The sequence below is a fragment of the Bacillus sp. EKM206B genome (assembly GCF_011066015.1).
GTDB classification, from domain to species: Bacteria; Bacillota; Bacilli; order Bacillales; family Bacillaceae; genus Bacillus; species Bacillus velezensis.
This window is the reverse complement of the sequence record NZ_JAAMNL010000005.1, coordinates 228,305-284,259: the sequence shown is the minus strand read 5'-3', so window position 1 is coordinate 284,259 and position 55,955 is coordinate 228,305. Positions and strand designations below refer to the sequence as shown.

64 protein-coding genes (2 of these 64 running past the window's edge) are annotated in these 55,955 nt (G+C 46.5%); 27 read left to right on the top strand and 37 right to left on the bottom strand.

Annotation, left to right across the window (positions count from 1 at the left end):
• Positions 1–583: the 3' portion of a protein-glutamine gamma-glutamyltransferase gene (locus G9F50_RS12170; protein ID WP_020956257.1), read on the top strand. It extends 155 nt beyond the left edge of the window; only the last 583 of its 738 coding nucleotides appear in the window; the start codon falls outside the window, past its left edge; it ends in the stop codon at positions 581–583.
• A 17-nt stretch (positions 584–600) separates the two neighbouring features.
• Here G9F50_RS12170 and G9F50_RS12165 read toward each other — a convergent pair whose 3' ends face one another.
• The 7 genes from G9F50_RS12165 to G9F50_RS12135 all read right to left on the bottom strand — a co-directional run bounded on the left by G9F50_RS12165 (position 601) and on the right by G9F50_RS12135 (position 6,515).
• Positions 601–852, bottom strand: a complete 252-nt coding sequence (locus G9F50_RS12165; protein ID WP_165406565.1) for a hypothetical protein — start codon at positions 850–852, stop codon at positions 601–603.
• A 25-nt stretch (positions 853–877) separates the two neighbouring features.
• Positions 878–1,909 carry an NAD(P)H-dependent flavin oxidoreductase gene (locus G9F50_RS12160; protein ID WP_060561864.1) on the bottom strand — a complete coding sequence of 344 codons (1,032 nt, stop codon included), beginning with the start codon at positions 1,907–1,909 and terminating at the stop codon, positions 878–880.
• Positions 1,902–2,324, bottom strand: coding sequence for a secondary thiamine-phosphate synthase enzyme YjbQ (locus tag G9F50_RS12155; protein ID WP_015418083.1), 423 nt, complete (start codon positions 2,322–2,324; stop codon positions 1,902–1,904). Before G9F50_RS12155 ends, G9F50_RS12160 begins: the two co-directional genes overlap by 8 nt.
• Positions 2,325–2,423: 99 nt before the next feature.
• Positions 2,424–4,106: a glycoside hydrolase family 13 protein gene (locus G9F50_RS12150; RefSeq protein WP_165406566.1), complete on the bottom strand. Its 1,683-nt coding sequence runs from the start codon at positions 4,104–4,106 to the stop codon at positions 2,424–2,426.
• An 89-nt stretch (positions 4,107–4,195) separates the two neighbouring features.
• Entirely contained in the window at positions 4,196–5,485 is a 1,290-nt protein-coding gene (locus G9F50_RS12145; RefSeq protein WP_007408640.1) for a hemolysin family protein, read from the bottom strand.
• 42 nt (positions 5,486–5,527) lie between these two features.
• The gene (locus G9F50_RS12140) at positions 5,528–6,205 is read right to left on the bottom strand and encodes a zinc metallopeptidase (RefSeq protein ID WP_003152125.1); all 678 of its coding nucleotides are present in this window, start codon (positions 6,203–6,205) and stop codon (positions 5,528–5,530) included.
• A 1-nt stretch (position 6,206) separates the two neighbouring features.
• Entirely contained in the window at positions 6,207–6,515 is a 309-nt protein-coding gene (locus tag G9F50_RS12135) for a YuzI family membrane protein (RefSeq protein ID WP_007408642.1), read from the bottom strand.
• 133 nt (positions 6,516–6,648) lie between these two features.
• Here G9F50_RS12135 and G9F50_RS12130 point away from each other — a divergent pair, with 133 nt between their 5' ends.
• On the top strand, positions 6,649–6,903 hold the full coding sequence (locus G9F50_RS12130) for a protein mistic (protein WP_138092840.1): 255 nt from the start codon (positions 6,649–6,651) through the stop codon (positions 6,901–6,903).
• On the top strand, positions 6,900–7,886 hold the full coding sequence (locus G9F50_RS12125) for a potassium channel family protein (protein ID WP_007408644.1): 987 nt from the start codon (positions 6,900–6,902) through the stop codon (positions 7,884–7,886). The genes G9F50_RS12130 and G9F50_RS12125 overlap by 4 nt, the downstream gene beginning before the upstream one ends.
• Here the strand turns inward: G9F50_RS12125 and G9F50_RS12120 are convergent.
• The 3 genes from G9F50_RS12120 to G9F50_RS12110 all read right to left on the bottom strand — a co-directional run bounded on the left by G9F50_RS12120 (position 7,883) and on the right by G9F50_RS12110 (position 10,081).
• The gene (locus G9F50_RS12120; protein ID WP_012118292.1) at positions 7,883–8,287 is read right to left on the bottom strand and encodes a YugN-like family protein; all 405 of its coding nucleotides are present in this window, start codon (positions 8,285–8,287) and stop codon (positions 7,883–7,885) included. The two genes, G9F50_RS12125 and G9F50_RS12120, sit on opposite strands and share 4 nt — an antisense overlap.
• Before the next feature lie 22 nt (positions 8,288–8,309).
• Positions 8,310–8,663 (bottom strand): hypothetical protein, encoded by a 354-nt coding sequence (locus G9F50_RS12115; protein WP_060561870.1) that lies wholly within the window; start codon positions 8,661–8,663, stop codon positions 8,310–8,312.
• Positions 8,664–8,728: 65 nt separating this feature from the next.
• Positions 8,729–10,081, bottom strand: coding sequence for a glucose-6-phosphate isomerase (locus tag G9F50_RS12110; RefSeq protein WP_007408647.1), 1,353 nt, complete (start codon positions 10,079–10,081; stop codon positions 8,729–8,731).
• Positions 10,082–10,478: 397 nt separating this feature from the next.
• On the opposite strand from G9F50_RS12110, the gene G9F50_RS12105 reads away from it, so the two are divergent.
• Positions 10,479–11,045 (top strand): NADPH-dependent FMN reductase, encoded by a 567-nt coding sequence (locus G9F50_RS12105; RefSeq protein ID WP_060561872.1) that lies wholly within the window; start codon positions 10,479–10,481, stop codon positions 11,043–11,045.
• Between the two features lie 124 nt (positions 11,046–11,169).
• Positions 11,170–11,814 (top strand): isochorismate family cysteine hydrolase YcaC, encoded by a 645-nt coding sequence (gene ycaC / locus G9F50_RS12100; protein ID WP_060561873.1) that lies wholly within the window; start codon positions 11,170–11,172, stop codon positions 11,812–11,814.
• A gap of 292 nt (positions 11,815–12,106) precedes the next feature.
• Here ycaC and G9F50_RS12095 read toward each other — a convergent pair whose 3' ends face one another.
• Positions 12,107–13,279, bottom strand: coding sequence for an iron-containing alcohol dehydrogenase (locus G9F50_RS12095; protein ID WP_098081699.1), 1,173 nt, complete (start codon positions 13,277–13,279; stop codon positions 12,107–12,109).
• An 86-nt stretch (positions 13,280–13,365) separates the two neighbouring features.
• A complete protein-coding gene (locus G9F50_RS12090; RefSeq protein WP_012118296.1) occupies positions 13,366–14,529 on the bottom strand; it encodes an iron-containing alcohol dehydrogenase in 1,164 nt (387 codons plus the stop codon).
• A 230-nt stretch (positions 14,530–14,759) separates the two neighbouring features.
• On the opposite strand from G9F50_RS12090, the gene G9F50_RS12085 reads away from it, so the two are divergent.
• A complete protein-coding gene (locus G9F50_RS12085) occupies positions 14,760–14,996 on the top strand; it encodes a DUF378 domain-containing protein (RefSeq protein ID WP_003152104.1) in 237 nt (78 codons plus the stop codon).
• Positions 14,997–15,043: 47 nt separating this feature from the next.
• On the opposite strand, the gene yugI is transcribed toward G9F50_RS12085, so the two are convergent.
• The 3 genes from yugI to G9F50_RS12070 all read right to left on the bottom strand — a co-directional run bounded on the left by yugI (position 15,044) and on the right by G9F50_RS12070 (position 17,304).
• Entirely contained in the window at positions 15,044–15,436 is a 393-nt protein-coding gene (gene yugI, locus G9F50_RS12080) for a S1 domain-containing post-transcriptional regulator GSP13 (protein WP_007408653.1), read from the bottom strand.
• 197 nt (positions 15,437–15,633) lie between these two features.
• Positions 15,634–16,803: an aminotransferase gene (locus G9F50_RS12075; protein ID WP_029973792.1), complete on the bottom strand. Its 1,170-nt coding sequence runs from the start codon at positions 16,801–16,803 to the stop codon at positions 15,634–15,636.
• A complete protein-coding gene (locus G9F50_RS12070; RefSeq protein ID WP_060561874.1) occupies positions 16,804–17,304 on the bottom strand; it encodes an Lrp/AsnC family transcriptional regulator in 501 nt (166 codons plus the stop codon). It lies immediately after the preceding gene.
• 152 nt (positions 17,305–17,456) lie between these two features.
• Here G9F50_RS12070 and G9F50_RS12065 point away from each other — a divergent pair, with 152 nt between their 5' ends.
• A complete protein-coding gene (locus G9F50_RS12065; RefSeq protein WP_007408654.1) occupies positions 17,457–18,278 on the top strand; it encodes an alpha/beta fold hydrolase in 822 nt (273 codons plus the stop codon).
• A 23-nt stretch (positions 18,279–18,301) separates the two neighbouring features.
• On the opposite strand, the gene G9F50_RS12060 is transcribed toward G9F50_RS12065, so the two are convergent.
• A complete protein-coding gene (locus G9F50_RS12060; RefSeq protein WP_015240470.1) occupies positions 18,302–18,562 on the bottom strand; it encodes a DUF1871 family protein in 261 nt (86 codons plus the stop codon).
• A gap of 86 nt (positions 18,563–18,648) precedes the next feature.
• On the opposite strand from G9F50_RS12060, the gene G9F50_RS12055 reads away from it, so the two are divergent.
• From G9F50_RS12055 to kapB, 3 genes are all read left to right on the top strand, one after another.
• Positions 18,649–19,812 carry a MalY/PatB family protein gene (locus G9F50_RS12055; RefSeq protein ID WP_015240471.1) on the top strand — a complete coding sequence of 388 codons (1,164 nt, stop codon included), beginning with the start codon at positions 18,649–18,651 and terminating at the stop codon, positions 19,810–19,812.
• Between the two features lie 122 nt (positions 19,813–19,934).
• Positions 19,935–21,218: a sensor histidine kinase gene (locus G9F50_RS12050; protein ID WP_060561875.1), complete on the top strand. Its 1,284-nt coding sequence runs from the start codon at positions 19,935–19,937 to the stop codon at positions 21,216–21,218.
• 47 nt (positions 21,219–21,265) lie between these two features.
• The gene (kapB, locus tag G9F50_RS12045) at positions 21,266–21,652 is read left to right on the top strand and encodes a kinase-associated lipoprotein KapB (protein ID WP_015240473.1); all 387 of its coding nucleotides are present in this window, start codon (positions 21,266–21,268) and stop codon (positions 21,650–21,652) included.
• Positions 21,653–21,676: 24 nt separating this feature from the next.
• On the opposite strand, the gene kapD is transcribed toward kapB, so the two are convergent.
• Complete coding sequence (gene kapD / locus G9F50_RS12040; protein WP_003152084.1) at positions 21,677–22,294, bottom strand: 3'-5' exonuclease KapD; 618 nt, start codon at positions 22,292–22,294, stop codon at positions 21,677–21,679.
• Positions 22,295–22,445: 151 nt separating this feature from the next.
• On the opposite strand from kapD, the gene G9F50_RS12035 reads away from it, so the two are divergent.
• The 3 genes from G9F50_RS12035 to G9F50_RS12025 all read left to right on the top strand — a co-directional run bounded on the left by G9F50_RS12035 (position 22,446) and on the right by G9F50_RS12025 (position 26,089).
• Positions 22,446–23,690, top strand: a complete 1,245-nt coding sequence (locus G9F50_RS12035; RefSeq protein ID WP_007408659.1) for a multidrug efflux MFS transporter — start codon at positions 22,446–22,448, stop codon at positions 23,688–23,690.
• Between the two features lie 89 nt (positions 23,691–23,779).
• Entirely contained in the window at positions 23,780–25,654 is a 1,875-nt protein-coding gene (locus G9F50_RS12030) for a transglycosylase domain-containing protein (protein WP_012118304.1), read from the top strand.
• A gap of 21 nt (positions 25,655–25,675) precedes the next feature.
• Positions 25,676–26,089 carry a thiol-disulfide oxidoreductase DCC family protein gene (locus G9F50_RS12025; RefSeq protein WP_014305710.1) on the top strand — a complete coding sequence of 138 codons (414 nt, stop codon included), beginning with the start codon at positions 25,676–25,678 and terminating at the stop codon, positions 26,087–26,089.
• Positions 26,090–26,103: 14 nt separating this feature from the next.
• Here the strand turns inward: G9F50_RS12025 and G9F50_RS12020 are convergent, their stop codons facing one another.
• A complete protein-coding gene (locus G9F50_RS12020; protein ID WP_007408662.1) occupies positions 26,104–26,661 on the bottom strand; it encodes a YufK family protein in 558 nt (185 codons plus the stop codon).
• Positions 26,662–26,835: 174 nt separating this feature from the next.
• Here G9F50_RS12020 and malK point away from each other — a divergent pair, with 174 nt between their 5' ends.
• The 6 genes from malK to nupQ all read left to right on the top strand — a co-directional run bounded on the left by malK (position 26,836) and on the right by nupQ (position 34,285).
• The gene (gene malK, locus G9F50_RS12015; protein WP_012118305.1) at positions 26,836–28,437 is read left to right on the top strand and encodes a malate sensor histidine kinase MalK; all 1,602 of its coding nucleotides are present in this window, start codon (positions 26,836–26,838) and stop codon (positions 28,435–28,437) included.
• Positions 28,430–29,137, top strand: coding sequence for a response regulator (locus G9F50_RS12010; protein WP_003152077.1), 708 nt, complete (start codon positions 28,430–28,432; stop codon positions 29,135–29,137). The genes malK and G9F50_RS12010 overlap by 8 nt, the downstream gene beginning before the upstream one ends.
• A 401-nt stretch (positions 29,138–29,538) precedes the next feature.
• Positions 29,539–30,612, top strand: coding sequence for a BMP family lipoprotein (locus G9F50_RS12005; RefSeq protein WP_007408665.1), 1,074 nt, complete (start codon positions 29,539–29,541; stop codon positions 30,610–30,612).
• 141 nt (positions 30,613–30,753) lie between these two features.
• The gene (locus G9F50_RS12000) at positions 30,754–32,286 is read left to right on the top strand and encodes an ABC transporter ATP-binding protein (RefSeq protein ID WP_165406568.1); all 1,533 of its coding nucleotides are present in this window, start codon (positions 30,754–30,756) and stop codon (positions 32,284–32,286) included.
• Positions 32,279–33,325, top strand: a complete 1,047-nt coding sequence (locus G9F50_RS11995; RefSeq protein WP_165406569.1) for an ABC transporter permease — start codon at positions 32,279–32,281, stop codon at positions 33,323–33,325. The genes G9F50_RS12000 and G9F50_RS11995 overlap by 8 nt, the downstream gene beginning before the upstream one ends.
• The gene (gene nupQ, locus G9F50_RS11990) at positions 33,326–34,285 is read left to right on the top strand and encodes a guanosine ABC transporter permease NupQ (protein ID WP_003152071.1); all 960 of its coding nucleotides are present in this window, start codon (positions 33,326–33,328) and stop codon (positions 34,283–34,285) included. It begins immediately after the preceding gene.
• A 43-nt stretch (positions 34,286–34,328) separates the two neighbouring features.
• Here nupQ and G9F50_RS11985 read toward each other — a convergent pair whose 3' ends face one another.
• Positions 34,329–34,547: a hypothetical protein gene (locus tag G9F50_RS11985; RefSeq protein ID WP_007408668.1), complete on the bottom strand. Its 219-nt coding sequence runs from the start codon at positions 34,545–34,547 to the stop codon at positions 34,329–34,331.
• A gap of 242 nt (positions 34,548–34,789) precedes the next feature.
• On the opposite strand from G9F50_RS11985, the gene G9F50_RS11980 reads away from it, so the two are divergent.
• Genes G9F50_RS11980 through mnhG form a run of 7 tightly spaced genes read left to right on the top strand, consistent with a single transcriptional unit; the run spans position 34,790 to position 40,559 of the window.
• Complete coding sequence (locus G9F50_RS11980; RefSeq protein ID WP_151280771.1) at positions 34,790–37,192, top strand: Na+/H+ antiporter subunit A; 2,403 nt, start codon at positions 34,790–34,792, stop codon at positions 37,190–37,192.
• Entirely contained in the window at positions 37,189–37,620 is a 432-nt protein-coding gene (locus G9F50_RS11975) for a Na(+)/H(+) antiporter subunit B (protein WP_007408670.1), read from the top strand. The genes G9F50_RS11980 and G9F50_RS11975 overlap by 4 nt, the downstream gene beginning before the upstream one ends.
• Complete coding sequence (locus tag G9F50_RS11970; RefSeq protein ID WP_003152063.1) at positions 37,620–37,961, top strand: Na(+)/H(+) antiporter subunit C; 342 nt, start codon at positions 37,620–37,622, stop codon at positions 37,959–37,961. The genes G9F50_RS11975 and G9F50_RS11970 overlap by 1 nt, the downstream gene beginning before the upstream one ends.
• Positions 37,954–39,435 carry a Na+/H+ antiporter subunit D gene (locus tag G9F50_RS11965; RefSeq protein WP_060561879.1) on the top strand — a complete coding sequence of 494 codons (1,482 nt, stop codon included), beginning with the start codon at positions 37,954–37,956 and terminating at the stop codon, positions 39,433–39,435. Before G9F50_RS11970 ends, G9F50_RS11965 begins: the two co-directional genes overlap by 8 nt.
• 5 nt (positions 39,436–39,440) lie before the next feature.
• The gene (locus G9F50_RS11960; protein ID WP_007408672.1) at positions 39,441–39,917 is read left to right on the top strand and encodes a Na+/H+ antiporter subunit E; all 477 of its coding nucleotides are present in this window, start codon (positions 39,441–39,443) and stop codon (positions 39,915–39,917) included.
• Positions 39,917–40,201, top strand: coding sequence for a Na(+)/H(+) antiporter subunit F1 (locus G9F50_RS11955; protein ID WP_012118311.1), 285 nt, complete (start codon positions 39,917–39,919; stop codon positions 40,199–40,201). The genes G9F50_RS11960 and G9F50_RS11955 overlap by 1 nt, the downstream gene beginning before the upstream one ends.
• Positions 40,185–40,559, top strand: coding sequence for a monovalent cation/H(+) antiporter subunit G (mnhG, locus tag G9F50_RS11950; protein WP_003152056.1), 375 nt, complete (start codon positions 40,185–40,187; stop codon positions 40,557–40,559). Before G9F50_RS11955 ends, mnhG begins: the two co-directional genes overlap by 17 nt.
• Positions 40,560–40,598: 39 nt before the next feature.
• Here the strand turns inward: mnhG and G9F50_RS11945 are convergent, their stop codons facing one another.
• The 6 genes from G9F50_RS11945 to degQ all read right to left on the bottom strand — a co-directional run bounded on the left by G9F50_RS11945 (position 40,599) and on the right by degQ (position 45,425).
• Positions 40,599–40,982 (bottom strand): hotdog fold thioesterase, encoded by a 384-nt coding sequence (locus G9F50_RS11945; protein ID WP_012118312.1) that lies wholly within the window; start codon positions 40,980–40,982, stop codon positions 40,599–40,601.
• Between the two features lie 21 nt (positions 40,983–41,003).
• A complete protein-coding gene (gene comA, locus G9F50_RS11940; protein WP_003152052.1) occupies positions 41,004–41,648 on the bottom strand; it encodes a two-component system response regulator ComA in 645 nt (214 codons plus the stop codon).
• An 80-nt stretch (positions 41,649–41,728) separates the two neighbouring features.
• Complete coding sequence (locus G9F50_RS11935) at positions 41,729–44,080, bottom strand: sensor histidine kinase (RefSeq protein ID WP_277987468.1); 2,352 nt, start codon at positions 44,078–44,080, stop codon at positions 41,729–41,731.
• Positions 44,058–44,228 carry a competence pheromone ComX gene (gene comX, locus G9F50_RS11930; RefSeq protein ID WP_015418105.1) on the bottom strand — a complete coding sequence of 57 codons (171 nt, stop codon included), beginning with the start codon at positions 44,226–44,228 and terminating at the stop codon, positions 44,058–44,060. Before comX ends, G9F50_RS11935 begins: the two co-directional genes overlap by 23 nt.
• Positions 44,225–45,154 carry a polyprenyl synthetase family protein gene (locus G9F50_RS11925; RefSeq protein WP_231945405.1) on the bottom strand — a complete coding sequence of 310 codons (930 nt, stop codon included), beginning with the start codon at positions 45,152–45,154 and terminating at the stop codon, positions 44,225–44,227. The genes comX and G9F50_RS11925 overlap by 4 nt, the downstream gene beginning before the upstream one ends.
• A gap of 130 nt (positions 45,155–45,284) precedes the next feature.
• Entirely contained in the window at positions 45,285–45,425 is a 141-nt protein-coding gene (gene degQ, locus G9F50_RS11920; RefSeq protein WP_003152043.1) for a degradation enzyme regulation protein DegQ, read from the bottom strand.
• A 464-nt stretch (positions 45,426–45,889) separates the two neighbouring features.
• On the opposite strand from degQ, the gene G9F50_RS11915 reads away from it, so the two are divergent.
• Positions 45,890–46,231 carry a YuzC family spore coat inner layer protein gene (locus G9F50_RS11915; RefSeq protein ID WP_060561880.1) on the top strand — a complete coding sequence of 114 codons (342 nt, stop codon included), beginning with the start codon at positions 45,890–45,892 and terminating at the stop codon, positions 46,229–46,231.
• 6 nt (positions 46,232–46,237) lie between these two features.
• On the opposite strand, the gene G9F50_RS11910 is transcribed toward G9F50_RS11915, so the two are convergent.
• From G9F50_RS11910 to esaA, 12 genes are all read right to left on the bottom strand, one after another.
• Complete coding sequence (locus tag G9F50_RS11910; RefSeq protein ID WP_007408678.1) at positions 46,238–47,461, bottom strand: EAL and HDOD domain-containing protein; 1,224 nt, start codon at positions 47,459–47,461, stop codon at positions 46,238–46,240.
• A gap of 129 nt (positions 47,462–47,590) precedes the next feature.
• The gene (locus G9F50_RS11905; protein ID WP_020954301.1) at positions 47,591–49,057 is read right to left on the bottom strand and encodes a nicotinate phosphoribosyltransferase; all 1,467 of its coding nucleotides are present in this window, start codon (positions 49,055–49,057) and stop codon (positions 47,591–47,593) included.
• A 17-nt stretch (positions 49,058–49,074) separates the two neighbouring features.
• Entirely contained in the window at positions 49,075–49,626 is a 552-nt protein-coding gene (locus G9F50_RS11900) for a cysteine hydrolase family protein (protein WP_060561881.1), read from the bottom strand.
• A 96-nt stretch (positions 49,627–49,722) separates the two neighbouring features.
• Complete coding sequence (locus tag G9F50_RS11895) at positions 49,723–50,121, bottom strand: YueI family protein (protein ID WP_003152031.1); 399 nt, start codon at positions 50,119–50,121, stop codon at positions 49,723–49,725.
• Between the two features lie 65 nt (positions 50,122–50,186).
• Positions 50,187–50,435 (bottom strand): YueH family protein, encoded by a 249-nt coding sequence (locus G9F50_RS11890; protein ID WP_007408681.1) that lies wholly within the window; start codon positions 50,433–50,435, stop codon positions 50,187–50,189.
• Between the two features lie 72 nt (positions 50,436–50,507).
• Positions 50,508–50,729: a spore germination protein gene (locus tag G9F50_RS11885; protein ID WP_007408682.1), complete on the bottom strand. Its 222-nt coding sequence runs from the start codon at positions 50,727–50,729 to the stop codon at positions 50,508–50,510.
• A 61-nt stretch (positions 50,730–50,790) separates the two neighbouring features.
• Positions 50,791–51,897 carry an AI-2E family transporter gene (locus G9F50_RS11880; protein ID WP_007408683.1) on the bottom strand — a complete coding sequence of 369 codons (1,107 nt, stop codon included), beginning with the start codon at positions 51,895–51,897 and terminating at the stop codon, positions 50,791–50,793.
• Positions 51,898–52,033: 136 nt separating this feature from the next.
• The gene (locus G9F50_RS11875) at positions 52,034–52,270 is read right to left on the bottom strand and encodes a DUF2642 domain-containing protein (protein WP_003152023.1); all 237 of its coding nucleotides are present in this window, start codon (positions 52,268–52,270) and stop codon (positions 52,034–52,036) included.
• Between the two features lie 137 nt (positions 52,271–52,407).
• On the bottom strand, positions 52,408–52,938 hold the full coding sequence (locus G9F50_RS11870) for an HD domain-containing protein (protein ID WP_007613450.1): 531 nt from the start codon (positions 52,936–52,938) through the stop codon (positions 52,408–52,410).
• Between the two features lie 164 nt (positions 52,939–53,102).
• Positions 53,103–53,834, bottom strand: a complete 732-nt coding sequence (locus G9F50_RS11865) for a (S)-benzoin forming benzil reductase (RefSeq protein WP_060561882.1) — start codon at positions 53,832–53,834, stop codon at positions 53,103–53,105.
• A 60-nt stretch (positions 53,835–53,894) separates the two neighbouring features.
• A complete protein-coding gene (essA, locus tag G9F50_RS11860; protein WP_015418112.1) occupies positions 53,895–54,368 on the bottom strand; it encodes a type VII secretion protein EssA in 474 nt (157 codons plus the stop codon).
• A 7-nt stretch (positions 54,369–54,375) separates the two neighbouring features.
• On the bottom strand, positions 54,376–55,955 hold the 3' portion of the coding sequence (gene esaA, locus G9F50_RS11855; protein WP_060561883.1) for a type VII secretion protein EsaA. Its footprint extends 1,546 nt past the window's final position; the window shows 1,580 of its 3,126 coding nt (coding positions 1,547–3,126); its start codon lies beyond the right edge, outside the window; its stop codon occupies positions 54,376–54,378.

Here is a 55,955-nt window from a genome sequence, read left to right as displayed (position 1 = left end):
CCGCCATATTGTGGAAGCCGCAAGAGAACTGCACGGATCAGGTGTGAAATTTGCAACTTTCGCCAAAACATACGGAAATACGGCTTATTGGAGAGTGACGCCGGAAGGAGCCTTGGAGCTGAAGTACAGAATCCCCGCTTCAAAAGCGATTCGGGACATTATTGAAAACGGGGCGTTTTACGCATTTGAATGCGCTACCGCCATTGTTGTGATTTATTATCTGGCCGTCTTAAAGACAATCGGTGAAGAACGGTTTAACCGGCGTTTCCGGGATATCACTTTGTATGACTGGCACTATGAGCATCTGCCGATCTACACGGAAACCGGCAGCCACTTTTTACGGGGAGATTGTTTATATTTTAAAAATCCTGATTTTAATCCTGCAAAGGCTCAGTGGCGGGGAGAGAATGTCATTGTGATGGGGAATGATCAATATTTCGCCCACGGTCTCGGGATTCTGACCGCTGAACAAATCATCCAGAGATTGAATTCTTTAAGAAAAAAAAATGCCGTGCAGCCGGCTTATCTGCTTAACCAGGCAACAAGGCTTGATGCACCCGCGCTTTATCAGATCATGCATTAAAACAATCCCATCGTCTGTCATTGTGACGATGGGATGCGGAATGCTTTTCTTTTCCGGTAAAAAGCCGTCGTGCCGAGCGCTTGATTTGCAGCCCATTCAAACTTCTCTAAATCATGGCGGGTGACGGCTCTGTCCTGTCGGCTCCATTTAATGGCGCGGACAAAGTAATACCCTTTAATCGGCGCCATGGTGACTTTGGAATGCGGAAAATCTTCAAAGACAAACTCAATAGTCCCTCTTTTTTTATAGGACATTTGAAGAATCTTCATCATCCATCACCTCACGATTTCTGGATTATGATTCGCACAATCTGTCCAAAACGGTTTTCACGTCTGTCGGCCCTTCAAGTTTCGCGGCGGACTGGCCGGCCCATAAAGACATATACTCCGCGTCTCCTGATTGAGCCGCGTGCCCGCGCATCGGCTTTGTCAGCGTATTATGCAGCGGATAAGGCAGCGTATTTCCCTCGTCAGCCTCATATGTTTTCATGAACTGATTCACGATTCCCCGCGCCTGTTTTCCCGAAAACAGGGTGGTCAGCCGCGTGTCGGCTCCTTTTGATTCGGCAATGGCTTTTTGATATGCCGGTGAGGCGCTGCTTTCTTCACAAAGGAGAAACGGTGTTCCTACTTGAACGCCGTCCGCACCCAAACATCGGGCCGCCTGCACGCCGCGGCGGTCAAAAATGCCGCCTGCCGCAATCACCGGGATATTCAGCGCGTCTTTAGCCTGCGGAATCAGCGCCATAAGGCCGAGAGCCGGTTCTCCTTTAACCGGCAGAAACGACCCGCGATGTCCGCCGGCTTCAATTCCCTGAAGAATAACGGCGTCCATCCCCCGTTCTTCAAAAGCCTTCGCTTCCTCCGGCGTTGTCGCCGTGCCGAAAAGGAAACATCCGCTTTTCTTCAGCTTTTCCGCCGTTTCTTCCGGCGGCAGGCCGAAGGTGAATGAACACGCTTTGACTCCGTAACGGATCAGAAGCTCCGCTTTTTCCTCAAAATCATTCCATTCTTCTTTCAGATCAGAGAACGGATTGGCGTCTTTTGCCCTCGGGATGCGGGCTTTCCATTTTTCAACCAGTTCCGCCTCAGGCATCTGCCTTTCTTCCGGGACGAAAAGATTTACTTGAAAGGAGCGGTTCGTCAGCTCTTTCATCTCGATAAGCTGTTTTTCAAGGGCTTGCGGGCTGACGTATCCTGAAGCGAGGCTTCCAAGCGCCCCTTCATTCGATACCGCCGAAGCCAGACGCGGCGTGACCAGCCCGCCGGCCATCGGCGCTTGAATGACGGGCTTTGTTAATGACAATGCACTCATCCACTCACTCATTTGTGTTTTCCTCCGATTCAGCCTGTATTTTGATATAACATGTTCTGTTTCGCGGACCGTCAAATTCGCAAAAATAAACGCCCTGCCATGTTCCGAGTATCAGGCGGCCGTCTTCTATGATGACATGCTGGGAGGCGCCGGTTGTACTCGCTTTCATATGTGCCGCCGTATTTCCCTCCATATGCCGGTCCAGTTCGTGCTCCCACGGATACATTTCATCAAACCTTCTGAGCATATCCCTCTTCACATCCGGATCGGCATTTTCATTTATGGTAATGCCGGCGGTTGTATGGGGACAGTATATGAGCGCCAAACCGTTTTTTACGCCTGTTTTGCGGAGAAACGCTTCGGCTTCATGTGTGATGTCGATCATTTCATCCCGTCTGTTTGTTTGAATCTGCAATTTTTTCAGCATATGAATGCCTCCTTTCTTTTTCTCTTCCTTTCCCATATTCGTTTCTGTATTTGTCTTTTCCTGTAGGATCGCGATGATAAACGCAGATCACAAAAAACTTCAGCCTCGGGACTGAAGTTTTTCACCATATATATATACGCGGGCCTCATAAGGCTTTAAAAGAAAGGATGTCACATGCCGATGCGGTGGTGTTTCCATGCTTGCGAGCACGAGCGTATCGGAGTCAAGCGGATAACCGGGATGCCTGTATAAAGCGGGGGTTTTAGACAGATTTGTGATGATCAGGGCGGTTTTTGTTCCGTTTTTTCTTAGATAGGCATAAATCTGCCGGTCATTCGGAAGCAGCAATTCATATGTGCCGCTGATCAATACGCTGTGTTCTTTTCTGAGGGCGAGCAGCCGTCTGTAGAAATGGTATACGGATGTTTCATCCTGCATTTGTGATGCAGCATTCAGCCATATGTGGTTCGGATTCACTCCGAGCCACGGAGAAGCATCAGAAAACCCGCCGTTCGCCTCACCGCTCCATTGCATCGGTGTCCGTGAATTATCCCGGCCCTTCTTCCAGATGATCTTCATCACTTTTTCATGCGGAACGCCGCGGGACGTCTCTTTTTCATACAGATATTTCATTGCGGCGTCATCATAATCTTCAATGGATGGAAACGAAACATTGGTCATCCCGAGCTCCTGCCCCTGGTAAATAAACGGCGTGCCTTTCATCAGCATATACATCGCGGCGAGTGCCTTGGCGCTTTCTGTCAAAAACCGTTCGTCACCCCATACCGAGACGGAACGGGGCTGATCGTGGTTCTCCATAAATAACGCGTTCCAGCCCTTTCCTTCAAGACTGTTCTGCCAGCCGGACAAGACGCGTTTAAGCGCCGGAATGGAGATGCTTTGATCATCTTCCGTATCCCAGAGGCCGAGATGTTCAAATTGAAAAATCATTTGAAAGACGCCGTGTTCTTCACCGGCCCAATCAGCCGCCTCCCAAGCCGCCACTCCGTTCGCCTCGCCGACCGTCATGATCGGATAGCGCGAAAATGTTTCCCGTTTCAGCTCTCTTAAGAGATCCATTATGCCTTCCCCATTCATATGATACGGGAAAGACGGGACGTACGGGAGACCGTCCGGATTCGGCATGTCAGGGAGCCCTTCTTTTTTCTTAATGTGAGAAATGGCATCCACCCGGAAGCCGTCTATGCCTTTATCAAGCCACCAGCGAACCATCTCATAAACGGACTGCCTCATCGCTTCGTTTTCCCAATTTAAATCAGGCTGTTTTTTGTCAAACAGGTGCAGGTAATACTGGCCGGTCTCTTGATCATATTCCCACGCTGATCCGCCGAAAATGCTTTCCCAATTGTTCGGCTCTTTGCCGTTTTTTCCGTCTCTCCAGATGTACCAGTCCCGTTTTTCGGAATCTTTCGCTGAGCGTGATTCGATAAACCAAGGGTGCTCATCGCTTGTATGGTTGATGACGAGGTCCATAATCAGCTTCATGCCGAGCGCATGGACATCCGCAAGGAGCTGGTCAAAATCCTCCATCGTCCCGAATTCGCCGGCAATTTGTTTATAATTGCGGATATCGTAGCCGTTGTCCGCGCCCGGCGAGTCAAAAACGGGACAAAGCCAGATCACATCCGCCCCCAACTCTTTTATGTAATGAAGCTTTGCTCTGATGCCGTTCATGTCGCCGATTCCGTCCCCGTTCGAATCCATAAAGCTTCGGGGATAAATTTGATAGACGGCAGCCGTTTTCCACCAATCCGTTTTCATACCGACACTCCTTTCTTTACATCATATGAAGGAGCGGGACGAATAAGCATTTTTTCCATAAAAAAAGCCTCATTGCAAAAGCAGGAGGCTCAGAAATCAGTTTTTTTAATTTCAACGAAGCGGATATGATGGTCTTCCGCTTCCAGCACCTTAAATTCACACCCTTCGGCATGAAACACATCACCATTTTTCAGCTCCATTTTTTGTGTTAAGAGCCAGCCGGCAATCGTGTCAATGTCTTCATTTTCGATGGCGATATCAAGGAGATCATTCACCTCTTCTATGAGCGCCTTACCGTCCATCACATAATGGTGTTCGCCTTTTTTGACGATGTGGGGCATTTCATCCTGGTCATATTCATCACGGATTTCCCCGACGATTTCCTCCAATATGTCTTCGACGGTCACAAGTCCCGCCGTGCCGCCGTATTCGTCAACAAGAATCGCCATATGAATCCGCTCCTTCTGCATGCGGATCAAAAGCTCCTGAACGGGGATGCTTTCAATGACTCTGATAACCGGACGCATAATTTCTTTTAATTCAATGGAGCGGCCGAGAAAATACGCTTTAAATAAATCCTTATTGTTAATAATGCCGAGAATGTGATCTTTGTCTTCCTTAATAACCGGATATCGCGTATACCGTTCGTTGATGATCAAATGTATGGCTTCATCAACTGACTGTTCAAGCGAGATGGCGGCGATTTCGGTGCGCGGCACCATGATTTCTCTGGCGACCCGGTTATCGAATTCAAATATTTTATTGACGTAACGGAATTCAGATTGATTGATTTGACCTTTTTTATAGCTTTCGGACAAAATCAGCCGCAATTCCTCTTCACTGACCACGACCTCATGTTCTTTCACCGAATGAAAACCGAACAGCTTGACCAAAAATCCGGCTGAGCCGTTTAACAGCTTAATAAACGGATACATCACTTTATAAAACAGAATGAGCGGTTTCGCCGTCCACAGACTGACGGCTTCGGCTTTTTGAATGGATATCGTTTTCGGCGCAAGCTCTCCGATGACGACGTGCAGATACGTGACGGCGATAAACGCCGCAATAAACGTGACGACGTGCGTAATGGATGACGGCATTCCGATCAGGCTGAAAACAGGATGAAGAAGCCGCTGAATCGTCGGTTCACCGAGCCAGCCGAGTCCGAGCGCCGTAATCGTAATGCCGAGCTGGCACGCTGATAAATATTCATCGAGATTTGAAATCACCCTGTGCGCCGCAAGCGCCCGGCTGTCTCCGGTTTCAACCAGCTCCGCAATTTTTGAACCGCGGATTTTGACAATCGCAAATTCCGCAGCGACAAAGATGGCCGTTAATCCGATTAACAGCATAATGAGAATCAGTTTTAATATAAGCAAAAAAACCCCTACCGCAAACGGTAAGGGGCCACCTCCTTCGTGTTAATTCTCATCACGACCATTTAAGAAAATCATCACAAAACGAAGCAGCTCGAATAATGAAACGAGCGCCGCAGCCACATACGTCAGCGCGGCGGCGTTCAGCACTTTATTCACGCCGTGTTCTTCACTGTTGCGAATGAATCCTTCCGACACGATAATCCGCTTCGCCCTCGCGCTGGCATTAAACTCGACAGGCAGTGTGACAAGCTGGAAAAAAACAGCGGCCGAAAACAAAATAATGCCGAGTCCGATTAAGTTCAAGCTGCCCAGGAGCATCCCGCCCAAGAAAAGCAGAGGGGCGACCCCGGAGGCAAAATTGACGACCGGAAAAATTTTGTGCCTCAGCACAAGCGCGCCGTATGATTCCTGATGCTGCAAAGCATGTCCGACTTCATGGGAAGCGACGGAAATGGCGGAAATGGAGCGGCCGTAATATACCGGCTCAGATAAACGCACCACCCGCTCCGTCGGGTCGTAATGGTCTGTTAAAGTGCCTCTTACCGGTTCTACCGGCACATCATATAAACCGTTAATATCAAGAATCCGTCTTGCCGTTTCCGCCCCCGTCCGCTGACTGGAAGCTTCTACGTCTGAGTATTTCTGAAAATTGCTTTTCACTTTAAATTGTGCCCAAAACGACAATCCCAATGCAGCAATTGTTAAAAAGATAAACAGCATATTATCCTCTTCCTTTTTCTCTTATATCGTACGATCTGCTTATATAATATTTTAATGATTGTCCGCTTTCCTGTACAGAAATCCGCTTCTTTTTTCTGACAGGAATCAATCCTCCGAGCATGATGAGGATACACCCGGCCAATCCGATGTAAAACGGAAACGTGCCTGCGGTCTCTTTTGCAAAAACAAGCCATGAAAATCCGCCGGACATATGATTGTATCCATTCAAATCGAAAATAAGCAATACGGCCGCCGAAGCGAGCAGCTGCGCTCCGGCCAGCGCCGCCAGCAGTTTTTGAATGACTGTCATTTTGACTCACCCTTTTTCGGTCCGCTTTCTTTATCATATGAAAAAATAAGGGTGAATATGTTTTCGGCGATTTTTGAAAGACATCAAACGAACTGGGACATACTGTATAAAAAAAGATACAGGTGTGATCGACATGAAAGTGACAAATGGCGAGAAAGAACAGCTGAGCAATGCGATAGACAGAATGAACGAAGGGCTTGACGCCTTCATCCAGCTCTATAATGAATCGGAAAACGACGAACCTCTCATTCAGTTTGAAGATGAGACGGCCGATTTAATCAGACATGCGCGTGACTCATACGGCCAGCAACAGCTGAACGAAAAACTAAACACCATTATTAAGCAGATTTTATCCATCTCTCTGTCGAAAGAAGAGCCGGACGAATGAAATCAAACCGTTTATTTATTTCCTGGCTGAGATGGCCGTTATATGTTCGGATCGGACTGATCATTATCGCCTTGATTTTATTGTTCGGCCAACTCATTTACATGCTTGAGCCGAAGCAATTCACGTCTGTGTTTGAAGGGGTTTGGTGGGCGGTTATTACGGTGGCCACAGTCGGCTACGGCGATTACGTGCCCCAGACGCCGCTCGGGCAGATTGCCGGCATGGTGCTTGTATTAAGCGGAGCGAGTTTTGTAACCGCCTATTTCGCCACGCTTTCTTCAGCCGTGTTCAGCAAACAGCATCGCTATGTCGAAGGGAAGGTCGCCTTTAAAGGCAAGGGGCACGTCATTCTTATCGGATGGAATGAGAAGTCGCATATGCTGCTGAAAGAACTGCAGCACATCGCGCCGTCAAAAACTGTCGTCCTGATTGATGATTCATTAAGGGAAGGGCCGCTTATTGAAAACGTCCATTTCATCCGCGGACATGCCGCTGATGACAGTACGCTCAATAAGGCGAATATTACGGAAGCCGATACCGTCATTTTGACAGCGGACCAGCAGAAAAATGAATCCGAAGCTGATATGCTGTCGGTATTAACGCTTCTCGCGATCAAAGGGCTGCATCCGTCCGTTTATTGTATCGTAGAAATTTTAACGGAACGGTATGTCAAAAACGCCGAGCGCGCAGGAGCCAATAAGATTCTGTGCACATCACGCCTGTCGAGCCGGGTGATGTTTGAGCATTACCGGGTCAAGCTGCAGCTTGCCAAACCGCAAACGCTGTCAGATCTGACGCTGGAGAAAAAGGTGCGCATCATTCCCGTCCCCGAGGAATTAAAGGGTTCATCTTATCATGACTGTGCGCTCTATTATCTCAAACGGAATACCACGATCATCGGCATACAAAAAGAAGAGGGACCGATGTTGACCCCTCCCCTGTCATACCAGGTGCTCGATACTGATCTGTTTTTGGCTCTTTAATGCAGCAGGACGTCTTCCAGCTCTTTCACAAGCGAGATGCCGATATCTGTATATGAGCGGTCAATTGCCGCATCCCGCCGTTTCGGCTCGGAGAATTGGTTGAATAATGACTCAAAAACACCGCCGCCTGCGTGATCATCCGTTTCCTCCTGATAGACGTGCCTCAGCAAAAAGGGTGTGCCGATTGTAACGGCGGCCCCCCGTTCATCCAGGTGTCCCTTATTTGCTTCAACAGGGATGCGGAGAAATAAATAGCCGTCCTGATCGGAAATTTTGTAATCAAAGAACCCGCGGTCATACTCCCAGCCGCCTCCGATGGTATAACCGATCGGTTTCAGCACCTGTTCCAATTCGCGGAGTAAAAAAGATTGCCCCTCAAGTGAAGATGGAATGCTGATCATGTGCATATGCTCCTTTTTGTCTTTAGCGTCCCCGCTCTGCGGCATCTTCATACGGCGCCCGGGAAGAATCGGGAGCGGCAGACAGACGCTGGAAAGGGGTAACGGCGCATTCAATCAGAACATACGTCACAATTGCGGAGAGAACGGCTTCCGTTGAAATATAGAAAACGGCGGCATAGAGACAGCACTTCGTGATCAGCGACTGCATCCGGCCAATCTTCAGTTTCAGCCGGACCATGTCCGTAAACAAGCCGAGAGGGAAAGCGAAAAACAGGATGGTTTGTAAGAGGGATTCAGGAGACAGTTTTAGTGCCGAATAGACAATAGCGGCGGAACAGACGGAAATGACGGCATGCTTACATAAGAGTCGTATCATTCATCATCACACCTTTCACGGTTTAAAAAAGGCTGACCCGTCATGCTGAGGGCCAGCCCTTCTTTTTATTTTTCAAGGCGTTTTTCAAGCTCTGCTTTTTTCTCTTCAAAGCCCGGTTTGCCGAGAAGCGCGAACATATTCACCTTATAGGCTTCAACACCCGGCTGATCAAACGGGTTGACTCCGAGCAGATAACCGCTCATCGCCACCGCTTTTTCAAAGAAATAGACGAGATATCCAAATGTATATGCATTAAGCTCCGGAATATTGACAATTAAGTTCGGCACTTTTCCGTCTGTATGGGCAAGCATCGTGCCTTCGAACGCTTTTTTGTTGACGAAATCGACCGTTTTGCCGGCTAAGTAATTTAAGCCGTCGAGATCATTTTCCGCTTCTTCAATTGTCAGCTCATGCTTCGGTTTTTCAACGTTTAATACAGTTTCAAACAGATCGCGTCTGCCTTCCTGCACGTATTGACCGAGAGAGTGAAGGTCTGTTGAGAAGTTAGCGGAAGAAGGATAGATGCCTTTTTCATCTTTTCCTTCACTTTCGCCGAAGAGCTGCTTCCACCATTCCGCAAAGTACTGCAGCGCAGGCTCATAGTTGATAAGCATTTCAATGGTTCTTCCTTTATTATACAGAACGTTGCGGACGACGGCGTATTGGTAAGCTGCGTTCTCTTCTAATTCCGAGCTGGAAAAGTCTTTGCTTGCATCAAGAGCGCCTTTCATCATTTCATCGATATCAGCCCCGCTTACCGCAATCGGCAGAAGGCCTACCGCAGTCAGAACGGAGAAACGTCCGCCGACATCATCAGGAATAACGAATGATTCGAAGCCTTCTTCATTAGAAAGCGTTTTTAAAGCGCCGCGCTCTTTATCTGTCGTCGCGTAAATCCGCGCTTTCGCTTCTTCTTTTCCGTATTTTTCTTCAAGAAGTTTGCGGAAAATCCGGAAAGCGATTGCAGGTTCCGTCGTCGTGCCTGATTTAGAAATGACATTGATAGAGAAATCAGCGTCTTCCAAAAGATCCATAACATCTTTCATATAAGTTGAACTGATATTGTTGCCGATAAAGATAACTTGAGGGTTTTTGCGCTTGTCTTTCGGCAGAACGTTATAGAAAGAATGATTGAGCGCTTCAATCGCCGCGCGGGCGCCTAAGTATGAACCGCCGATACCCACGACGAGAAGCACGTCTGAATCTGATTTGATTTTTTCAGCGCTTTTTTTAATGCGCGCGAATTCTTCTTTATCGTAGTTTTCAGGGAGGTCCACCCATCCTAAAAAGTCGCTTCCGGCGCCTGTTTTTTCATGGATATTATGGTGTGCCGTTTTTACGAAATCACGTGCGTATGTAAGTTCATGTTCATTGAAAAAAGGTAACGCTCTTGAGTAATCAAAGCGTACATGCGTCATTTGCTTGTCCCTCCATCACGGTGAATTGTTTTCTCTTTCACTTTATATGAACTCACCCGCTAAATCAAGTCATGAAGAAGGCATGATGAATATGGGATTTGCGCTAAAAATGCATTCATTTTTTATACAATATCCCGGATTCGATATGGTTATATTTGTAATAATCGCAAGAGGGATAACGAATCGAATGTTGGTGATCCAGGAACGTATCACCTTTACTTTGGAGCAGGATGACATCCATCGCCAATCCCGATGGGCCGGTTCTTTTTATATAGTACTCCTCTTGAGAGGCTGTCACGCAGGCATATTAAGGCATGAATGTACATTTTTAAAAATAGTGTCTATATTTGGGGTATCGTGTTAAGATGAAAGTGATTTTAAACCGGGAGGTGATTTTATGACTAAAACCATTGGTCTTATTTGTGGAAGTTTACGAAAAAACTCGTCTAATCGAGCAATTGCTCAATCATTGATTGACTTCGATAATGCGGCTCAATTTCGTTGGGTTGAAATAGACAGTCTTCCTTTTTTTAACGAAGATTTAGAAATTGCCGGAACACCAGACTCCGTAACATCCTTTAGAGCTGATATACAAGACGTTGACGGCGTCATCATTGTAAGTCCAGAGTACAATTCCGGAATTCCGGGGGTATTAAAAAATGCATTGGACTGGGCATCGAGACCGCGGACCTCTTCTGTTTTAAACAGAAAACCGGTTGGCTTAATCGGAGCAACCCCCGGAGGGTTCGGTACTGCCTTTGGTCAAACGCAAATGAGGGAAGTACTCGAAGCTATGCAAGTCAATGTTTTGCCCTTTCAAAAAATGCTGATTTCGCAAGTCCATGAGAAAATTGATTCCGCTCAAAACATACTTACGGATGAACAAACAAAACGTTATCTTCAACGCTATTTACAACAGTTCATCCATTGGATTGATCATGCTCCGGTTCCCGTTCCAAATTAATTGAAGGATCATCACCCTCACGAAAAGTCACCTCAGAAATAACTTTCTTTCTATACAGCATATGAATAGATTTACCGTTTTCAATTGACAAACTTACTTGCCTTAATTCAAGGAGGATGATAAAATGTCTGATCTTTATTCCCGTCTTTCAAAAGATGATGCTGCCGTGCTTTTAGTTGACCATCAAACCGGCCTTATTTCCGGTCTCGTGCGTGACTATGGCGTTGATGAATTTAAAAACAATGTATTGGCTCTCGGTGATACGGCTAAATTCTTTGATTTACCGGTTATTTTAACAACCAGCTTTGAAAACGGACCCAACGGACCGCTCATGCAAGAACTCGCTGATCTCTTTCCTGATGCGCCGAAAATAGCCCGTCCCGGACAAATTAATGCATGGGACAATGAAGACTTTGTTAAAGCCATTGAGGCGACTGGCAAAAAACAGCTGATTATCGCAGGGGTGGTAACAGACGTCTGCGTCGCTTTTCCTGCGCTTTCTGCCATTAAAGCAGGCTACGAAGTGTTTGTTGTGACAGATGCTTCGGGGACCTTTAGTAAGCAAGTAGCAGATGCATCATTAACCCGTATGGCTCATGGCGGCGCGCAGCTTATGAACTGGTTCAGCGTAGCGTGCGAGTTACAGCGTGATTGGCGCAACGACGTTGAAGGTTTTGGCGCATTAATCTCCAGTCATCTTCCCGGTTATCAAAACTTAATGGGAAGCTATATGGGGGCTCAGCGGGACCTTAGTACACAAAATGCATAAAAGGAGCGCTGATTGAATCAGCGCCCCTTTTTTAAATTCGCGGCTCTTCATGATTTAGATTTTGTGTAAATAGATGATCGGCAATCGCAAAGTCAATTGATTCTTTTCTGCTAAATGTACAGAAACAGGGAGTCAAATCCGCATCATGTGAGATTTCCATAGTTGTCTCATGGCAAGGGGTGTTTCACTTGCTCTTGATGCATTAATAGAAAATCTGGAAAAGGGACTCCCAAAACGGTTACATCTGCTGCTTGAAAATCTATTTCATCTTCACCCCGGCCGGGAATGTATCTTACAGTGACGCCTTTAAGATGGCAAGTACGTCATCTTTGTTCAGTTTTTGGAAATTGCCGAATCCGCCGTATTCCATTTCTTTTGCGGCGATGTCTGCGATCAGCTCAAGCTTGTCTTCACCGATGTCATAATCCGCAAGGCGGGACGGTGCGCCGAGGCTTGTCCAGAACGCGGACAATTTATCGATCCCTTCAAGCACAATTTCTTTATCCGTTTTGCCTTCAGTATCAATGTCAAACATGTTGAGCATCAGGTTTTTAAAACGGTCTACATTTGTATCCAGCGTGTATCTCATCCAGTTCGGGAACAGAATCGCAAGTCCTCCCGCGTGAGGGATGTCATAAACCGCTGATACGGCGTGCTCCATCGTATGGGAAGCCCAATCGCCGAAATAGCCCATTTGCAGCGTGCCGTTTAATGCGATCGTACCCGCGTATAAAATCGTTTCACGATGCTTATAGTTCTCAAGGTCTTCCAAAAGTTTCGGCGCTGTTTCAATTACCGTCTGAAGGACCGCAAAACACATTCTGTCCTGAAGCGGCGTGTTTTCAACATTGTGGAAGTATTGTTCAAATACGTGGCTCATCATATCCACCATGCCGTATACGGTTTGGTTTTCCGGAACGCTGAAAGTATTCTCAGGATCTAAAATGGAGAAACGCGGATGAGTGACATTGCTGCCCCATACGAATTTTTCGTTTGTTTCCCAATTTGTGATAACGGAATCAGGGTTCATTTCAGAGCCTGTCGCCGCAAGCGTCAGCACCGTGCCGAACGGGAGCGCGTCCTGCGCCGTTACTTTTTTGCTGTAAATGTCCCATGCGTCGCCGTCATATTTCGCACCGGCCGCAATCGCTTTTGTACAGTCGATGACACTTCCGCCGCCGACTGCGAGAAGGAAATCAATCTCATGCTTTCTGCACAGCTCAATTCCTTTATTTACCGTTTCCAGACGCGGGTTCGGTTCAACGCCCGCAAGCTCATGAACGGTTGCGCCTTCTTCTTTTAAGATGCCTGTTACTTGGTCATACAGGCCGTTTCGCTTAATGCTGCCGCCTCCGTATACAAGCAGCACGTTTTTCCCGTATTGCTTCAGCTCTTTTTTCAATTGGTCGATTTGACCTTTTCCGAAAATCAGTTTCGTCGGATTGTAGTACGTAAAGTTCTCCATTTATCATAACCTCCAAAAAAATCGTAAGGGAATTACTATAACACAGAAAAAAGGGAGCTGCCAATCCGGCCGCCCCCTTTATGTTATTACAATGATGCTTTCAGTATCGCGAGCACGTCTTCTTTCTGCAGTGACTTGAACTGTCCGAATGCTCCGTTTGCCATCGCTTTATCTGCAATCGTATCCAGCTTCTCATCAGAAATATCATAATCAGCGAGTCTGTTCGGAGCACCGAGGCTCGTCCAGAAATCAGACAGCCTGCTGATTCCTTCAAGTGCGATCTCTTCATCTGATTTGCCTGTCTCGTCAATATCGAAGACACGGACGGCAAGCTGTTTAAAGCGGGCCGGATTTTCTTTGAGCACATGTCTCATCCAGTTCGGGAACAGAATCGCTAAACCTCCGGCGTGCGGTATATCGTAAACCGCTGATACCGCATGCTCGATGTTGTGTGTGGCCCAATCCCCTCTTGCGCCCATTGACAGCATTCCGTTTAATGCGATTGTGCCTGTATATAAAATCGTCTCACGAAGCTCGTAGTTCTCCAGATCATTGATCAGCTTCGGCGCTGTTTCAATCACCGTGCGCAGAAGCGATTCACACATCCGGTCCTGATACGGCGTGTTTGGCGTGTGGTGGAAATATTGTTCAAACACATGGCTCATCATATCGACCATGCCGTAAATGGTGTGGTCTTTCGGAACGGTAAATGTGTTTACCGGATCGAGAATAGAGAATTTAGGGTAAACGAGCGGGCTCCCCCATCCGTATTTCTCCTGTGTCTCCCAGTTTGTGATGACTGATCCGGAGTTCATCTCTGAACCGGTTGCCGCAAGTGTCAGCACTGTTCCGAAAGGCAGCGCTTCTTTCGGCTGGTGTTTTTTCGTGACGATATCCCACGCGTCGCCGTCATATTTAGCGCCCGCCGCGATGGCTTTCGTGCAGTCAATGACACTTCCGCCGCCAACGGCCAATAAGAAATCGATGCTGTTTTCTTTACAGAGCGCAACACCTTTGTTCACCGTTGAGACACGCGGATTCGGCTCTACGCCTGCCAATTCATGTACGGTAACTCCCGCTTTTTTCAGCAGTTCGGTTACTTGATCATAAAGACCGCTGCGCTTAATGCTGCCTCCTCCGTATACGAGCAGCACGTTTTTTCCGTACGGTTTGATTTCTTCAGGAAGTTTTTCAACCTCTCCCTTTCCGAAAATCAATTTGGTCGGATTCCAATATGTAAAGTTTTGCATGACATCTCCTCCTTTGGATTTATATTATGCAGAAAGATGACGTTCAATGTAAAGCAATCCGCTTTTTTGACGGCGCATCACATGGTTTACAGACATCGGCTTCCCGGGAAAGGCACTTGTACAGCCTGAGACAGTGTGTGATTTACACGGCGGAGAATGTAGTATGCATAGATTCTTTGCTTTGTCACAATCTATAACTGTTTCACGAATTCATAGAGGAGGTTGTTTACATGAGTGTTATTCAGCGTATCTGTCTCGTATTAACGATTATCGGCGCTATTAACTGGGGACTGATCGGGTTTTTCCAATTTGATTTAGTAGCAGCCATCTTCGGCGGCCAAGGATCAGCTCTGTCGCGGATTATTTACGGCCTTGTCGGCATCGCCGGTCTAATCAATCTCGGCCTGCTGTTTAAGCCGAACGAAGAAACATCCCGCGAGGAAGCGGCAAATCCGGAAGTCAGATAAACATAAAAAAAGCACCGAACATACATATCCGGTGCTTTTTTTAATGATTATTTTTTGATAAGGTCTTTGCGGTTGGACTGTTCAATCCACTCTTCAAGCTTATCTTTCAATGTGTTGAAACCTTGCGGAGCAGATGTTTCTTCAGAAGCTTGAGCCGCTTTCGGTTTTCTTGGTTTGCTTTCTTTTCTTTCAGGCGCCGCTTGAGTCGCACGGATAGAAAGGCTGATTTTGCCTTTTTCTTCGTCAACCGCAAGTACTTTTACTTGTACTTCGTCACCGATAGAAAGGTGTTCGTTAATGTCTTTTACGAAACCGTGAGTGACTTCAGAAATGTGAACAAGTCCTTGAGTTTCTTCATCTAATGCAACAAACGCACCATACGCTTGTAATCCTGTTACTTTACCAGTGTAAACACTGCCCACTTCAAATTTTGCTGCCATTCATAACAACTCCTAAGTTAAATTAAATACAGATTATACGCAATTTAAAATTATATCATACAAGTTTGTTTTTCGCAAAGAGAACTTTTTTACATAATCATGTTTAAGCACAGATAAAGGAGGGTATACTATGATTACGAAGGCTTTCTAGTATTCCCCCCCTTTTATTTGGATGCGAACCGGGTTCGTATCTTTTTTTATGCCCTTTTTTCAACAAACCGTTTGATTCTGACGAGCGCTTCCTGAATCTGCTCAATGGATGTCGCATAGGAACATCTGATGTAGCCTTCGCCGCTCGGGCCGAATACATTCCCCGGAACGACGGCTACTTTTTCTTCAATGAGCAGCTGTTCCGCGAATTCTTCTGAACTCATGCCGGTCGACTGAATGGAAGGAAAGGCGTAAAATGCTCCGCCGGGGTGGTGGCAGCCGAGTCCGATTTCGTTCAATGTCTCCACAATCAGGTTTCGGCGTCTCCGATAGCTTTTCTTCATTCTTTCGACGTCTTCCTGGCCGTTTTTCAGCCCTTCAAGCGCCGCGTATTGCGCCATGGAAGGCGCGCACATCATCGCGTGCTGATGAATTTTGAGCATGGCATCCCTGATCACGGGAGGCGCCGCCGTAAATCCGAGTCTCCACCCCGTCATGGCAAATGCTTTGGAGAAGCCGGAAATGAGAACCGTGCGTTCCTTCATGCCGCGGATGGCCCCCATGCTCGTGAATGGCTCATCATACGTCAGCTCGGCATAAATTTCATCGGCAAGCACGATCAAGTCGTGTTTTTCAGCGAAAGCAGCGATGGATTCAAGCTCTTCTTTCGAATAGACGGAACCTGTCGGATTTGACGGCGAGCATAGAAGCAGCGCTTTTGTTTTGTCCGTCAGGGCCGCTTCAAAATCGGCTGGGGATGCTTTGAAACCTTTTGCAGCGACAGTCTGAATCGGCACCGGCTTCGCCCCCGTCAAGGTCACGAGTGATTCATATGCGACAAAACACGGTTCGGGAATTAACATTTCCTCTCCAGGATTCATAATGGCGCGGACAGCGAGATCAAGCGCCTGGCTTGCCCCTACAGTAACGATCAGTTCACTGTCAGGCGAATAACTCAGGCCGAACCGCTGATCTAAATAGCGGCTGATTTCTTCTCTCAGTTCATAAAGACCCGCATTTGCCGTATAAGCCGTATAACCCTGTTCTAAAGAAAGAATACTCGCTTCCCTCACGTTCCAGGCCGTCACAAAGTCAGGCTCTCCCACTCCCAGTGAAATGACGCCTTCCATCGTGGCGGCCAGATCAAAGAACTTGCGGATGCCTGACGGTTTAATCTGCTGCACGTAGTCAGATAAATAAGAAGTCTTCGTTTCCATTTACGGAGACACCACGATTCTTTTGTCATCGTCTCCGCTTTCAAAGACTTTGCCGTCATGCTTATATTTTTTCAGGATGAAGTGCGTTGTCGTGGAAACGACAGACTCAAGGGTGGACAATTTTTCAGACACGAAGCTTGCCACGTCTGACATCGTGTTGCCGCGAATAACGACAGATAAGTCATACACCCCTGACATCAGGTACACTGATTCAACTTCCTGGAATCTGTATATCCGCTCAGCGACTTCATCAAAGCCGACATTTCGTTTCGGAGTGACTTTTACGTCAATCATCGCCGTGACGCCTTCCAAACCGTCGACTTTGCGCCAGTCGATCATCGCCGCATAATCAATGATGACTTTTTCCTTTTCAAGCTTTGCAATGATGCTTTTGACTTCTTCAGCGGGAATGTTTGCCATTTTCGCAATCGTTTCCGCATCAACGCGGCTGTTTTCGTCTAAAATTTCTAATATTTCTGTTTCTTTTTCGGTCAGCTTCATTCGTTTCACACCTTTGCATTATCAAAAATCTTCATGACATTATATCACGATTTTCGACAAATGCTAAGAAAAACCCGAAAGAAACCAGAGCTAAAATCTGACAATCAAAAAAGCCTTTACATTACAACAAAGAAAGGACGGCGAAGGCTCTCATGGAAGCTGTTTCACCGATTAAACGGGCCGCGATAGACGGAGTTGAGCTGTATTACGAGCATTATGAAAATCCCGGCAGACAGACACTCGTCTGCGTACACGGTTTTTTATCTTCGGCATTCAGCTTCAGAAAACTGATCCCGCTGCTCAGAAACCATTATGATATTATCGCCGTTGACCTGCCTCCTTTCGGGCAATCGGAAAAGTCACGGACTTTCGTATATACTTACGCAAACCTCGCCAAGCTTCTGATCGGACTTCTGGAAAAGCTCGGTATCAGCCGGGCCGCACTCATCGGCCATTCAATGGGCGGCCAGATTTCCTTATCCGCGTCTCTTCTCAGACCCGAGCTTTTTTCTAAAATCGTCCTGCTGTGCAGCTCGGGGTATTTAAAGCGCTCGCACCCGTCGATTATATTCGGGACGCATCTCCCTTGTTTTGACCTGTATCTTAAGTATTGGCTTTCAAAAGACGGCGTGCTGAACAACCTGTTAAATGTCGTTCACGACCGGACGCTTATCGATCAGGAAATGATTGACGGTTACGAAAAACCATTTACAGACCGCCAGATTTTCAAAGCGATGACAAGGTTTATCAGACACAGGGAGGGCGATTTAGAGCCCGAGGATTTGAAGAAAGTGCAAAACCCCGCTCTTTTAATCTGGGGAGAAGAAGACCGGGTCGTTCCAGTCTCAGTCGGAAAACGGCTTCATGACGACCTGCCGGATTCCATTCTGTATTCACTCAAGGATACGGGGCACCTCGTACCCGAAGAGCGCCCGGAGTTTGTTTCGGAGCGGATTTTTGAATTTATTCAATAAAAAACCGGCGGAACCGCCGGTTTTTAAGGGGTGCAGGAGCTGCTTTCTTTTATGAACAGAAGCTGCTCAGCGGCCTTTCGGCAGCCTTCGATCGGAAGCTTTTGCTCAAATGAAGCTTCAAAGATATCCTGAATGGCTGCTGCCAGCTTGTCGGCACGGTCTTCACTGTAGACGGCCTGAACGATGTCGACGGCTTCTGTCTCATAAAAATCTTCTCCATATTTAAACGGGTCCCACTTGGCAATGATTTTCATCATTTCCATGACCGCTTGGCTTTCTTCCATTTTCATCACCGCTTATAATAAAGTTTGCAATTCTATTTTATCATAGATACGCTGTGCAAAATAATGATACTACAGGAGTGACATACATGAACTTTGATCTTCGAGAAAACCGTCTTGGCACACAATCGGTGAAATGGGACAAGGCGGAAGCGTTATTCGGCGTATCGGATGCGCTTCCGATGTGGGTTGCCGATATGGATTTCCGCGCTCCCGAAGCGGTCACTGACGCCTTAAAAGCCCGCCTTGACCACGGCATATTCGGTTACACGTCTCCTGACGAAAACACAAGAGAAGCCGTCGCTTCATGGCTTGAGACGCGGCACGGCTACCGGCCCGATCCCGCAAGCATCGCGTTCAGTCCCGGTGTTGTCACGGCAATCAGCATGGCCGTACAAGCCTTTACCGAACCGGGCGATCCGGTGTTGATTCAATCACCGGTGTATACGCCTTTTTATCAGATGATCAAGGAAAACAAACGGCAGGTTTTACATAACCCATTACGGGAAGAAAACGGCGTCTACTGTATGGATTTTGAGGATCTTGAGAAAAAGCTGAACGATTCTGAGGTCAAGCTGATGATTCTTTGTAATCCCCACAATCCGTCCGGCAGAGCGTGGAGCCGGGATGAGCTTATGAAGCTCGGATCGCTGTGCGCCGCCCATAACGTTACCGTCGTTTCTGACGAGATACATTCCGACTTAATGCTGTACGGAAAGCCGCATACGCCTTTCGCTTCTCTGTCTGAGGAGTTTGCGCGGATTTCCGTTACTTGTGTCGCGCCGAGCAAGACGTTTAATATTGCCGGGATTCAGGCATCCGCCATTATCATTCCCGATCGGTATAAGCGGGCGAAATTCTCCGCCGCATTGCATCAGAACGGAATTTCCAGCCTTAACACATTTGCGGTTGCAGCAATTGAAGCGGCCTATACAAAGGGAGGCCCTTGGCTTGACGCGCTGATTCCTTACATTGAAGGGAATATGAAATTGGCTGAGGACTTTTTAAGAAAAGAATTGCCGAAAGTCCGCATGATGAAGCCTGACGCTTCCTATTTGATCTGGATGGATTTCAGCGAATACGGATTTTCGGATGCCGAGCTCAAAGAAAGAATGCTCAAAAAAGGGAAAATCATATTAGAGCCGGGAACAAAATACGGACCGGGCGGCGAAGGATTTATGAGACTTAATGTCGGCTGTTCAGCCGCCGCCGTAAAAGAAGGGCTTGAGAGAATGAAAGCAGCGCTCGCTTAGCAGCGGAAAGAACGCCTTTATCTGATGAGATAAGGGCGTTCGCTTTAGAGAAATATATACTTTTTTTTCCGGTAAAGATGTTATAATAGATTCATATTTACATAGGAAAGGATTTCGCATAAATGGAGATCGTAAAGGATTACCTGCTTCACTTCTCTTTTATTTTATTCCCTATTTTTCTTTATCAAGTCTTCTGGCTCAGCAAGCCCGATTTGCTTGTGCCGAGAGCGAACCGCCTGCTGGTCGCCGTATTTGCAGCGTCATCTTCCTTATTATGTACGGCTTTTCCCATCCAGGAGCTTCATTACGTCCGTTACGGTTTGCAGCTGATTCCCATTATCGTCTGCCTGCTTTATTCCGGTACCGCCGCAGGACTTGCCGCAGGGGCGGCATCCGTTTTTTTTCAGCTCATATGGTTTGAACCTTCCGCTCTTTTTTTCTTATCCTTAATTCCTTTTTTAATCATCATCCCTATCCAGCTCCAAACGAAATGGCCTTTTTTTTCAAAGCGGAAGAAACTGCTTTTCGCTCTTCTCATCGGCTGCACTGAAACCGCCTTATTAACCGCATCTGTCTTCATCTATTCCGCGACCAATATTTTCAATTTTCAAAATCTATCTTCCGTTTATTATGAGGCGGCAGTATCTGTTTTTTTTCAAGTCAGCGCCCTTTTGCTGTGCATTTATTTGATTGAGATCATTGATGAGAATGCGTCCATGCGGGCAAGGCTGATTCACTCAGAAAAAATGGCCGTCGTCAGCGAGCTTGCGGCAAGCGTCGCCCATGAAGTCCGCAATCCGCTTACGGTCGTCAGAGGTTTTGTGCAGCTGCTGTTCAGCGGCGAGCAGCTTCAGGACAAATCCCACTCCGGATATCAGAAACTTGTGCTGTCCGAACTCGACCGGGCTCAGACGATCATTACGAATTATCTCGATATGGCGAAGCAGGATGACTATGAAAAAGAAAAGTTTGATATTTCTCTGCTCGTAAAGGAAACAGGTTCCTTAATGGAGTCTTATGCCAATTTTAAATCGGTGACCGTTACGGTTCGAAGCGAGCCTGATTTATATGTGTTCGGCGATGTAAAAAAACTGAAACAGGCCTTCATTAATCTGATTAAAAACAGTATTGAAGCCGTGCCCTCTGAAAACGGCCGAATCGAGGTCTCCGTCCAAAAACAGGAAGAGATGATTCTCATTCAGATTACGGATAACGGAATCGGCATGTCCGATGAAGAACTGCAGAAACTCGGCAAGCCGTATTATACGCTGAAAACGAACGGCACCGGGCTCGGGCTTACCGTGACATTCTCGATTATTCAGCATCATGAAGGCTCCGTCTGTTTCACCAGCGGCGAGCACTCGGGCACAACGGCCTCAGTCAGGCTTCCGGCAGCTGTTCACTAGCCAACCGCGTTGATCTTTTATAGAATAACTAGAGAGAGGTGAACGCTATGAATACGTTTGAAATCGGCACAATCGTAAAAGGGTTTTATAAAACAGGAGCATACATAGGGGAAGTGACAGACGTCAGGCCCAATCACTATTTAGTGAAAATTAAAGCCGTTCTGACGCATCCCGCTCAAGGAGATCTTCATCATCCGAAGCAGGCGGATGTTCCGTTTTTTCATGAAAGAAGAGCGCTTGCATTCGGGGAACAGACAAACATACCGCATCAGATGGTCAAACCGTTTGATGGCGAGGTGCCTGATTATACGGCTTCCTTACAAGCGGCGTCTGCCCGGCTGAAAGATCAGCTTACAGCGGACGGCTCAGAATGGGCGGAACGTTCGCTCGACAACTTGGCCGCGTTAGAGCGTGACTATTTTAAAAGAACTTGACCCAGTCGGCATGATTGGGTTTTTTTATGTGGCCCGGCGAAACAGTTCAGTCAGATCGACGCGATCACCGATCGTCGGAGGTTTCGGTTTTTCAAGATATTGTTTATCCCGCTCGACAAGCTTGAATAATTTGTATGTCGTCCGCGCATCATCCAGCGCTTTATGATGCGTGCCCGTCCCTTTATCGCCATACTCTTCTGCCGCTTTCCAAAGGCCGGTCAATGTTCTGTCGCCGAAGAAGTTTTTGTATTCAAGGGACAGATCCCGAAGTTCTCCTTTGAACGGAAAAGGGATGTGGTTAAACATGCAATTTTGCTTTAACACTTTCATATCCATATTGCCCCAGGTGACGATCGTGCAGTTTTTATCAGGATCAAGCTCATTTAATTTGCGGATGAATTCATTAAACGTGATTCCGCCGTCCACGTCTTTTTGGGTGATGTTCAGAAAGGTTTTGCACCGTTTCGTCAGCTTCGGAAATTTTTTCGGTTTGATATAACTCGAAAACGTTTCAGTCACTTCATCATTCACCGTCTTGACAATCCCCGCTTCAATAATCTCGGGAAAGAAATTTTGCGGGCTGTATTTTCCGTCAGGCATTGTAAATTCAAAATCAATAATGAGCAGACTGCGCTGATCCACTTTTTTTACACCTGCCTTTCCTCCGATCAAAAATGATATTTTATGATAGTATATCAGTTTCCCCTCTGAAACTTTCTTCATTTTCTAAAAATAATGAATTTTCCTATATCCGCATCGAAAATACAAATACCGGATTCATTCCTATATACTAATGATTAGATACACGAAAAGTAAAGAAGGTGATGTTATTTCTGTCCGTAAGAAGAACTTCGTCGTCATTTGGATTACAAATTTCTTTATTTCCGCCAGCATGACCATGATTGTTCCGTTTCTTTCGTTATATATCGAAACGATCAGCCCCCATTCGGGCGGGTATGTGCAGAGATGGAGCGGGTATGTGTTCGGCGTCACGTTTTTAATGGCGTTTGTGATTTCCCCGTTTTGGGGCAGATTCGGCGATAAGCGCGGCTACAAAAAAATTCTCTTGATTACAGGAACCGGCATTGCCGTCAGCATTTTATTGATGGGGTTTGTGACATCCGTTTATCAGCTGTTTGTCCTGCGGCTGCTTATGGGTCTAGTAACAGGCTTTGTTCCGACATCGCTTGCCATGATTTCGGCGCAGACGCCGAAAGAGACTGCCGGGAAGACGCTCGGCACGCTGCAGATGGGTCAGGTGTCAGGCACTTTATTCGGACCGATGCTGGGCGGGCTGCTCGCTGACAGCTTCGGGTTTACGTACACATTTTTTATTACGTCTTTTGTCATTTTCGCATCTGTGCTTCTCGTTTTATTTCAGGTCAATGAGCAGCCGCTCGGCGAGAAACAAAACAAGCGGAAAACCTATTCCAGAAAACAGGTGCTCTCTTATATTTTTCACCAGCCCGCGCTTTGGGCGATGATGGTGCTTACTATGATCGTGCAGACCGGCAATTTCAGCATCCAGCCGCTGCTCGCTTTATATGTCAATGAGCTGCACGGACCTGTTAATTTAGCCTTTTTCTCCGGAATGGCGTTTTCAGCGACCGGACTCGGAAGCTTACTGCTTGCCCGGAAATGGGGGGACTTCGGCGACCGCTTCGGCCACAGCCGGATCTTAATCGTGCTTTTGATTGCCTCAGCGGTGTTTTTCATTCCGCAGGCGCTCGCCTCCTCCCTCTCCATTCTGTTAGTCTTCAGATTTCTGTTCGGCATGGTCATGGGCGGCACGCTCCCCTGCATTACGGCCGCAATCCGCGTCAGGGCGCCGGGCAGCATCCAGGGAGAGGTGCTCGGCTATAACGTCAGCTTTCGTTTTCTCGGAAATGTGCTCGGCCCTCTGCTCGGAGGTGCGGTCTCAAGCGGTTTTTCCATTTCGGCTGCTTTCTACGTCACCGCCTTTCTCTTTTTAATAGGCGCGGGGCTCTTATGGATGGCGGGACATCTGCAAAAGGATACAGCGTCAAATGCGGGCTGACCGGCAGCGATCACGATTTCTTCTAAATTTAACCTTCTCGTATTCTTAAAAGAATGATACGATATGGCTAGAAATCAGGAGAAAAGAGAGTGACCATGGTACGTAAAATAATCGGATGGATTTTGCTGCTCGGCATTATCCCGTTGTGTGCATTTACAGTTATTGCTTCCGGCAAAGAGGTAAAACAAATCAAGCCTTTTGATCAGGTGCTCGATAAACATATTGATTTAAAAGCGATCAACCTGGTTCAAAACAGTTACATGTATGACAGGGACGGAAGCCTTGTTTCTGAGATTGTCAGCGATCATGAGAACCGCGTGATCGTGCCCTTTAATAAAATACCGAATGAGGTAAAACAACTGTTTTTAACCTCTGAAGACCGTCATTTTTATGAGCATAAAGGGTTTGACTTTATGGGGATGGTCAGGGCGGCCGCCTCCAATTTCAAAGATCATAAAATTGATCAGGGCGCCAGCACCATCACCCAGCAGCTGGCAAGGAATGTGTATTTAAGCCATGAACGCACCTTCAGCCGAAAACTGACGGAGCTGGCCTATTCCTATCAGCTTGAGAAAAAATACAGCAAAGATGAGATTTTAGAAGGCTACTTAAATACGATTTATTTTAATAACGGCGTATACGGTGTCGGTTCGGCGGCACAATTTTATTTCAGCAAGCCGCTGAAATCTCTCACTTTGGGAGAAATGGCCTTTATCTGCGCAATCCCTAATAACCCTACATTATATGATCCTCTCAAGCATTTTGATTATACGAAAAAACGACAAGTCAGATTGCTTAACGGATTAAAAAAAGCAGGCGTTATATCCGGGAAACAGCTGAAAAAAGCCGAAAAGGAAAAGATCAAGCTTGATATAAACGAAAAAACAAATAAATATCCTGACTATGTTTCCTATGTAAATGATGAATTCACACAGCTTGTTTCATCATCCGAAGGCTATGACAAACGTCTTGAAAAAGCTTCCGGAAAGGCGAAACAAAAAATACAGAGTGAGCTTTCAGACAGAGTCAGCACATTGTTAAAAGACGGCGTGAAGATTTATACGGCGCTGAATCCGTATATGCAAAACCAGGTCGTCGCCCAAGTGAATCAAAATCTGCCGTATGCAGGCGTCCAAGGCGGAGCGGCCGTGATTAATCATCAGACACATCAGATTATCGCGCTTTCAGGCGGGAAAGATTACCATAAATATGATTTCAACCGTGCCTATCAGGCATACAGACAGCCCGGTTCATCCATTAAGCCGCTGCTTGATTACGGACCTTATATTGAAAAGACAGGCGCAACGCCACACAGCAAGATTGACGCAAGCAAATTCTGCAGTGCGGATTACTGTCCGCAAAACTACAATAACCGCACGTACGGTACGGTCACGCTGGAAACGGCGTTTAAATACTCGTACAACACACCGGCCATCAGAATCATGGACCGCGTCGGTGTCAATAAGGCGTTCAGCTACCTTGAACCGTTTCATTTCGCGAAGCTGGTCAGCGCGGATTACCGTCTGCCTGCGGCGCTTGGCGGTTTTACAAACGGCATGACGCCGCTTGAAATGACCAATGCGTACACCACGTTCGGCAACAACGGCGTTTATACGCCGAGTCACGCGATTACAAAAGTGACTGATTTAAAAGGAAAAACGATATTAAAATGGAAAGATGAGCCGACGCAGGTATTCAGCGTGCGGACCAACATGCAGATCAAAGAAATGATGAAAGCCGTCGTCAAAAGCGGAACAGGAAAAAAAGCGAACTTTAAAGCTCCGTACGTCGGCGGAAAATCAGGAACGTCAAATGACTATCACGATATGTGGTTTGTCGGCCTGACGGACGCTTATACGATGGGGGTATGGGTCGGCAAGGATACACCGTCAAGCGTCGAATATCTTCATGACGCAAGCCCTCAGCTTTCGATCTGGAAAAACACGCTGCAGGCAGCTTATTAAAGATAACGGAGGGGATCCGCTTTGAAACCAGCTCAGCTTCCGGACCGCGTACTTTTGTTTGACGGCGTCTGCAACTTATGCAGCGGCGCAGTTCAATTCATCATTAAACGCGATCCGGCCGGCAAAATCTCATTTGCATCATTGCAATCAGATACCGCCCGGGAGCTTTTGGCATCAGAAGGACTTCCGACAGAACAATTTGACAGCATGATTTTTATCGAAAACGGGCGGATATACAAAAAATCCGCAGCCGTGTTAAAGGTTTCCCGTCATCTCCGCGGAGCCTGGCGGCTGTCAGCGGTTTTTTTCGCAGTGCCCCGCCCCCTCAGGGACAGAGCCTATTCTTTCATCGCCCGGCGCCGTTACAAATGGTTCGGAAAAAGGGAAGCATGCATGCTCCCCTCCCCTGAGATCAAAAACAGATTTCTGTCTTAACAAAAATGGCTAGCTTACACAGGTAAGCTAGCCATTATGCTATTATAAAGCTTGATAAAGATGTACAAAATACCGATAACAAAAGTAAACCAAAACAGAATCTCAAGCAATATAAAACCGATCAGCGAAACGATCGAAAGTGTCGAATAGATTCTGTACACCATGAAAATCAAATAAACGAGCGTAACAACGGCAAATAACGCCGCAATCCAAAAACCATTCTGCACGAGCGCAAAGGAAAGAATTCCTCCGCCTACATAAATTAAAGAGCCTAATCTGATTTTTTTCAGATTGTCCCCTTCAGGGTCATTTGTGAAAAACAAAAGAGACAGCTCTGTCACTGTGTTTGCAATCAGCTTCAAAGCCGAAAAAAGCATAAAATACACAAGGGCGAACGCTGCAAAAAGCGCCAGTCTGATCCCTTTTTCAGAGAAATAATCCAGCATCCCCTGATACATGCCGAGCGTCTGAAGTATCTTCATGACATAAAGCGAGGTAGAAATGGATAATGACGAACTAAAAAGCAGAATCGCAACGAGCGGAAAATAACCCGTCCAATAAGTATTTTTCATATAAAAAGTCCCTTTCTGTAATCTACCTCACTTATTATGGAGGACTTAAAACACATTGACAAGATAAAAAATACCATTTTTCCTCACTTTTACGAAATAAGGGCCTGATCTTCACAAACCGGCTTTTTCGGAGTAAAGTAGAACGCGGGAATGATAAACGTAAGGAAGGCTGTTATGAAAAAAACATTAAAATTGCAAACCCGATTAACGATATTCGTCTGTATTGTCGTCCTTATCGCACTTTGTATCACCTTTTTCACGATCAGCGTCCAAACAGCAGACCGCGTGAAAGAAGAAGAACGGACGACCGCGCTGCGCACCGCAAAGCTGGTCGCGGAAACACCGAGTGTCGCGCGGGCATTGCAAACAAGAAAAGGGCTGAAAGAGCTCCGGGATTATACATTAGACGTCCAGCATACGACAGGAACCGAATTTGTCGTGGTGATGGATATGAACAGCATCCGCCTCACCCACCCCGACGCAAATAAAATCGGGAAGAAATTCACCGGCGGAGACGAACAGCCGGCGATGCACGGACATATCAAAACGAGCACATCAGCGGGAACTCTCGGAAAATCCATGAGAGCCTTCGTACCGATCTATGGAAAAGATAAAAAACAAGTGGGCGTCGTTTCGGTCGGAATTTCGCTTAACAAAATACAGGATGTCGTCAGCCACAGTTTGAGACCGCTTTATTTCATCATCTGCGTAAGTATTTTTGTCGGCGTCATCGGAGCCGTCATTGTCGCCCGCACCGTCAAAAACATTATGTACGGTCTTGAGCCTTATGAAATCGCCACCCTCCTGGAAGAGCGGAGCGCCATGCTCGAATCAACGAAGGAAGGCATCCTGGCGGTTGACGCGCGGGGAAAAATCAAGCTTGCCAATGCGGAAGCGAAACGGCTTTTTATTAAAATGGGTATTCCGACTAATCCGGTCGATCAAGATGTGAACGATATTCTCCCGAAAAGCCGGCTGAAACAAGTGATTGAAACGAAAAAACCGCTTCAGGACAGGGATATCCGCATTAACGGGCTTGAGCTGGTCTTTAATGAGGTTCCGATTCATCTGAAAGGACAAACCGTCGGAGCGATCGCCACGTTCAGGGACAAAACGGAGGTCAAACATTTAGCAGAACAGCTGTCCGGTGTTAAAATGTATGCAAACGCATTAAGAGCCCAGTCTCATGAATTCATGAATAAGCTTCATGTCATTTTAGGGCTTGTCCAATTAAAAGAATACGATGATCTCGGCACTTACATTAAAGACATTGCCATTCAGCAGAAGACGGAAACAAGCGAGATTATAAGTGATGTCAAAAGTCCGGTTCTCGCAGGGTTTCTTCTAGGAAAACAAAGCTACATACGCGAACAGGGCGCTGATCTGGACATTCAGCTCGGCAGCCTGATCCCGAATGCGGCAGATCCGGCCGTCATCCATGAGCTCATTACGATTATCGGAAACCTGTTAAACAACGCGCTCGATGCGGTGGCGCAGATGCCGAAAAAAAACATTACGTGCTCGATGCGGTTTCAGGATCGCCAGCTTGATATAGAGATTACGGACACGGGAGCCGGAATGTCTGCGGCAGACCAAGCCCGTATTTTTGAACAAGGTTATTCCACGAAAGGGACAAACCGGGGGTTCGGCCTCTATTTCACCCAGCAGGCAACAGAAAATTTAAAAGGCCATATGATTGTGACAAGTGAAAAGAATGAAGGAACGACTTTCAGTCTTCGCATTCCGTATGAACCGAAGGAGGAAAATGATGATTAATGTACTCATAGTTGAAGACGACCCCATGGTGGGTGAATTAAATAAACGCTATCTCAGCCAGATTGAAGGATTTCAGCTGAAAGGGATCGCATCATCCTTTCAAAGCGCGCTGCACGTGCTGAGCGAGCATCATATCGATCTCATCCTTCTTGACATTTACATGCCGGGAAAAAACGGGCTTGAGCTATTAACGGAAATCCGCAAACAAAATGAATCGGTTGATGTCATCGTCATTTCGGCCGCAAGCGAGCTGGACGTCATCAAAAAAACGCTTCGGTACGGCGCCGTCGATTATTTAATCAAACCATTTGAATTTGACCGCTTTCAAACCGCTCTTTCCGACTACAGACGCAAGCAGAAAGTTTATCAATCACACAGAAGCATGACACAGAAAGAATTGGATGCCGAGCTTTTTCAAAAGAAAGAAGCGGCGGAAAAGGTTCACCTTCCGAAGGGATTGACAAAAAGCACGCTTAAACTCATCTGGGCGAGCATTGAGTCTTTCGGTGACGGCTCTTTTACCACAGAAGATCTCGCCAAGCATACTGAAATCTCGCAAGTCTCCATCCGGAAATACCTTAAATTTCTGGAAGACATACAAGTGCTGAATGTAGAAATGGCGTACGGCACGATCGGCAGACCCGTCTTCCAATATCATATCAACACCGGCAATGTCAGCAGCATCAAACAATATTTATAATGTCAAAAAGCGCCGTCCCGCTGTGAACGGTGCTTTTTTACTGTCATATCCCGTGACAAAAGGCTTGAGATTCCTTTTTTGTATGCTATATAAGGATAATGACCCGGCTGATCCTCCTCTGTTTTATCCAGATGAGGAAGCCGATTCATAAAATTGATATTTTTTAAAAAATAAGCAAATTTCTATTTATTTATGGCGGGTAAAATGATAAATTATGATTGGTTAGCAGATCTTTTCAGATAAGTCATAAGTCCCGAACACGGAAGAGACAGCCGCTCAAGGCGGGAAAAAGAGAGACGTCTCATCATTATTATCAGAAAGTTTTTTCGATTCTGCATCCGGTACGGGGACTCAAGTCTGAATTGAACAGCACAGCCATATTTTACAGGGGGGTTATATCTTTGAAAAAACGCAAAATCGGAATGGCGATGGCGCTCATCGCGGCGGCCGGAACCATATTAAGCGCATGCGGTTCAAGTGACAAAGCAAACGGCTCCGGCAGTAAAAACTTTACCGTCGGCATGGTAACGGACATCGGCGGTGTCGATGACAAATCATTTAACCAGTCCGCCTGGGAAGGTATTCAGGCATTCGGAAAAGACAACGGGCTTACAAAAGGCAAAAGCGGTTTTGACTATCTTCAATCAAAATCAGATGCAGATTATACAACGAACTTAAATAAATTAGCGCGGGAACACTTTGACCTGATTTACGGCGTTGGGTATCTGATGCAGGATTCCATCAGCGAAATCGCCGATCAGCGCAAAGACACAAATTTTGCGATCATTGACGCCGTTGTCAAAAAAGACAACGTGGCGAGCCTTACATTTAAAGAGCAGGAAGGTTCATTCCTCGTGGGAGCGGCCGCTGCGCTATCGAGCAAAACGGGAAAAGTCGGATTCGTGGGCGGAATGGAGTCTGAATTGATCAAAAAATTCGAAATCGGCTTCCGCGCGGGTGTACAAGCCGCAAATCCGAAAGCGACCGTCGAAGTGAAATATGCGGGCGGATTTGACAAAGCCGATGTCGGTAAGGCGACGGCTGAAAGTATGTACAAATCAGGCGTTGACGTCATTTATCACGCGGCCGGCGCAACGGGAACGGGCGTCTTCACAGAAGCGAAAAATCTAAAAAAGGAAGATCCGAAGCGGAACGTATGGGTTATCGGTGTTGATAAAGACCAGTACGCGGAAGGTCAAGTCAAAGGCACAAAAGACAATGTCACTCTCACATCAATGGTCAAAAAAGTGGATACAGCCGTGGAGGACTTAACGAAAAAAGCGAGTGACGGCAAATTCCCGGGCGGCAAAACATTAACATACGGTTTGGCGCAAGATGCAGTCGGCATCTCGGATCACAAGGAAAACCTTTCTGACGACGTCATCAAAGCAACAGACGATTGGAAGAAGAAAATTGCGGACGGACTCGAGATCCCTTCAACTGAAAAAGAATTGAAATCCTTCAAGGCTGAGTAAGAACCAGGGGATAAGGAGACTTCCGTGCTTATCCCCTCTCTTTTATGAAAAGAGCGGTGAAGGAAAAGCTGCATCTCTTGCAGCTTTTCTTTTGCCAAGCTCTTTCTCATCAAAGTATCTCTGAAAAGGAGCGTCAAATCGGTGGATTATATCATTGAAATGCTTAATATACGCAAGGAGTTTCCCGGAATCGTCGCCAATGATGACGTCACGCTTCAAGTGAAAAAAGGCGAAATACACGCCCTTCTCGGTGAAAACGGCGCCGGAAAATCGACACTCATGAACGTTTTATTCGGCCTGTATCAGCCGGAAAAAGGCGAGATCCGGGTGCGGGGCGAACGCGTTCACATCAACAGCCCGAACAAAGCCAACGATCTCGGCATCGGGATGGTGCACCAGCATTTTATGCTTGTGGATACCTTTACCGTCTCAGAAAATATCATTCTCGGAAAAGAGCCGAAAACTTTCGGCCGGATTGACAGACAGCGCGCCGCCCGGGACGTGCGCGATATTTCCGACCGTTACGGCCTGCACATTGATCCTGAAGCCAAAGTTGCCGATATTTCCGTCGGTATGCAGCAGCGGGCGGAAATATTAAAGACCCTCTACCGGGGCGCCGACATTCTCATTTTTGACGAGCCGACCGCGGTGCTGACTCCGCACGAAATTCAAGAACTGATTCAGATTATGAAAAATCTTGTCAATGAAGGAAAATCAATCATCCTCATCACCCACAAATTAAAAGAGATTATGGAAGTCTGCGACCGTGTCACCATTATCCGGAAAGGAAAAGGCATTACAACACTTGATGTCGCACATACGGATCAAGATGAACTGGCAAGCCTTATGGTCGGACGCGAAGTGTCATTCAAGACGGATAAACAAGCGGCCGATCCGAAACAAGAAGTGCTTTCACTTTCTGATGTAACGGTTAAAGACGCGCGCGGCGTTGAGGCGGTCAAACAGCTCTCCCTCTCAGTCAGATCCGGTGAAATCGTCGGCATTGCGGGCGTTGACGGAAACGGCCAGTCTGAATTAATTGAAGCCATTACAGGTCTCAGAAAAACGAATGCCGGCACGATCACGTTAAACGGCAAACAGCTGCAAAACATGCCGCCCAGGAAAGTCACTGAAGCCGGCATCGGGCATATTCCGCAGGACAGGCATAAACACGGGCTCGTCCTTGATTTTCCGATCGGAGAAAATATCGTGCTGCAAAGTTATTACCAAAAGCCCTACTCTTCTTTCGGCATATTAAATAAACACACGATTTATGACAAAGCGCGAAGCCTGATTAAAGAATACGATGTCAGAACACCTGATGAATATACGCCTGCGCGCGCTCTCTCCGGGGGGAATCAGCAAAAGGCCATTATCGGCCGGGAAGTGGACAGAAATCCGGATCTTTTAATTGCGGCCCAGCCGACGCGGGGACTCGATGTCGGCGCGATTGAATTCGTCCATAAAAAGATCATTGAGCAGCGTGACGCCGGTAAAGCGGTGCTTCTGTTATCTTTTGAACTTGATGAAATAATGAATCTCAGCGATCGCATCGCCGTCATCTTTGAAGGCAGCATCATCGCAAACGTCAATCCGCTTGAAACAAACGAGCAGGAGCTCGGACTTTTAATGGCGGGAAGTAAGCAAATGGAGGCGGGGAAAACACATGATTAATCGACTTTCTCATCTGGCTGTGCCGCTGATTGCGATCATCCTTGGATTAGCTGCGGGTGCGGTCATCATGCTCGCCAGCGGCTACAATGTCGTAAGCGGGTATTCGGCTCTTTGGAGCGGCATTTTCGGAGAAGTGTATTACATCGGGGAATCGATCCGGCAGATTACGCCATATATTTTGTCCGGATTGGCCGTGGCATTCGCATTTCGGACCGGCCTGTTTAATATCGGGGTTGAAGGACAGCTCCTTGTCGGCTGGACCGCCGCGGTGTGGGTCGGCGCTTCCTTTGACGCCCCCGCTTACATCCACCTTCCGCTTTCGTTATTGGCGGCTGCGGCTGCGGGCGGCATTTGGGGCCTGATTCCCGGATTTTTAAAAGCCCGTTTTTTTGTCCACGAAGTGATTGTCACGATCATGATGAATTATATCGCTCTTCATTTAACCAATTATCTCATTTCCGATGTCATGACGGACCACCGGGACAAAACAGACAAAATTCATGAAAGCGCGTCGCTCCGCTCGCCGTTTTTAGAGCAGCTGACAGATTACTCCCGCCTTCACTGGGGCATTCTGATCGCTCTGTTTGCGGCAGTCCTCATGTGGTTTATCATTCATAAAACAAAAAGCGGATTTGAATTCCGGGCTGTCGGCTTTAACCAGCACGCCGCACAATACGCCGGAATGAGCGTCAGAAAAAATATGATGTACGCCATGATGATTTCCGGCGCCTTCGCCGGGCTTGCCGGCGCGATGGAAGGACTCGGAACCTTTCAATACGCGGCGGTTAAGGGCGCATTTACCGGCGTCGGCTTCGACGGCATTGCGGTTGCGCTTCTCGGCGGCAGCACGGCAATCGGCGTTGTTCTGGCGGCATGTCTTCTCGGCGGCCTTAAAGTCGGGGCATTAAATATGCCGATTGAATCCGGGGTGCCTTCTGAAGTCGTTGACATCGTCATCGCCATTATTATTTTGTTTGTGGCATCAAGCTACGCCATCCGTCTCATCCTTGATAAATTGAAGAAAAAGGGGGCGAATTAAGTGGACTTCCTGCAGATTTTATCCATTATTGTCCCGGCAACACTCGTATATGCGGCTCCGCTTATTTTAACCGCTCTCGGCGGCGTGTTTTCTGAAAGATCGGGGGTTGTCAACATCGGTCTTGAAGGACTGATGATTATCGGCGCATTTACAAGCGTCATGTTCAACTTATTTTTCGGACGCGAGCTTGGCGCCGCCGCTCCGTGGCTCGCCTTGGCTGCGGCTATGATTGCCGGCGGACTGTTCTCACTGATCCACGCGGCCGCCGCGGTTTCTTTCCGCGCCGATCAGACGGTAACCGGTGTGGCGATCAATATGCTCGCGTTAGGAGCGACACTGTTTATCGTCAAGCTGATCTACGGAAAGGCGCAGACTGATAAAATCCCGGAGCCCTTTTACAAAACGAACATTCCCGGGTTAAGCGATATTCCGGTTTTAGGAAAGATTTTCTTTTCCGACGTATATTATACGTCGATTTTAGCCATCGTACTGGCCTTTGTTTCCTGGTTTATTTTATTCAAAACGCCGTTCGGCCTCCGCATCCGTTCTGTCGGGGAACATCCGATGGCGGCCGATACGATGGGAATCAACGTGTTCGGCATGCGCTATATCGGCGTCATGATCAGCGGGCTGTTCGGCGGGCTCGGCGGCGGTGTATATGCTTCCACGATCGCGCTTGATTTCACGCACTCCACCATTTCCGGACAAGGCTTTATCGCTCTCGCCGCGCTGGTTTTCGGCAAATGGCATCCGATCGGCGCGCTCGGGGCTGCGCTGTTCTTCGGATTTGCGCAGAGTTTGAGCATTATCGGCTCGCTTTTGCCCCTGTTCAAAGACATTCCGAATGTATACATGCTGATGGCTCCTTACATTCTGACCATTCTCGCGCTTGCCGGCTTTATCGGCCGCGCGGATGCGCCTAAAGCCAACGGCATCCCTTACATTAAAGGAAAACGCTGATTGCCACAAAAAAGAGTTCCGCACCCTGGTGCCGGAACTCTTTTCATCTATATACGATTCTGATATACTCACGCGGCTGAAACGGCGTTTGCATTGATTCAGCCGCACTCAGCTTGTCTTCTGCGTATTCCGCACCGAGAAAAAAACGCTCCCAATTATCTGCCTCCGTCTGCTGCCGCGTTTTGCAGAAATCGTCCGCTATGAATGTTCCTGCAATAATAGAACAAAATATTCCAATACAGGCCGCCGCCTTTCTCTTCATCTGACCAGCTCCTTTTTAAAAGCTTGATCTGAAAGATAAATGTATATACAAAGATCAGGATATTTGATAAATTTATTTTGGGTTCAAAAGACCACAAAAACACAGAGAGGAATACATTATGCCGTAGCAGGGTAAAAAAAAGTGCGATATAATTTGTACTGGGTCCTATGACCGTGAATTGATTGATTCACTCTTACATAAAGCAGTTGCTTGATGAAAAAACAAGCAAAGGAGGTCTTCTGTTGCAGCTGTTACATTTCGCGATTTTGGCGCCTTTTTTATTTGCATTTATCGTTCCCTTTCTTTATAAACGGGTAAAACAAGTCCATACAGGCTGGTTTGTGCTGATAGTGCCCGTTGTGCTGTTTGTTTACTTTATCAGCAAGCTCCCTGTAACAATGGCTGGGGAAACCGTCCGGTATGCGGCCGAATGGATTCCGTCCCTCGGTATTAACTATACCGTTTATATTGACGGACTCGGGCTGTTATTCGCTTTATTGATTACGGGCATCGGGTCTTTGGTGACGCTTTACAGTATTTTTTACTTATCGAAGGACAAAGAAAAGCTCGGCCCCTTTTATGTGTACCTGCTGATGTTTATGGGCGCGATGCTCGGCGTTGTGCTCGTCGATAACGTCATCGTGCTGTATATGTTCTGGGAGCTGACAAGCCTGTCATCCTTCTTATTAATCGGGTATTGGCATAAGCGGAAGAAATCACGCTACGGGGCGGAAAAGTCACTGCTGATTACCGTCGGCGGCGGGCTGTGCATGCTCGGCGGCTTTATCCTGCTGTATCTGATGACGGATTCTTTCAGTATCAGGGAAATGGTCAACCAGGTGCATATTATCGCAGGCCATCCGTTCTTTATTCCGGCGATGGTTCTCCTGTTATTGGGGGCCTTTACGAAATCAGCGCAGTTTCCGTTTTATATCTGGCTGCCTGATGCCATGGAGGCGCCGACTCCTGTCAGCGCCTATCTGCACTCGGCTACAATGGTGAAAGCGGGCATTTATGTGATTGCCAGATTCAGTCCGGTTTTTGCATTTTCACCCGTCTGGTTTTGGACGGTTGCCTCAGTCGGTCTGATCACGATGGTATGGGCTTCCTTTAATGCGATGAAACAAACCGATTTAAAAGCGATTCTGGCATTTTCCACAGTCAGCCAGCTCGGTATGATTGTATCGATGCTCGGCGCAGGAGCCGCCGCGCTTCATTACCAGCATTCAGAGTATTTTACGGCGGCTGTCACTGCGGCTGTGTTTCACTTAATTAACCATGCTACTTTTAAAGGAAGTTTATTTATGGCGGTCGGCATTATCGACCATGAAACGGGAACACGGGACATCCGCAGGCTCGGCGGACTGATGGCGCTTATGCCGGTAACGTTCACCGTTTCACTGATCGGAACGTTTTCCATGGCGGGCCTCCCTCCGTTTAACGGCTTTTTAAGTAAAGAAATGTTCTTTACAAGTATGCTGCGGATTGCTCATGCAGATATTTTCAGTCTTGATACATGGGGCGTGCTGTTCCCCGTTCTCGCATGGATCGGGAGCGTCTTCACTTTCATCTACAGCATGAAGCTGTTTTTCAGAACGTTCAGCGGCGCGCGCAAACCTGATCAGCTTGAAAAGACGCCGCATGAAGCTCCGCTCGGCATGCTGATTTCGCCGGTCATTCTTGCCGCTTGCGCCGTCAGTCTGTTTTTTGCACCGAACGTTTTGTCTTACAGCCTGATTGAACCGGCGATGAACTCCATTTATCCGGCTCTGTTAACCGGCGGAGATACATTCCATGTCCATATTTCCCAGTGGCACGGGGTGACGGCTGAGGTAATGATGACCCTCGGCATCATCATTGTCGGCACGATCGGTTACGTAACGCTGTCTAAATGGGAGCGTTTGTACGGTCTGTTTCCGAAAAAACTGACGCTGAACAAGCTTTACGATGCGGTGACAGGCAGTATGGAAAAAAGATCTTACCAGCTGACGTCATCTTATATGACCGGATTTTTGCGGGATTATCTGCTGTATATCTTTGCGGCGTTTATCATTCTCATCGGGGCGGCGTTCGTCACAAAAGGCGGCTTTTCCATGACAGCGAAAGGCATGGCTGAAATCGGCCTGTATGAAATCGTGCTGTCCCTCGTTATGGTGAGCGCAACGATTGCGACTGTGTTCGCCAAATCGCGGCTGACGGCCATTATCTCACTCGGTGTTGTCGGGTACACACTCGCGCTGTTTTTCGTGATTTTCAGAGCCCCCGATCTGGCGCTCACGCAGCTCGTCATTGAGACGATATCCGTCGCCTTGTTTCTTCTTTGTTTTTACCATCTGCCGAAAATGCGGCGGAAAAAGAAGACAAGAACATTCCGGATGACCAATTTTATCATTTCTCTCGGTGTCGGCGTCATCGTGACAATGCTCGGAATCGCGTCTTCCAGCGAAAAAACAAAAGACAGCATCTCCTCCTTTTTCACCGCTTACAGCCATAAGCTCGGGGGAGGAAACAATATCGTCAACGTCATCCTCGTTGATTTCAGGGGATTTGATACGATGTTTGAAATCACGGTGCTGTCGATTGCCGCACTCGGGATTTACGGCATGATCAGAACGAAAGTAAAAGAGGAGGGAGAAGAGCGTTGAGACAGCAAAACACAAACGACATCATCCTTCAGACGGCAACGAAGCTTGTATCTTTTATCATTCTGCTTTTCTCTTTCTATTTATTTTTATCGGGGCATAACGCCCCCGGCGGAGGATTTGTCGGCGGACTGATTACGTCTTCGGCCATCGTGCTGTTGCTTTTGGCCTTTGATTTAAAAACCGTCAAATCGATTTTGCCCGTCAATTTTATTTATGTGGCGGGCGCGGGTCTGCTTATCGCGATTGCAACGGGTGCAGGTTCGTTCTTATTCGGAGCACCCTTTCTCACCCATACATTCGGCCATTTTCATCTCCCTGTGCTTGGGAATACGGAGCTTGCGACGGCCACTTTGTTTGATTTAGGTGTGTATCTCGTTGTTGTCGGCGTGACGATGACCATTATTCAAACGATTGGAGAGGAAGAATAGTGGAAATCTTAATGTCTGTCATTGCCGGTATTTTGTTTATGGCGGCAACCTACCTGCTGCTTTCTAAAAGTCTGCTGCGCGTGATTATCGGCACCGCGCTTTTAAGCCACGGCGTCCATTTGCTGCTTCTGACCATGGGCGGACTGAAAAAAGGCGCTCCTCCCATACTGGGCGGAAAAAGCACGTCGTTTGTCGATCCGCTGCCGCAGGCACTCATACTGACGGCGATCGTTATTTCGTTCGGCGTCACGTCCTTTTTGCTTGTGATGGCGTTCCGCGCCTATCAGGAACTGAAAACGGACGATATGGATCGAATGAGGGGAAATGATCAACATGAATAACTTTGTGATATTGCCTATTCTGGTGCCGCTGCTTGCCGCAGTGCTGCTGATTTTTATGAACAGGCGCGTGATGCTGATGCGGATATTCAGCACTGCCGCTTCCTGTGTCTCCATCGTCATCAGCGCCGCTCTCGTTCAGACGGTTTTCACACACGGGATTCAGACGCTGACACTCGGCGGCTGGAAAGCGCCGTACGGCATTGTGCTCGCCGCGGATCAGCTTGCCGCACTGCTTGTTTTGACAACCGCCATAATCGGGCTGCTCGTCACCCTGTACTCCTTCCGCTCCATCGGAGAAAAAAGGGAGCGCGCTTTCTATTATTCAGGGGTGCAGTTTCTTCTGGCCGGCGTAAGCGGAGCGTTTTTGACGGGTGACCTGTTCAACATGTACGTCTTTTTTGAGCTTCTGCTTATCGCGTCCTACATGCTGATCGTGCTTGGCGGAACGAAAATTCAATTAAGAGAATCATTGAAGTATATCGTGTTTAACATTGTGTCATCCGCGTTTTTTGTCATCGGCGTCGGTTACTTATATGCGGTGACGGGCACGCTGAATATGGCTGACCTAAGCGTAAAAATAAGCGAATCGGGCCAGACCGGGCTGATAACCGTCATCGGCGTCCTTCTTCTCGTCGTTTTCGGTTTAAAGGGCGGGATATTCCCGCTGTATTTCTGGATGCCGGGCTCTTATTACGCCCCGCCGGCTGCGATTTCGGCCTTATTCGGGTCTCTTTTGACGAAAGTCGGCCTGTACGCCATTTTAAGAGTATTCACCCTGATCTTTATTCACGATACGGGCTTTACCCACCAATTGATGATGTGGCTTGCGATGCTGACGGTGCTATTCGGCGTCATCGGATCTATCGCCTTTTCGGATGTCATGAAAATCGTCATCTACAATATTATTACAGCCGTCGGCGTGATTTTGTTCGGCATTGCCATGAACACGCCGGCCTCCATTCAAGGAGCGGTTTATTACTTGATTCACGATATGCTGATTAAAGGAGCGCTGTTCATGCTCGCCGGCACGCTTATCGCATTGACGGGCACTGCCAGCCTGCATAAAATGGGCGGACTGATCACCCGTTATCCCCTTTTAGGATGGATGTTCTTTATTTCAGCCATATCTCTGGCCGGCATCCCGCCGTTCAGCGGATTTGTGGGCAAGCTGAAGATCGCGGAAGGCGGGTTCGATAAGGGGGAAACTTTGTTTTCCGTATTGATTCTCTTATCAAGCCTGCTTGTGCTCTATTCCGTGCTGAAGGTTTTTACGACGGCTTTTTGGGGGGAAGAAAAAGAAGTCCCCGGCGCAGGCGGACGGTCCGCAAAAGGACTTCTTTATCCGGCAGCCGCTTTTCTCCTTTTGTCGCTTCTGTTCGGGCTCGGAACCGAATGGGTTTCACCGTATGTCAATCAGACGGCTGAGAATCTGCTGAATCCGGAAAAATACATTGAAGCTGTTTTGAAGGAGTAGATGGCATGGCTTTTCAACTATTATTAAATGTTCTTCTCGCTGTTTGCTGGATGTTTCTCACAAACAGCCTCAGCGCGGCGGGTTTTATGACCGGATTTATCGCGGGCTTAGCGGCGCTGTTTTTTTTCCGGCGCTTCTTCTCGCGGCCGTTTTATATTTGGAAAATATGGTCAGTCATCAAACTGGCGCTGATCTTTATAAAGGAATTATATTTGGCCAATGTCAGCGTGCTGAAAACCGTTATATCGCCGAAACTGAACATCCGCCCGGGCATTTTCGCGTTTAAGACGGAATTGACGGAGGATTGGGAGATCACGCTGCTCTCGCTGTTAATCACTTTAACACCGGGTACGCTCGTGATGGATATCTCCGATGACCGGTCGATTCTCTATATACACGCCATGGACATTGAAGATGCGGAGAAAGCGATCCATGACATCCGCGTCTCTTTTGAGAAAGCCATTCAGGAGGTGAGCCGCTGATGTTTACGTTTATTCTGCAATTATCACTCGGCATTATGGCGGTTTCGACTCTTCTGTACGTCATTCGCGTCATAAAAGGGCCTACGATACCGGACCGGGTCGTCGCGCTTGATGGGATCGGCATTAATCTGATTGCCATGACCGCGCTTGTATCCATTCTCTTAAACACCTCGGCCTTTTTAGACATCATTCTGCTGCTCGGCATTTTATCGTTTATCGGCACGATTGCCTTTGCTAAGTTTTTGGAGAAAGGAGAGATTATCGAAAATGATCGAAATCGTTAAATGGGCCGTCGCCGTTTGTATTCTGATGGGATCGCTGATCTGCCTGGTCGCGTCTTTCGGCACACTCAGGCTTCCTGATGTGTATACGCGCGCCCACGCCTCTTCAAAAGGCTCGACACTCGGCGTTAATTTGGTATTGCTCGGGGTGTTAGGCTACTTGTGGATGCTGACCGGAGAAATTTCTGTAAAAATACTGCTCGGCATCATTTTTATCCTGCTGACGGCGCCGGTCGGAGCGCACCTCATATGCAGGGCCGCGTACAATTCGGGAGCGGCGCTTGATAAAAGAAGCGTTCAGGATGATTACAAAGGGATCAGAAACTTTGTGATCAAACGAAAAGAAGATTCATATTTGTAAAAACAAACAGCCGGACGATTCAGGGTTCCGGCTGTTTGTTTATTTTGTTATAACAGCCAGCGTGCAGCGGGAAACACAGATCAGCCTTTCCCGTTCATCGAAAATGTTAATCTCGTACACAATGGTTGCCCTGCCTGTGTGAACGGGTTTCGCAATCGCTGTGACCGTCCCGCCCTCTTTCACGGATTTTAAATGATTAGCATTAATCTCAAGCCCGACACACGCCTGGTTCGACCGGTCGATAAAATGCTGGGCCCCGACACTAGCAACAGTCTCCGCCAGCGCTGCTGACGCGCCTCCATGCAGATATCCGAAAGGCTGCACCGTCCTCTTATCCACCGGCATCACCGCCACGCATCTCTCCGGCGTGTTTTCAGTGATTTCAATACCGAGTGCGCCGAGCAATGTATTGTTCAGATTCATAGGTCATTCTCCCTTCAAGATTTATAGTACGTTATCTGACTTGGCGATCAGCACCGCTTCAGTGCGGGAGCCGACATTCAGCTTGTTAAAAATGGATGTCAGGCTGTATTCAATTGACCGCTTGCTTAAGTGAAGCGCATCTGCGATTTCCTGATTGGTCAAACCTTTTTCGACCTCTTGGAGAATATGGCGCTCTCTCGGGGTTAACCGATCCTGCTCACTTTGAGGGGAAGAAGACGTTTTTGTTTTTTGCTGGGTCATCAGCTGTTTGAAATAGGAGAAATCAACTAAAATCTGTCCGTTGAGCACGTGATATATGTATTGCATGATTTTCTCTTTAGATTCGGTTTTGCTGATGGCGCCATGCAGGCCCGCGCGGATGGATTCTTCAAAATAATCTTCAACCTCATAGCCTGTGTAGACAATGATTTTACAGAGAGGATTCTCTTTTAAGATTTTCTTGGAAAGCTCTATGCCGCTGATGTCATCACCCAGATTTAAATCCATTAATATGAGATCGTAAGCTGAAAAATCATGCCGGAGAACGAATTGCTCACTGGCATCAGGACTGAGGCAATCGACAGAAAGATTCGTGTCCGTTTCCAGAATCGTCTTGGTGCCCTCCATGACAGCCGGATGATCATCAATCACTAGTATCTTTTTCATGGTTTCCTCCCTTTTACTCACTCATTTCCATTTTATTAAAAAGACTTGGCTTCTGCCAAGTCGATTTGGTGATAAATTGGTTACAATTCCATTTCAATATCCGCTTTAAAACCGTTTCCTTCACTTGTGTCGATTTTCATCCGTCCGTCAAGCGCACGGACGCGCTCCTTAATACCCGAAAGCCCCATACTCATCGACTGGCCGCCGCCTTTTTCCTGATTGCAGCCGACACCGTCGTCTTCATAATGCAGAATCACTTTATTTTGAATGCTGATCAGCATAATCAGCACCTCATTCGCCTGAGAATGCTTCATGGCGTTCGACAGAAATTCCTGAATGATGCGGTACAAATTCAGCTGCGTATCCAAATCCAGCGCCGCCGTAAACCGGCCCGTATTCAGACGGATATGAAACGGCGCACGCTCCTGCTGCTGCGCGGCAAGCTTGGATACCGCCTTGACCAGACCCAAATCATACAGCAGCTGAGGACGAAGCTCATGGCACGTCTCCCGGGTCATCAAAATGACATCCGACATCTGCTCATTCATCTGATGAAGCTTGTCCTGCACCTCTAACTGGCAAGGCTCCTCTTTCTTAAAATCGGCCAGAAACAGCTCACACTGGCGCTTCAAAGAAATCAAGTCCTGCAGCACTGAATCATGCAGATCACGGGCCAAATCCGAACGCTGCTTTTCCTCGATCGTAAACATCAGCTTTTTGAGCCAGACCGGGTTTGAGCCTTGTTGTTTTAGATTTTGGAGGTGATCCATAAGTTCCTCAATTTGCAGAACATTTTCCATCGATACACTGGTATAAAATGATAACGTCTTCAGCCATGAAGTCTCATCCATTGTAAGTCTTGGTGTATTTATGCTTGATAAACAAAGCAAAACATAAGAACTTGTTCCTCTCTCGCCAATTTTCATGAGGAACCCTTGATTAATCTCAATGATTTTGCCGATTTCCGAATTGACCTTTTCAAATTTGTCTTTATAGGGATACCAATTTGGTTCTGTACTTTGTTTGTCAAAATACACAATTTCTCCGCCAGAACTAATTTCAAAAATATAAGCTTTGCTTACTGGCAAAACATCTAAAATTGTCGCTTTAAGATGTGTGAAAACTTGGTCCAAGACTGACACACTTTTAATCAATTGTGTGTATTTAAAAATACTGTCTTGATAATTATACTTTTCTGAGAAACGCTTTAAGCGGAACTTATAGTCCAGCACTTCTTTAAAATAAAAAACAGAAAGCATAATCAGAAAAACAAACAAGGTGATTTGAAAAGTATTAAAATCTCTATTTTTATTCATAAACACAACAAAAACCCAAACGATACCAATTGAGGGGATAACCGCCAACAAACAATAATACCTCAAGCGTCCCAACAAAAAATCAATATTATAAATCTTATTAACAACAAATTGATATACCAGTGCTAACGGTATAAGCAAAAGAAAAGGTGCAGTGATTACCGCACTATATACATATTGTCCAAAGATCACAAGAGGAACAATATATAATAAAGTAAAAGGTAAGAATGCAATGGTATTAGATACTAATAATACTTTTAACAAATAAGCAAAATCTTTCTTTCTATGCTTGATTTGATAAAGTATAAGACATACATAAACCACCATCATTTCAAATAAAAAAGTTAAGAGATTAAGGCTTGTAATCACATCATACTTTATATGCTTTTCAAATAGTTCACATATGATGTTCACTAAAGGTAAATTATACAAAATTAAAATATAAATCCCTCGTGAAAATTTCACGTTTAATTCTTTAAAATATTGATGCAGGAAATTAAGATACAAAACAGGCACTGCTAAAAATGTATAAAGATTAATATAACGATTTACAGAGTATCCCCTTGTCACTCCTCCGGCACTTAAATAAGCAATAGATATACATAGCAAAAAACAAATCAGAATATATGCTGATATGCTGTCTTTCTTCAAATTAACTCTAAAGATGTAAAAAATACATATTAAACTCAGTAAATAAAAAATACCTGGTACAATATATGAAAAGAAACTGTACGGGCTATCTAAATAGATAAATTCAAAGTTATCTAACTTAATTAATTTATCATTACGTTCAACTTTTAATTGTCTAACTTTAGCTAAGTAAGAGCCATAAATGTTTTCTTTATTTGGTTTATGTCCATTTATTTCAACAATTTTGTCTCCAATTTCCAACCCCATTAATCTTCCATAGGAGGATCTTGTCATATCAACAACTTTCAGTTCTTGATTAGAAACTTTAACTACATTGGTACCTATAATTATTCCATTTTGAGTATAATAAACTACTAAAGTAAAATAGAAAATACTGAACAATAATAAGGCAACCGAAAAAAACTTTAAAAACTTCTTCAAAATAACATGGTTCACTTGTTTTTTAAGTACGCCAAGCAGGATCATCATTCCCTATTTTGAATTTATTGTTAAAAATTTTAATAATATCAGGAATAAGCGAGTCTGGAATACTTATTAAGCTCACTTCTCCCATCCCGAGTTTTTCCACAACCTCTGGATTCTTCATTAAAAAATTTACGATGTCTTGGTTCATAATGGTGCGCCCTCATTCAATGATTTGTAGTTGAAAAATTCAAGTTTAATATTGAGTTTATTTAATTCCGTCATTATTTTATCCTCATATAATCTGATCATAATCGAAACATATTGAGTCACTCCGGCCTCCCAAAGTTTTTGTTTAAATAAGTTTATATCAGAAAGCAATAATTGATACTCCCTTTTTGAATTCATTATATTGAGGATTGATACTGACATCGGATTAAATTTACGTTTTAAGTATAATAAAACTAAATTATTTCTATTTTTGTTAATATCACTGCATTCAATATTAAACAGTCCGTAATAATCATTCTCTATTTGTTTCACGATTCCCAACCAATAGGAATAATTCTCAACAGTTTTGTTATACTCTCCGCATGCAAGCATAGTTCCTAAAACACATGGCATCGCAATAAGTGAACCTGATTTATGTTTTATCATTGCGAGACATTCTTCTTCCGTTCCAGCCGAATTCTTTAGGTCATCATGCTGCCCTTGCATTGCCTCTATTGCATAATTTAAAGCTAACCGAGAAAAGTCAGAAACTGTACAAAGAGAATTAATGAATTGTATACTAATCGTATAGAGAGTTGTTGAGGCATTTAACGATACTGAGCGGTCTATTTTCATCCAAAGAGCACTTCCATTATCCTCATCTTCATGGTCATCTAAAATATCAAATGATAAGATTAACAACTCAATTCCTGCAGCCAGCATCTCTATTTCTTTGAAATTTGCTCCGTTAAATGCTATGTAATGCTGATATGCCAAGTTTCCAAAAAAGAAGGATTCTTTTGTTTCAATGAAAGAGTACAGCAGACTGATCAAATCCGAATTGTAAAGATTAGTATTTACAATTTCCTTCATCTTCTCTTTAATCGTTTCGGCATCTAAACACATTTGCTCAATAATTGTCTTCACCCTCCCATTCTATTTTACTAAATGCAGGTGATGAAAGACAGCAGGTTTTTCGTTTTTTAACAATCGTATAATACTTTATCCATGAAATGGATAAAAAATGCACAAAAAAAAGACTTGTTTCCAAGTCTTTTTAAGAAATTTTCATTGCATATGAGAATTTATCGAGCTGATCAATGCTTTTGTTAATGTTTCGTAATGAGTCGGTTGTTTCTCTGATATCATTTTCAAGTCGGAATAATAATTGCTTTACTTCTTCTAATTTGTTTTCCACCGTTTCCACACTCCTTTTTTTGAAAGATCAATGAATTGTGTATGGTGAACGAGTCCTAGGTATTTGATCTGTTACTAATAGTGTAAACGTTTTTGCGGGATTTTTCACCGAAAAGTATGTGTAAAAGTATCTGCGTGACACCGCAAACCATGGTAATCCTATAGTCCCGAATGGAGCATTTAGCGAACAGGACTATATAACTACCAGAAAGGCAGACGTTTAGGATGAAGCAGACCAATCTGGCGGTTCTGCTGTTTTTTTAACGGTTTTCCGACAAACCGGCAAGGACTATAGTCCCTGCCGTCGCAATTTCAAAACAGAATGGGCGAACAGCGTCGCATAACCACCGACAAACACCGAAAAGACCGCAACCCCCGCATTGTGGTCTTTTGCATGTCATAACTCGTTATCACGCCGCCTATACTCATGTATAACGAATGTTTTCTCAGGAAGGAGGCCGCCATATGCATTATGTGTATCCATGCTTCCCTGTTTTCGCCGCGCCATACCGGCATCCTGCGCCCAGTGCCCCGGTTCACGCAGATATTTTGACAGCGTCCGCAAAAGAGGCTGCGGGCATGCTGGAGGATGCCCGCCTGCTCCTTGCGCGGCTGTCGGCGTCAAAAGAGCTTGCGCGCCATATCCTCACCGCAGCGCAATCATCTGACACCGCAGCGGTCAAGCGGCTCATTAAGCAGACCGGCATCAAAACTGACTTTGACGTGACGTATAATCCCGACGGCATCCGTGTCAGTCTGGTCAGAGAGCAAAGCCGGTTTATCATCGCCCTCAGGTGGTCGGCTTAAAGCGGCTCAATCCACGATCAGCTGCCGGCACCATTCGATCGCCTGTAAGTAACATTCATACGCTTCTTCTTTGTTCAGTTCTTTTCCCCACTCGTCACAGTCCCAGTTGTTGCATTCAATGGCTTTGACGAACGCGAGCATCTTATAATAATCGTTTTCATAACCGAGCAGCGCCTGTCCGACTTCATCGATTAAAGGCAGTTCTTTGATGATATCCTCCAGCTCCCTGTGGAGAAGCGTATCGATGAGCGAAAACATGCCGATCAGCATGTAAGAAGAGGGCTGGGGCCTTCCGGTTCTTTTCGCCAGCAGTTCGCACAGTTTGGCCCTGATTAAGGAAATCTTAATGATTTCTTTTTGGCTTGAGTGGCTTTTCGCCGTTAAATCTCTGAATGAAAGAATGTAAATCAAGCGCTTAATTTCATTCAGCCCAAGCATCATGATGGCCTGCTGGATGCTGTCTATCTTTTTTTTCAGCCTTGTTTGCGATCCGTTTAAAAAACGCAGAATCTGATACGATAAGCTGACGTCCCGCTCTATGTATTCCGTCACGCGCTGTATATTGGGCTGGTCATTGTTTAATTCGCTTAAAAGCTGGTAGTAAGAATGAAAATGAAACGTCAGATCATTTCCGCTGATGACACGCGGTTCACTGAAAAAATATCCTTGAAACAGGTGAAAGCCGTCTATGGCCGCCTGTTTATAATCTTTTCTCGTCTCCACTTTCTCCGCTAAATAAATCAGACTTTTACAGCTGTACGTCTGAATGATTTTTTTGCGCTCCAGACGCGAGGATTGCAAAAAGTCGATTTTTAAAATATCAATATATTTCATCAGCTGTTCCACTAACTCTTCATTTTCCGGATTGATGGCGTAAAAATCATCAAGTGCTAATGTATATCCTAATTTCTTCAGCTGTCTGCATCTTGAGATGAGTGCCGGAGTGATCGGTATGTCCTCAAGAATTTCGATAATAAGCTGGTCAGGATCAAAGGAGGTAGGGAGATCTGAAAACATCAGGCTTTCTGTAAAATTCACAAAGCAGCGTTTCCCCTCAGTCAGCTTTTCGATTCCGATGTTGATAAAGCTGTTAATAATGAGATCCGTCGTAGCTTTATCTCCGTCAGCGGCCGAATAACGGTTCTCTTCGCTCTCCCGGTAAAGAAGTTCATAAGCAACAACCTGTTCGTTTCTGTTGAAGATAGGCTGTCTCGCAACAAACACCTTCATTCATTTACCCCCTTAGATGCGGCCTTCGAACATAAGTATATCAAATAACTTGACGAAATTTGTCTAAATGTGAAAAATATTATCACAACAAAAAGGCCTTTCCAGAGAAAGGAAAGGCCGCTTTGTCTTCTATTCAAGTTCCCGTTTCAGCTCGCTTTTGATTTCATGAATCCGCTGCATTTTGTTGCTCCAGCAGTCTTCGCTTAAATCGACCGGATATTCTTCCGGCTTGCTGATCCGTTTGTATTCCTCCCACAGAAGTTTGAGGTTATCCTGCACGTATTGCTGGATGTCGGTAATTTCGGGATTATCATAGCATAAAACGCCGTTTTCAAAGATCGGCTCATGCAAGTCTTTCGCATAGAAATCAGTGACGAATTTGCTGACGAACGTGTGGACGGGATGGAACATTTTTAAGCGTTTCTGATCATTTACCCGCTCGTCATAAAGCGCGATATAATCACCTTCCGAGTGGTGATTCAGCTTGTTGATAATCCGGTATACTCTCTTTCTCCCCGGCGTTGTCACTTTTTCAGGGTTTGACGAAATTTTAATGGTGTCCGTCAGTTTGCCGTCCTCTTCAATGGCGACAAGCTTGTAAACCGCGCCGAGGGCCGGCTGATCGTATGCGGTAATCAGCTTCGTGCCGATGCCCCACGTATCGATTTTCGCTCCTTGGGATTTCAGATTTAATATCGTGTGCTCGTCAAGATCGCTTGAAGCAATGACCTTTGCGTCTGTGAAACCCGCTTCATCAAGCATTTCACGCGCTTTTTTTGACAGGTACGCCAAGTCCCCGCTGTCCAGGCGGATGCCGATGAAGTTGATCCGGTCGCCGAATTCCTTTGCGACTTTAATCGCATTCGGCATGCCCGAACGGATCGTATCGTACGTATCTACGAGAAACACGCAGTCTTTGTGGGTCTCCGCATATTTCTTAAATGCCGTATATTCATCGCGGTACGCTTGTACGAGCGCATGAGCGTGCGTGCCGGATACGGGTATATTAAAACGCTTTCCGGCTCTTACATTACTCGTTGCGCTGAAGCCGCCGATCAAAGCCGCTCTCGCTCCCCACATAGCCGCATCCATTTCATGGGCGCGCCGCGTTCCGAATTCGAGGGCGTCTTCGTCACCGACAACGCCTTTAATGCGGGCCGCTTTCGTTGCGATTAATGTTTGGTAATTCACAATGTTAAGCAGAGCCGTCTCAATCAGCTGGGCTTCGATCAGGGGCGCTTCGACCCGCATAATCGGTTCGTTGTTAAAAACGAGCTCGCCTTCTTTCATGCTGTAAAGAGATCCGGTAAAAGAAAGATCCCGTAAATACTCAATGAAATCATCAGCATAGTGCAATTCCGTTTTTAAATAATTCAGATCGCTGTCGGTAAATTTGAAGTTCTCCAAGTATTCGATTGCTTTTTCTAATCCCGCAAATACCGCATAGCCGTTTTCAAAGGGAAGCTTTCTGAAAAAAAGCTCAAAAATCGCTTTTTTCTCATGAATGCCGTCTCTCCAATACGTTTCGGCCATATTAATTTGATAAAGATCTGTATGTAAAGACAAACTGTCGTCTTTAAAACCATGCTCCACCAAAATTATTTTCCCCTTCCTTACTCTGCCACTTGCGCTCCGATGCTGTTCTTAAAATGGGACAGGGCCCATTCATGCCCTTCCGGATTAAAGCTGGCCACAGCGTTTTTATGAATGACAATCTGAAAGCCCTTGTTGTAGGCGTCAACCGCCGTGTGAAGAACGCAGATGTCCGTGCACAGGCCCGCAAGATGCAGCTCAGTGATCTGCCGTTCCCGCAATTTCAGCTCTAAATCCGTTCCCGCAAAAGCAGAATATCTCGTTTTTTCCATATAATTTACGTTTTTTGCGTGTTTATGTTTCTCATAAAGAGGCGATAGCCTTCCGTACAGCTCTTTGCCCTCCGTGCCGTTGATATTATGCGGAGGAAAAAGGCGTGTCTCGGGATGAAAGTCATCGTCTGCATCATGCGAATCAACCGCAAAGACAACATAATCACCGTTTTCTATAAATGCTTGCGTCAAACTGACAATCGTATCTTCAATCTGTCTCGCGGGTTCTCCGCAGGTTAATGCCCCGTTCTCTGCTGCAAAATCATTCGTATAATCAATGCATATAAATGCTTTTTTCATAGCCGGCCTCCCCGCCATTCATATGAAAACCATTATATCCTATCTCCACTTGTAAGTGAATTGGCATTGTAAAATGACAAACGGTGTTTTGCCCTTTTAAGATTTCAGGAGTGAGCGCTGAAAAATGTCATCCTGTACGTAAATGCCGTCAAGGTTCACGGCATAATCGGCGGCAAAAACCAGGCCGAGCGGCGTTTCGAATTGAAGATCCGATATGACGGAGCTTCGGACACCGGCAAGTGCGGCAAGCTTCATATATGGTGAATAAGCATGATACGGGAGCCTTCCGTTTATATAGAGCACCGCGTCTTTTCGGCTTTTCAGCGCCTGTTTCACTTCTTCATACGGCTGCTTTTGCAGCACCTGCCCCTTCGTCAGGGCAATGATGACTCTTTCACGCAGCGAGCCTAAAAATAAATGGCGTTCATCCGGTTTCGTCTGCAGAGGGCCGTACATCCCCTGCTGTAAATAAAGGTCAACCGTTTTGTCGCTCATCGGCCTGTCCCTCCTCAGCTTGTTTTACAATTATCGCCCCGGACGGGACGCAGTAAACCGCTTCGTTACATTTCAGCCACCCAATGGGAGATCTTGCCGGCGAGTTCTCCGGCGGGTTCTTCTTCAATCAGTTTGCTGAATGATTGGAAAAGCCGCTGCGCCAGCGCCTTTTTCTCTTCTTCATAGGAAATGATCGTGCTCCACTCAAGTTCCGGAACGGCTACAAGGGTATGCTGTTCTTTTTTATTTTCATGCAGATATACATCACCGATCATTCCGGACTGCACGGTAATATTCGCTTTTCTGATTTTCATAAAAAATTCCCCTTTTATAAAGACTGATTCTATTATACTACAAAAAAGCGACAGCCTCCTAAAAGGAGGCTGTCACGCGTTAAACCAATCAGGTTCGTCAAACACATCGATGTCTTCAAAGCGCGTTTTGCTGAATTTATTAGTAACTTTGACAAAATCTCCGGAATGAAACGCCCCTGCCCCCGCGCCTGAGTGGTCAACGGCTTTGGGAGAAATGGCAAACACGTCACCGAAGCTCGCCGCAGCGTCTCCGGCTAAACTCATAATATAAATCGGTCCCACAATTGCAGGCATACCCACACCTCCGCTTTTCTTTACAGCATTTTATGCGCTGCATCGGGAGTTGTGCCCGTTTTTATTTCGGCTTGCGGCTGTCTTCGAGCTTTGACCGCTGACGAAGTTTGATAAGCCGGACGATATTTAAGACGAAAGCTTTTAAAACCGCGTAAACCGGCACGGCCAGAATCATTGCGAGAATGCCTCCGAAACTGCCCGCTCCGATAAGCAGAAGAATAATGGTGAGCGGGTGGGTATTGAGCCGTTTCCCGATGACAAGCGGAGAAAGCAGGTTCCCGTCAAGCTGCTGGACGACAACGACAACAATAACGGCAAACAGCGCCTTAGCCGGCGAATCCATAAACGCGATAATCACCGCGGGCGCCGCCCCGAGAAACGGCCCCAGGTACGGAATAATATTGGTGACGGCGATCACCATCCCGAGAATTAACGCATACTGCAGGCCGATGATCCAATATCCGATAAAGCATGCCGTTCCGACAAAGAGACAAATCAGCAGCTGTCCTTGGAAATAGGCGGCCAATGTGACATATAAGTCATTAAATATTTTACGACCTTCCGCCCGGTAGGAAGTAGGCAGGATTTTAACCGCCAAGAGCGGAAACCGCCGGCCGTCCTTCAGCATATAAAACAAAATGAACGGAACGGTGATCACGACAAGCGTGATATTCGTAACGACGCCGAACACGGCCGACAGGCTTGCCGTAATATTTTGCGGAAGGCTTTGTAAAAATCCCGTCAGAGACTGCTGGACTTTTTCTATCGACACATAATCCTGCGTCATCATCCACGTAAACCATTTGGAATGGGATAACTGCGCCGTCAAGACTTGAATCTGATGAATGTAATCAGGGAAATTGTTAATCAGCCCCGTGACCTGGGAAGCCACAATCGGTCCGATGGCGGTGAACATAAAGGCAATCAGGCCGATGAAAACGAGATAAATGAGCAGGATCGCCAATGTCCGGGGGATTTTTTTCTCAAGCAGGCGCACGATCGGATTAAAAATGAAAAACAAAATGCCCGAGATCAAAATCGGAAAAAACAGAGTGGTGATAAAACCGAAAAACGGCTGAAAAATAAACGAGACTTTCGTTGATACGTAAATAATGAGCAAAACGAGCAAAATTTGCAGCGTCCAAAAATGGACCTTTGATTTCAACAAGCGGTTTCCTCCTATTGTCATGTGAACTTGTACTGTGATTGTACCAAAAAAAGCCGCCGTGCATCTATGTATCTCAAAAAAGAAGACGCACCGGGGTTCTATAGGGCCGCCTCCGGTTTGCGCCTTATTCGGGCTGTTACACGCGTTCGGTATAATCAGGCATGACGGAAACCACATGGCGGTTTCTGATATAAAATACACGGTCATGCGTTTCTTCAATGGCGATGTGATCCGGAGTGGCATCAATCAGCCGTCCTCTGACAATGCGTCTGACGGTTTGAATGATAAACCTTGAGCCGATAAGCTTATGGATGGTCTGATAAACGTAAGGATCTACTAACGAGACGATTTGCGGGCTTCCTTGATGGGCCATTTTCGCTGATCCCCTTTACTATGTTTTCCTTCAGCATATGCAGCGGACAAAGGCTTTGACACAGTACGTCTATCGGAGCGGAAAAGGTGTTAGTGAGCATGCGGAGTTATGTAAGCGGAAAAGGCCGCATGAGTGGCCTAGACTGAGCTTCTTATGGGATATTGGGCTTGGTCAATTAACTGATCAAGCTTTTGGATTTGTTTGAGCGCGGCGGTGTGATCCATTTGGCGGTAATGGTGATGTCCGCCGGGTTCTTCATCGAGTTCATCCGCTTGTTTCACGATTTGCTGGAGCGTATTCTTGTCCAGTTCGCCTTCAGGCAGATAGGAATCGGTGTGAAGCAGAATCGCCAGCGCAATGTCCTTCGCCGCTTTCGGTTCTTCACCGAGCCGGATGAGCAGCTTATGCGCCCGTTCCGCGCCTTTAATGGCATGGATATCGTTTCTTCTGTACTTTTCATAATCCCATTTGCCGTCTGTGTACCATTCATAATGGCCGACGTCATGCAGTAAAGCCGCTTTCGCCGCAAGATCCGGGCTGACACCTGCTTTTACGGCAAGACGGTATGCATGAAACGCGCAGGCGATCGCATGGGCGACACCGGAACGCTGTAAATACTTTTGTGCGATTGGATGGGTGAAGACATCCATTAACGTTACATTTCTCATGGAAACCCCTCCTTATTTATATTTTTAGAATCCTAACATAAATCGAGAAGAAACTCAATTCATCTGATACATTTCTTATACCCCTTATACGTTGTTTCATTCATCATATGCCGCCGGACCCCGAAGTGATTGTACAAACAAAAAAGAGCAGCTTAAAAGCTGCTCTACAAAAATTCTTTAATATCGTATATCCGTCCGTTTTCCGGCTCGCCCGCGACCAGTGAGTGAATGACGCCGGCGATGTATTCAGGACTTCTGAGGTTTTTCGTTTCTTTCAGATTGCGGAACCGTTCGATGTCATGGAAATCTTCTTTTGACGAAGAACGGATGACAGCCTGCATGTCTGTATCCATCACTCCCGGCGAGAATGAGATCATGCGGACCGGCAGCTCTTCATCTTCCTGTTCAAACCCGAATGTTCTCGTAAACATATCAAGCCCCGCTTTTGAGCTGCAATACGCGCTCCATCCTTTATAAGGATTTTTCGCCGCGCCAGATGTGATGTTGACAATTGTTTTGCTGCCGCTGAACGCTTCGAAACGCTTTGTGAACATTTGGCTGAGCAAAACGGGCGCCGTCAGATTAAGGGTGTAATGGCGGTTCAATTCTTCGGCGGAAGCCTCTTTCGCCCGCTTGATCGGTTCCACCATTCCGGCATTGTTGATCAGTGTGACGGCGGAGTACCCCTTCTCCTCTGCTTGATCAAGAATCGCCTTCATCTGCCGCTCTGTATCTGCCAGATCGGTTAAATCAACACTGTATTCTGTCAGCCCCTCACGCTTTTCCCCGCTTATCGTTCTTGAAAGCGCGGCGACTTCGGCTCCTTCTTGCAGCGCCTGTTCCGTCAGCGCCCGGCCCAAGCCTTTTGACGCGCCTGTTATAAGAAAAAACTGCATGAAACTCCTCCTTTTTTTCTTATTTTACGGGCTGTCTTCCCGCAAACACAAGCGATCCGTTTACCGCTTTGCCTTTTCCTGCGCCGTGACTTTCGGGATCAGATAGATCATCGCCGCAATCCCGAGGAGGATTAAAACGGCATAAATGACAGGAAGCAGATAAGAAGTCTTTTTCTCTTCCGTTTCCATATCTGCCGAGGTATGCCGCACCGCAGGCTCGGCAAATGTGATACCCAGTTTTTTCGATTGCGCTTTGATCGTATTCGGCTCAGTGTCTGACGATGTAAACAACTTTGATATCAGTTTGTCATCCGGGTTTTCGGCCGGCTGATCAAAGGTAATATCCTTCTGTTCTTTCGGAAGCGCCGTTTTTTCCTCAGAGTAGGCATCGTCGTGCAGGTAATCCGTACGAATTTCAATGTCTTTCTTTTCATATTCATTCGGCTTGACATCAGTATTTTCCTCATTCGCGGCTGCGGCTTGGGGAAGGAAGAGGAAAAAGGAGAGAGCAAACAGCAGCAATCCTTTTTCCATGAACGTGTTACGCCTCATAAGACTGATCACTTTCCTCCGTTTTTTCCGCAAACAGCCGAATGACGAGCGGAAGCGCCGCCGCAATCAGCGTAATGATCGCAAGAACCGTTACCCCCATCGCAAACAGATGGCCCGTTCCGTATTGAATATCGATATAGACTTTCGAAACCGGACTGTCAAAGGTGAAGTTCGGCATAATCAGGTCGATCAAAGGCGCCACATAAAAGAGAATGAGCGCTGATGATGCGATCCATCCGGTAATCGAGCTGAAGACAAATGCTGCCCGGATAAAAGCTGAACTCGCCGCAAGCAAGAGAATCGTAAAGACTGACCATTTAATCGTCTGATCGTCCGGAAGCGAGTAGATATTCAGACCGAACAGACTGATCATCAATCCGACCATAATGTTTAAAATCCCAAAGAGCGCGCCTTTGACAAGAAGCGGCGCCTGCTGATAATACGAGCTGAAATAGCCGATCAGAAGACTGCTGATCAGGATAATCACCAAAATGACGACCGGCGGAACATTCTGAACCCGGTCTTCCGGCACCTCTCCGCTGATTTTAAGCGGGTTGGCGAGATAATCATAAACGTAGCCGTTTTCCTGTCCGTCAACGAGCGCGTTCCCTAAAATGCCGTACACGTCATTTCTGATCAATTTCGTGGAATCGACGTTTTTGCCCCAGTTGCTGTTCAGGGTGTCCGCTTTATGCTGGACGTCATTTACGCTTTGCTGCATATTGTCGGTATAGCTGATGATGCCGGACTGGCGTTCTGACAGATGGCCCATCGTGTCAGACATTTGCAGGACTTCGCGGCCGACGGTATCCTGAGCGCCGAGCGCCATCGTTCCGGTTAATCCGTCTCCGCTGAACGCGGCCGCTTCCTGCACGGCGCCTTCAGCCAGCTGATCGGATGCTTTCGCCGCGCTGTCTGAAATGCTGGCGAGCTCATCGAGCACTCCCGCTTGTTCATCTCTGATATACGAGCTGTAGTTATCCGAGAATTCGGTCATGCCTTTAATGAAATTGCTGATGTCTTCATCTGTCTGCATCTTGTTGTTTTTCAGATTTTCCCAGCTTGCCGTTTCCACCGGTTTGATGGCAAGAACGGTTTGAACTTCGCCTTGCTGGGCTTTCAGCACCCTGTTTTTCACATCAGGCAGCGAGCCCGCGTCAAGAGAGTGATAAAGTGTCGCCTCATACAGGGATAAATCATTATAGTAACTCATTAAATCGGATATTTCTTTTGTATTGATGTCAGCGGCAAATATCTGTTCAAGAGCAGATTTGCGGCCGCTATCCAATGACGGGTAGTTCAAAATGTTCTGTTCTGTTCTTACAATCAATCTGTAAACGGTATTGAAGTCTTGTTTTCTCGTTTCTTCTAATTCTTCCAGATTTCTCTTTAATTTTTCTGCGCGTTTTTTGACGATATCAATCTGGTCTTTAAGGCCTTGGATTTCTTCATCAAGAGCATCGAGACGTTTTTTCAGTTCTTCATTATGAGTCTGCTGTTTCTCTTCCAGCTCTTTTTCAATTTGCTGAATGCGCTCTGCGGCTTGGTTCAGCCTTTCTTTCGCCTCAG

What these genes read in the sequence shown, in the direction of transcription:
- G9F50_RS12090 (WP_012118296.1), bottom strand. Translation starts at nt 14,529, where the DNA reads ATGCAAAACTTTACATATTGGAATCCGACCAAATTGATTTTCGGAAAG.
- G9F50_RS12020 (WP_007408662.1), bottom strand. Translation starts at nt 26,661, where the DNA reads ATGAAAAATACTTATTGGACGGGTTATTTTCCGCTCGTTGCGATTCTG.
- G9F50_RS12075 (WP_029973792.1), bottom strand. Translation starts at nt 16,803, where the DNA reads ATGGAAACGAAGACTTCTTATTTATCTGACTACGTGCAGCAGATTAAA.
- G9F50_RS12070 (WP_060561874.1), bottom strand. Translation starts at nt 17,304, where the DNA reads ATGAAGCTGACCGAAAAAGAAACAGAAATATTAGAAATTTTAGACGAA.
- G9F50_RS12010 (WP_003152077.1), top strand. Translation starts at nt 28,430, where the DNA reads ATGATTAATGTACTCATAGTTGAAGACGACCCCATGGTGGGTGAATTA.
- G9F50_RS12130 (WP_138092840.1), top strand. Translation starts at nt 6,649, where the DNA reads ATGAAAGTGACAAATGGCGAGAAAGAACAGCTGAGCAATGCGATAGAC.
- G9F50_RS12110 (WP_007408647.1), bottom strand. Translation starts at nt 10,081, where the DNA reads ATGACGCATGTACGCTTTGATTACTCAAGAGCGTTACCTTTTTTCAAT.
- G9F50_RS12165 (WP_165406565.1), bottom strand. Translation starts at nt 852, where the DNA reads ATGAAGATTCTTCAAATGTCCTATAAAAAAAGAGGGACTATTGAGTTT.
- comA (WP_003152052.1), bottom strand. Translation starts at nt 41,648, where the DNA reads ATGAAAAAGATACTAGTGATTGATGATCATCCGGCTGTCATGGAGGGC.
- G9F50_RS11910 (WP_007408678.1), bottom strand. Translation starts at nt 47,461, where the DNA reads ATGAAGGTGTTTGTTGCGAGACAGCCTATCTTCAACAGAAACGAACAG.
- G9F50_RS11865 (WP_060561882.1), bottom strand. Translation starts at nt 53,834, where the DNA reads ATGCAGTTTTTTCTTATAACAGGCGCGTCAAAAGGCTTGGGCCGGGCG.
- G9F50_RS12055 (WP_015240471.1), top strand. Translation starts at nt 18,649, where the DNA reads ATGAACTTTGATCTTCGAGAAAACCGTCTTGGCACACAATCGGTGAAA.
- G9F50_RS11915 (WP_060561880.1), top strand. Translation starts at nt 45,890, where the DNA reads ATGCATTATGTGTATCCATGCTTCCCTGTTTTCGCCGCGCCATACCGG.
- G9F50_RS11945 (WP_012118312.1), bottom strand. Translation starts at nt 40,982, where the DNA reads ATGAATCTGAACAATACATTGCTCGGCGCACTCGGTATTGAAATCACT.
- G9F50_RS11960 (WP_007408672.1), top strand. Translation starts at nt 39,441, where the DNA reads ATGGCTTTTCAACTATTATTAAATGTTCTTCTCGCTGTTTGCTGGATG.
- G9F50_RS11885 (WP_007408682.1), bottom strand. Translation starts at nt 50,729, where the DNA reads ATGCCTGCAATTGTGGGACCGATTTATATTATGAGTTTAGCCGGAGAC.
- G9F50_RS12095 (WP_098081699.1), bottom strand. Translation starts at nt 13,279, where the DNA reads ATGGAGAACTTTACGTACTACAATCCGACGAAACTGATTTTCGGAAAA.
- G9F50_RS11935 (WP_277987468.1), bottom strand. Translation starts at nt 44,080, where the DNA reads ATGATCCTGCTTGGCGTACTTAAAAAACAAGTGAACCATGTTATTTTG.
- G9F50_RS12140 (WP_003152125.1), bottom strand. Translation starts at nt 6,205, where the DNA reads ATGCTGTTTATCTTTTTAACAATTGCTGCATTGGGATTGTCGTTTTGG.
- mnhG (WP_003152056.1), top strand. Translation starts at nt 40,185, where the DNA reads ATGATCGAAATCGTTAAATGGGCCGTCGCCGTTTGTATTCTGATGGGA.
- G9F50_RS11875 (WP_003152023.1), bottom strand. Translation starts at nt 52,270, where the DNA reads ATGGCCCATCAAGGAAGCCCGCAAATCGTCTCGTTAGTAGATCCTTAC.
- G9F50_RS12060 (WP_015240470.1), bottom strand. Translation starts at nt 18,562, where the DNA reads ATGGAAGAAAGCCAAGCGGTCATGGAAATGATGAAAATCATTGCCAAG.
- essA (WP_015418112.1), bottom strand. Translation starts at nt 54,368, where the DNA reads ATGGAAAAAGGATTGCTGCTGTTTGCTCTCTCCTTTTTCCTCTTCCTT.
- G9F50_RS12120 (WP_012118292.1), bottom strand. Translation starts at nt 8,287, where the DNA reads ATGATCAGCATTCCATCTTCACTTGAGGGGCAATCTTTTTTACTCCGC.
- G9F50_RS12155 (WP_015418083.1), bottom strand. Translation starts at nt 2,324, where the DNA reads ATGCTGAAAAAATTGCAGATTCAAACAAACAGACGGGATGAAATGATC.
- G9F50_RS12035 (WP_007408659.1), top strand. Translation starts at nt 22,446, where the DNA reads ATGATTAGATACACGAAAAGTAAAGAAGGTGATGTTATTTCTGTCCGT.
- ycaC (WP_060561873.1), top strand. Translation starts at nt 11,170, where the DNA reads ATGTCTGATCTTTATTCCCGTCTTTCAAAAGATGATGCTGCCGTGCTT.
- G9F50_RS11955 (WP_012118311.1), top strand. Translation starts at nt 39,917, where the DNA reads ATGTTTACGTTTATTCTGCAATTATCACTCGGCATTATGGCGGTTTCG.
- kapB (WP_015240473.1), top strand. Translation starts at nt 21,266, where the DNA reads ATGAATACGTTTGAAATCGGCACAATCGTAAAAGGGTTTTATAAAACA.
- G9F50_RS11900 (WP_060561881.1), bottom strand. Translation starts at nt 49,626, where the DNA reads ATGAAAAAAGCATTTATATGCATTGATTATACGAATGATTTTGCAGCA.
- G9F50_RS12125 (WP_007408644.1), top strand. Translation starts at nt 6,900, where the DNA reads ATGAAATCAAACCGTTTATTTATTTCCTGGCTGAGATGGCCGTTATAT.
- malK (WP_012118305.1), top strand. Translation starts at nt 26,836, where the DNA reads ATGAAAAAAACATTAAAATTGCAAACCCGATTAACGATATTCGTCTGT.
- G9F50_RS11895 (WP_003152031.1), bottom strand. Translation starts at nt 50,121, where the DNA reads ATGAGCGACAAAACGGTTGACCTTTATTTACAGCAGGGGATGTACGGC.
- yugI (WP_007408653.1), bottom strand. Translation starts at nt 15,436, where the DNA reads ATGGCAGCAAAATTTGAAGTGGGCAGTGTTTACACTGGTAAAGTAACA.
- comX (WP_015418105.1), bottom strand. Translation starts at nt 44,228, where the DNA reads ATGAACCAAGACATCGTAAATTTTTTAATGAAGAATCCAGAGGTTGTG.
- G9F50_RS11870 (WP_007613450.1), bottom strand. Translation starts at nt 52,938, where the DNA reads ATGAGAAATGTAACGTTAATGGATGTCTTCACCCATCCAATCGCACAA.
- G9F50_RS12105 (WP_060561872.1), top strand. Translation starts at nt 10,479, where the DNA reads ATGACTAAAACCATTGGTCTTATTTGTGGAAGTTTACGAAAAAACTCG.
- G9F50_RS12135 (WP_007408642.1), bottom strand. Translation starts at nt 6,515, where the DNA reads ATGACAGTCATTCAAAAACTGCTGGCGGCGCTGGCCGGAGCGCAGCTG.
- G9F50_RS11995 (WP_165406569.1), top strand. Translation starts at nt 32,279, where the DNA reads ATGATTAATCGACTTTCTCATCTGGCTGTGCCGCTGATTGCGATCATC.
- G9F50_RS12085 (WP_003152104.1), top strand. Translation starts at nt 14,760, where the DNA reads ATGAGTGTTATTCAGCGTATCTGTCTCGTATTAACGATTATCGGCGCT.
- G9F50_RS11965 (WP_060561879.1), top strand. Translation starts at nt 37,954, where the DNA reads ATGAATAACTTTGTGATATTGCCTATTCTGGTGCCGCTGCTTGCCGCA.
- G9F50_RS12050 (WP_060561875.1), top strand. Translation starts at nt 19,935, where the DNA reads ATGGAGATCGTAAAGGATTACCTGCTTCACTTCTCTTTTATTTTATTC.
- G9F50_RS11890 (WP_007408681.1), bottom strand. Translation starts at nt 50,435, where the DNA reads ATGAAAATCAGAAAAGCGAATATTACCGTGCAGTCCGGAATGATCGGT.
- G9F50_RS12065 (WP_007408654.1), top strand. Translation starts at nt 17,457, where the DNA reads ATGGAAGCTGTTTCACCGATTAAACGGGCCGCGATAGACGGAGTTGAG.
- G9F50_RS12160 (WP_060561864.1), bottom strand. Translation starts at nt 1,909, where the DNA reads ATGAGTGAGTGGATGAGTGCATTGTCATTAACAAAGCCCGTCATTCAA.
- G9F50_RS12115 (WP_060561870.1), bottom strand. Translation starts at nt 8,663, where the DNA reads ATGATACGACTCTTATGTAAGCATGCCGTCATTTCCGTCTGTTCCGCC.
- G9F50_RS12150 (WP_165406566.1), bottom strand. Translation starts at nt 4,106, where the DNA reads ATGAAAACGGATTGGTGGAAAACGGCTGCCGTCTATCAAATTTATCCC.
- G9F50_RS11985 (WP_007408668.1), bottom strand. Translation starts at nt 34,547, where the DNA reads ATGAAGAGAAAGGCGGCGGCCTGTATTGGAATATTTTGTTCTATTATT.